The following is a 57,671-nucleotide window of genomic DNA, read 5'->3' on the forward strand; positions in this document are numbered from 1 at the left end:
CCACATCGTTGCTGCGCCTGTAATAACATTTCAGCAGAGATATCTGCCGCCGTTACTTCAAATCCTTGGTGGTGTAACTCATAACTGAAATATCCAGTTCCACACCCAACATCAATCACTGATAGTTTAGCGGGTTGCACCTGCTGCTTTGGCATTAATGCAATTAATTGATGCCCAACTTGGCGTTGAAATGCAGCTGATTTATCGTAATGCGGGGCGGCACGTCCAAAAGCATTCGCTATCGACAACTTCTTTGATTGTTCAATTAAAAATGCAGCATTAGTTTGTTTATCATCCAGCATCGATAACCTCATTCATAGCCAGAGCCAACTGATGAATATCACTTTCATTATGATTGGCTGTCAGTGTTATTCGTAAACGTGCACTGTGTGGTGCAACGGTTGGTGGACGAATAGCCCCCACTTTAATACCCCGCTGTTGTAATTGAGCAGCGATCGCCATTGTTTGGCAACTATCACCAATAATCATTGGTTTAATAGGTGTGATCGTCGGTATAAGACTCCAACTATTATCAAGATAATGATTTAAAGACTCAGACAATGTCTGTAACTTTTCTCGACGCCAAGATTGTGTCTGAATTAAGGTGCAAGCTTGACTTAATGCAGTCGCTTGAGCTGGAGGCATAGCTGTTGAATAGATATAATGACGAGCAAATTGCACTAGATATTCCGCGGTGTCTTGATTACACAATACCGCAGCACCTTGTATACCAAAGGCTTTACCAAAAGTAATAATCAATATATCAGCTTTTATACCTGCTTGATGACAACTCCCTTGTCCTTCATCTCCTAGTACACCACAGCCATGTGCATCATCAACCATCAACCAACTATGGTGTTGAGTTGTTATTTCTCGTAATGATGTTAGCGGCGCACAATCGCCATCCATACTAAAAACACCTTCTGTCACCACCAATGATGCAGTTTCTACTTCCCGTTTTATCGTTGAGAGCTGTTGTTGTAACACTGCCATATCGTTATGAGCAAAACGCTTCATCTTTGCAGGTGATAACATGCCCGCTTCAATTAAAGAAGCGTGATTAAGCTTATCTTGAAACAATTGATCCTGGGATTGTAATAGCGTAAAAAGCACCGCTTGGTTAGCACTAAAACCACTATTAAATAATAACGCGCGTTGATACCCCAACCATTCAGTTAATTGTTGTTCTAAATCCACATGTGGCGGTTGAAAACCAGTCACTAAAGGTGAAGCTGTACTACCCGCACCATATTTCGCCAACCCTTGTTGCCAAGCAGTGATAATTTTAGGCTCTTGTGCTAACCCAAGATAATCATTACTAGCAAAATTTAATATTTTTGAATTAACATCATGGCACTGTAATTGCCGATAAAGCCCTTGTTGCTGACGTGTGATAAGTGCTTGTTTATGGCGTTGATTAAAGAGAGGCATCATAGAATATGTCATCTTTTGTTGGACGTGCCACAACCCGCTCTACGACTTGTTCTAATAATTCTTGAGCTTGAATATCATCAGGTTTTGCTACTTGATGTTGGCTGTTAATCCCCAATTTAGCAAAGAGTTGCATATCTTTATCTTCACCTGGGTTTGGTGTGGTTAACAGCTTACAACCATAGAACACAGAATTTGCACCCGCCATAAAACACAAGGCCTGCATTTGCTCATTCATATCTTCTCGTCCCGCAGAAAGCCTTACCGCTGATTGTGGCATGATGATTCGAGCAACTGCAATAATACGAATAAAATCAAATGGATCGACATTCTCTGCATTTTCCAATGGCGTCCCTTTTACTTTAACCAGCATATTAATAGGCACACTTTCAGGATGAACGGGCAAGTTGGCTAATTCCACTAGCAAACCGACACGATCTCGCGTGCTTTCTCCCATTCCGATTATGCCACCAGAACAAATTTTCATTCCTGCATCACGCACATGTGCCAAGGTATCTAATCGGTCTTGATAAGTCCGTGTGGTAATAATATTGCCATAATACTCAGGAGACGTATCAAGATTATGGTTGTAATAATCCAACCCTGCCGCCGCTAATGTCTGAGCCTGATCGGTCGTGATCATACCCAGTGTCATGCATGTTTCTAGTCCCAGTTTTTTAACGCCTTGCACCATATCAAGCAAATATGGCATATCGCGATCTTTAGGGTTTTTCCATGCAGCTCCCATACAAAAACGTGTTGCTCCTGATTGCTTGGCTTTCAGTGCAGCATCCAACACACGATCAACTTCTAATAAACGCTCTTTTTCTATATCAGTACGATAATGTGCGCTTTGGGGACAATATTTACAGTCTTCAGGGCAAGCACCTGTTTTAATAGAAAGTAATGTACTGACTTGCACTTGATTCGGTTGATGAAATTGACGATGAACCTGTTGTGCTTCGAAAACTAAATCCATAAATGGTTTCTGAAATAAAGCTTGTACTTCCTCAACAGTCCAATTGCTACGAACGTCCACAATACATCCCTCTTTTCTATTTTTATTATTCAAAAACACTCTATTGTTGATAAGTATAAAAACGATGTAGAGCCGCTTTTATACTGACATCACTCGTATAAAATTTAACCAAATAGAGATTTGCTCATCTTTAGTTGTTGGCTAGTCTACTAATAGTACGTAGACTGTCAACCTTGAATAATAATTTAGGTTTACTAGTGTGCATAAAAAACTCGCAATCGATATTGAATTCGATCAACGTCATATTTGGCATCCTTACACATCAACTATCAATCCGCTTCCATGTTACCCTGTAACTAATGCTAATGGGGTATATATTACCCTTGAAGATGGCACTCAATTAATTGATGGTATGGCTTCATGGTGGTCTGCAATTCATGGCTATAGTCACCCACACCTGACTGCAGTGGCTAAAAATCAACTGGATAAAATGTCACATGTTATGTTTGGCGGTATCACTCACCAACCAGCGGTTGATCTCTGTAAAAAATTAGTATCAATGACACCACAAGGCTTAGATACTGTTTTTTTGGCCGATTCTGGTTCGGTTGCCGTAGAAGTTGCACTGAAAATGGCATTGCAATATTGGCATGCTAAAGGCCAATCTCGCGCTAAGTTTTTAACCCTTAGACATGGTTATCATGGCGATACTTTTGCTGCTATGTCAGTAACCGACCCTGATAACTCGATGCACAGTCTTTATAAAGACTTTGTTCCTGAACATATTTTTGCAGATTCTCCCCAATGTGGATTCAGGGATGAATGGAATGAAGATGATATTAATGATTTCTCTGAAAAATTAACTCAACATCACCAACAGATTGCTGCCGTTATTTTAGAGCCAATAGTTCAAGGTGCAGGAGGAATGCGTTTATATCATCCAACCTATTTATGTCGAGTACGTGAATTATGTGATAATTATGGCGTATTATTAATTGCAGATGAAATTGCCGTCGGTTTTGGTCGTACGGGAAAACTGTTTGCCTGTGACCATGCCAATATTAGCCCTGATATTATGTGTGTAGGTAAAGCACTCACTGGCGGATATATGACATTATCAGCAACCATCACTCATAAAAAAATTGCAGATACAATATGCAGTGGTGATGCGGGGTGTTTTATGCATGGTCCAACATTTATGGGCAACCCTCTCGCCTGTGCCGTTGCTAATGCTAGCCTTGAAATACTAGAACAAAACCAATGGCAACAACAAGTTGCATCAATTGAAGAACAACTAGCAGCTGAATTACCCCCAATAGCAGCACTTGATAAAGTAAAACAAGTACGTTGGTTAGGTGCCATTGGTGTGATTGAATTACATCAACCCGTCAATATGGTTGAAATACAACAGGCTTTTGTTAATGCTGGCGTATGGATACGTCCTTTTGGAAAACTTGTCTATATTATGCCGCCTTATATTATTACATCAACACAACTCTCATGTTTAACTCAGGCAATATACAAAGTATTAAATACATAATGCTATGTAGCTAAACAACCTTTTATTTTACCTTAGTATCATAAAGCAGACATTGTTCTATTTTAGTCTGCTTATACTGATTAAAGGTGCCCGACCAACATAATAATAACCATATATCGAGCGACGATTTCCTCATTAATCACTATGTATGTCTTAAGGTTATTATTATGCAACTACCACTTTTCCCCGTTGATATTTACTTACTACCTAACGGTATTTGCAAATTACAGATTTACGAACAACGTTATATTCGCTTAGTAAAACTCGCCACAGCTAACCATCATGGTTTTGGCCTCTGTATGAAAATTGATGATAATCTTTGTCATTTTGGCACTCGAGTTATTATTACTGATTTTGATCCACTACCCAATGGCTTTATGAGTATCACAATTCAAGGTACCGAAATGTTTTTGATTAATAATCATTGGCAAGATAACGATCGTCTTCATATCGGTGATACTTCACCCGTGCCTAACTGGCACAGTAAAAACATCACCTTCATTGATCAAAACATTTCAGATAACTTAAAACAACTGTTCCAGCAGCACCCAGATCATGCCAGTTATTACCCTGATCCAAAATTTGATGATATTACTTGGGTGTGTCAACGATGGCTTGAGATTTTGCCATTAGAAGTTAATCAGAAACAATGGTTCATGAGCCGTAACGATTGTAGTGCTGCATTATCTTTCTTACATACAGTGATTAATACTAATTCAAACTTAGAATAGACCCTATTCTTAATAATCACCCCATAACTACACACTCAGTTATGAGTGAATATTTATTATGTTTAATAGTAAATGTCACAATCAATCAAAATAGTATTAATATATTATTATTTAATTCAATTAATATATTTAAAAATAACCAAATAGTATTTATTATATTTCAATCAAGCACATTAAATGCATTATTAGTCGTAGATATTCAATTATTTATGGTTAAATAATCACTGTACTGATAATCATTATCCTTAATGACAAGGAATAGTTTTATTAATTAAAATAATCACTTAAAACATTAGCTTATGTATGCAAACATATTGTTTCCAATATTGTTCTAATCACACTATCGGCTTATTTATATACTCTCCATAACAGATTGATTTTTTATAAGTATTTTTAATTTTATTGCTAACCGAATTTATATTCACATCACATTTAATTAATAAGTATGATAAATACAGAAAAAAAATAGATAGAAAGTTTCTTTTTCATGCCTACAATAATCTCCCCACTGAGGTAATCAGTACAAAAAATACTATTCACATAGTAATAATAATTAGAAATAAAATTCGTCTATTTGAATACGGAATAAGACGACTCAGCCAGGGAAAAAAACATGCTTAATCTAGCAATATCTGTCATTCCAATTTTATTATTAATTTGGATGATGACAAAAAAAAATGCGCTACCTTCACATGTTGCACTACCTTTAACAGCATTACTTATTGGTATCTTACAATTAATTTATTTTGGCACTAGCGGCCGATTATTAGCCGCAAACATTATTTCAGGCTCTTTATCAGCACTTACACCTATCTCTATTATTGCTGGTGCGATTTTATTAAATCGGACCCTCTCAATTTCAGGCTGTGAAGATGTCATTAAACAATGGTTAGAAGGCATTAGTAAAAACCAAGTCGGTCAGTTAATGATCATTGGTTGGGCATTTGCTTTTATGATTGAAGGTGCTTCAGGATTTGGCACCCCCGCTGCCATTGCGGCTCCAATTCTTGTTGGACTCGGCTTTAACCCTTTACGGGTCGCCATGTTAGCGTTAGTCATGAACTCCGTTCCCGTTTCTTTTGGCGCAGTAGGAACACCAACATGGTTCGGGTTAGGTAACTTAGGGCTGTCTGATGCAGAACTGCTACACGTAGGTAGCTTATCTGCCATTATGCATACAGCTGCGGCGATAGTTATTCCAGTTATTGCCTTAACCTTTATTGTTAGTTGGCAACAAATTCGTCGCAATATTATTTTTATTCAGCTAAGTATTTGGTCATGTACATTGCCGTATGTATGGCTTGCACAATGGAACTATGAGTTTCCAGCACTTATTGGTGGTGCTATTGGCTTAACATTATCAATACTATTTGCACGCTACAACATCGGCTTAGAAAAGAAAGTACCAATAGATACAGAAAAAACAACGGTTACTTTGCCATTTGGGCGCGTGTTTAAAGCCATGGCTCCTACCCTGTTACTGATCGTTATTTTAATTGTAACCCGCATTAAACAATTAGGATTAAAAGGCATGCTGAATGACGCAACCCCAATGTGGAATTTCCACTTAGGTTTTGCCGACTTACACATAAGCCAAGCGTTAATTATTCACATTAGTCAAATTTTAGGTACTGACACCGCATGGGCATACAAAACGCTATATGTGCCAGCGTTAATTCCTTTTTTCTTGGTTGTTTTCGTGTCGATTCCTTTTTTAAAGATGAATAGACACCAAGTAACAACAGTATTTAGCGACACAGCATCACGAATCAAAACACCGTTTATCGCCCTAGTTGGTGCATTGATTATGGTGAAATTCATGATGATTGGCGGTGAGCACTCACCCATTATGACAACAGGTAACGCATTTGCACATTTACTGGGTAAAAATTGGCAATATTGTGCCGCTTATTTAGGGGCATTAGGCGCATTTTTCTCAGGCTCTGCAACGGTTTCCAACCTAACTTTTGGTGCAATTCAACAAAGTATTGCTCACACAGTCGGCCTGCCAGAAACAATAATTCTGGCATTACAATCGGTCGGTGGCGCAATGGGTAATATGGTGTGTATCAATAATATTATTGCAGTGTCAGCCATACTTGGTATTGCAAATAAAGAAGGTTACATCATTAAACGAACTGTTATGCCAATGATCTTATATGGCGTAATTGTTGCGATAGTGAGTACGTTTCTTTAACCACTAAATAAAAAATAGGTTGGCATACTGTGTAAGTAGATGCCAACCGCTAGTTTAACGTCAACATTTCAGGCGCCTTTACGCCATTGGAGCAATAAAATGAAGGTAAACTTTTTTGTCACTTGTCTTGGCGATACTGTAAAAGCAGAAGTTGCTAAAAAGACGGTACAACTGCTTGAGCAGTTAGAGTGTGAAGTGATTTTTCCTGAACGCCAAGGGTGTTGTGGTCAACCCGCATTAAACAGTGGTTATATCGAAAAAAGCAAGCCTGCAATGAAAAGCATGATCGAAGCTTTTGAAATCAATGATTATCCGATTGTGACGCCTGCTGGTTCGTGTGCCGCTTCTGTGAAGAAATACCCACATTATTTAGAAGATGAGCCTGAATGGGCTGCCCGCGCACAAAAAGTGGCTGACCGCTTATTTGAATTAACTCAATTTGTCGTTCGTCAATTAGGTGTAGAAAACGTCGGTGCACGTCTTAAAGGTAAAGGCGTTTACCATCCATCTTGTAGTCTTATTCGTAAATTAGGCGTACGCGAAGAGCCACTTATTTTACTTAATAATGTTGAAGGCCTTGAGCTGTTACCTATCGATAACCAAGAAACTTGTTGTGGTTTCGGTGGTACTTTCTCCGTCAAGATGTCTGAAATTTCAGGTGAAATGGTGACTGAAAAAGTACAGCATATTAGCGCAGTTAAACCTGACTTCTTAATTGGTGCCGATATTAGTTGTTTATTAAATATTGGTGGTCGTATTAGCCGTGAAGGTCAACCTATTAAAGTAATGCACATTGTTGATGTGCTGATGAGTCGTTAAGAGGTCATTATTATGTCAATGAAAACTAGCAACGTTAAATTTAAAGATCGTATTCATCTAAAAATGAAAGACGAATCTATGCGTGCCGCCGTTGCCAACGCACAAGAACGTATGTTTAAAAGCCGTGCAGTTGCTGCTGAAAAACTCGGTAACTGGGAAGAATGGCGTGAAATGGGCATGGATATTCGTAACCATGTACTTGAAAATCTTGATTACTACTTGCAACAGCTGAGTGAAAATGTAGAAAAAAATGGTGGTCATGTTTTCTTTGCTGCAACCGCTGAAGATGCAACTAACTACATCGAAACGATTGTAAAGAAAAAGAACGCCAAAAAAATCGTAAAATCTAAATCAATGGTGACTGAAGAAATCGGCATGAACCAGATGATTCAGCGCAATAATTGCGAAATCATCGAAACCGATTTAGGTGAATATATACTACAAGTCGATGATTGTGATGCTCCATCTCACATTGTTGTACCTGCATTACATAAAAACCGCACCCAAATTCGCGAAGTGTTCAAAGAAAAGCTCGGTTATGACGGCACCTCAGATCCTGAAGCCATGACCCGCTTTGTCCGTGAGCATATTCGTCATGATTTCCTTGAAGCTGAAATCGGTATTACTGGGTGCAACTTTGCGATTGCAGAATCAGGTACCGTTACTTTAGTAACAAACGAAGGTAACGCACGTCTAGCCACCAGCTTGCCAAAAACACATATCGCTGTCATGGGTATGGAGCGTATTGTTCCAACCTTTGAAGAGTTTGATATTGTTGCTAGCCTATTATGTCGCAGTGCAGTTGGTCTACCATTAACAGGTTACGTAACCGCGTTAACGGGTCCACGTGAAGGTGATAACTGTGATGGTCCAGAAGAATTCCACCTTGTTATTGTCGATAATGGTCGTTCAAAAATTCTAGGCTCAGAATTCCGCCCAATTCTACGCTGTATCCGTTGTGCTGCGTGTGTTAACACTTGCCCTGCTTACCGTCATATTGGTGGTCAATCTTACGGTTCAATCTATTCAGGTCCAATTGGTGCAGTATTATCACCACTACTTGGTGGCTATGAAGATTTTAAAGACCTACCTAATGCCTGTAGTTTATGTCGTGCTTGTCATGATGTGTGTCCAGTAAAAATTCCACTGTCTGATTTGTTACTAAAACACCGCCAGATCATGGGTGAAGAAAAAATCACCGCGTCATCAGAACGTGCAGCAATCACTGGTTTTAACTTTGTTAATTCACACCCTTTCATCTGGGATAAAACAGTTAAAATCGGCGCAATTATGGCTGGAAAACTGATTAAAGATGGCAAGCTTCCCTTTAAAGTGGGTTTGCTTAATGCATGGACACAAACGCGTGATTTACCCGCACCAACAGGTCAATCATTCCGTAGCTGGTTCAAAAACAGAGATGACAAATAAGGGGCTTCCGCATGTCAGAGCAACGTATTTTTAACCGCGATAGTTTCCTTGATAATATCGCAAAACAACTTGGCCGTGAGCGTATTACTGCACCCGTAGCACGCCCAAACCTTAAATATAACTGTCACAAAGATGTATTTGCAGACAAGAGCCCAGATGAATTAAAAGCTATTTTAGTTGATTACACTGAAACAACATTAGCCTCTCAGGCATTGGTTACAACAAAAGATAAGCTAACAGAAACATTACGTAATGTATGTTTTCACTATTGCACTGATGATGGTGAAGGCCTTAATCCTATCGGAGAAACTATCTTTACTGCGGATAATCGTCTGTTAGATATAGTAAATCCGAAAGATTTAGCTGAAAAGCAACATGGTGTCTACATCTGGGATCATAGTGCAGGTTACGATGCAAACATTGCTGTTGCAGAGCGCGCTAAAGTCGGCGTAGTATTCGCAGAACAGGCATTAGCTGAATCAGGCACTATGGTACTTTATAGCCAAGCAGCACAAGGTCGAGCCGTTAGTTTGCTCCCTGAAGCCTCTGTTTTCATTGTACCTAAAAGCAATATCGTTCCTCGTTTAACACAAGCGACAGAACGATTACATCAAAAAGCACAAAATGGTGAACGTATTCCATCATGTGTGAATTTTATTTCAGGTCCTAGTTCGACAGCAGATATCGAACTGATCAAGGTTGTTGGTGTGCATGGGCCCGTCTTTGCCACCTACATCATTATTGATGATATGTAATTTTACCTATCACCAATAGTGATAAACAAACTAGCAGGATGCTAGTGGTTAAGCACTTAAACGGGAATACGAAAAAACGCAGTTATCGGACTGCGTTTTTTTTCGCGTATAATTCAGCTCTAAACAGACTATTGGAATATTGACATGCCTGCTATTGATGATCTCGTTCTTTTTACTCAAGTGATTGAGTATGGTTCATTCAGTAAAGTTGCTGAACTAAATAACATCACCAAATCTGTCGTGAGTAAACGCATCAGTAAGCTTGAAACCAGCTTGGGGCTACAACTTATTTATCGTACAACCCGTAAGCTAACACTGACCGAGCCTGGCGAAGTGCTTTATCATCGCGCCAAGAGCATCAGCAATATTGCACAAACCGCATTTGACTCAGTAACAGGTTATAGTGAAGCGCTATCAGGCAAAATTCGCATGTCAGTCCCCACCATTTCAGGTGAATTAGTACTGGCTAATGCTGTCTCTACCTTTTGTCAAAAACACCCAGGCTTAATGGTTGATATGTCACTTAACAATCATTTTGTTGATCTGGTTGCGGATAATTATGATCTGGTGATCCGTACCGGTTATCTGGAAGATTCAAGTCTTATTGCTCGTCATATTTTTAATTCACGTTGGGTTATCTGTGCTTCACCCGCTTATTTGGAGCAACATGGTATACCTGAAACACCTAAGGCATTAAATAGCCATAATTGTTTAGGTTATAACCCTCAAAGCTCAGGTCCTTTTGACTGGCAATTTATTCGTCAAAATAAAATCTATACCCATAAAGTGAGTGGTAACTTTTCATCAGATAATGCCGCATCATTGAAAAAAGTCGCACTCGCTGGCAACGGAATTGCTTATTTACCTACTTGTTTAGTTTATAACGAATTACAACAAGGCCAATTAGTTGAAGTATTAGCCTCACATGCAGGAAAAGTCGTTGGTATTTATGCCGTCTATCCCTACACACGAAAGCCTGCAAAACGTATTCAGGCACTGATTGAACATATTCGCGAAAGCTATATGGAAATTAAAGAACAATTTTAACCATCAATTAATTTCATCAATAAATGCCCATCATAAAGAGCTTGTTTCACTAATGCCGCACCTGGCATCGTAGCTTGGGTATAGAAACGGCTTTCTTGAAGTTCAAGATCGCGATTATAAATAGGCAGTGTTTGAGAAATAACACACTCCATAATTGCGGGGTATAACACGGCTTTAGCGCGATTTAATTCACCACCAATTAAAATACGCTGAGGATTAAATAAGTTCACCATAATCGCTATTGCTTGGCCGAGGTGATGCCCCAGATCGATAATAATTTGACGAGCAAGAGAATCGCCCGCAACCGCTGCATCACAAAGCGCCTCAATAGTCAGAGTTGATGCCGTTAATACCGATGGATGCCCTTCTTGTAAACGGGTTAAGGTTTGATCTAAAACGGCAGTTAAGCTTGCTACCGTTTCTAAACAACCATGATTACCGCAAAAACAGCGCTTACCATAAGGTTTTACCTGAATATGACCCAACTCACCAATATTACCACTACGGCCTTGCAGCACCGTATCATCTAAAATAATGCCAGCTCCTACACCATTGTGCACAGAGACTAGAATCGAGTTCGAAATACCACGTGAATTACCAAACAACTTTTCAGCTAATGCCCATGAACGAGTATCATTGCCAACAAATACAGGTAATCCTGTTGCCTGATGAATAATATCGCTTAACGGTAGGTCCTTGATGGTGTAATGCGGCATTTGTAAAACAATACCTTCAACCGCATTTACTAGCCCAGGTAGTGAGATTGCAATCGCTGAAATACGGTCAAGGGCACTAACATGATTGGCAAAAAATGTATTAATTTCTGTTAATAATTTAGTGACAACATCATCTTGCTCAACTTGATTAATATTTTGTCGCTCTTCCACTAAAATATCACCACTCAATGAGTGTAAAGCGATCGTTAAATAACCACGTCCTAATCGAATCGACAAAAATTGCCAACCTTCATTAGCAGGAACAAGTCCAATCGCAGGTCGTCCACGACTAGTAGATTCTTGATATTGTGTTTCTTTTATTAAATGTGCCTCAATTAATTCACGCGTGATCTTAGTAATACTAGCTGGCGCTAATTGGCTACGTTTAGATAATTCAATCCGCGAAATAGGTCCATACAGATCAATAAGTTTATATACGCTCCCGGCATTATTTCTTTTTATATGATCAATATGACCTGGCTGAGCGACATACATGTCGATACTCCTTGAGGAAAAACAGCGATAAATATCATTCGATTTTCAATTTTTTTACTTTGCGAAGTAATTGTGAAGTCTCTTGTACTCAGGACGTGACAGCCGTCACGAGGAATCCCTAAAGACTTCCGCTTTCGCTTCTGACATAATGATAAATCGGCATTTCGCCGAGTATAAATTCAATGAGTAAATTTAATCTCCTCCGTGCTTTTGCTAAACGTCATTCACAGGTGGCAGCTAGATTACGATATCCAAAAGTAGCGATAAGAGAAGTATGAGGTTCTGCGTGTACAAAATTAATGAAGTCTTCGAAACGATTCAAGGTGAAGGTGTATTCACTGGTGTTCCTGCTATTTTTGTCCGTTTACAAGTCTGCCCTGTTGGTTGTTCATGGTGTGACACCAAACAGACATGGACAGCTGAAACTGAAGATTTAGTCAGCGTTGAACGTATCATGATTAAAACAGAAGACTCTCCACTTTGGACCCAACTCGATGCGAATGGCATCGTTAATCTATTAGTTGATCAAGGCTATACCGCCAAACATGTGGTGATCACCGGTGGAGAACCATGTATTTATGATCTACGTCCACTAACAACTGCTTTAGAAAAAGCGGGCTTTAACTGTCAAATTGAAACCAGTGGTACTTCAGAGATATTAACCAGTGACCAAACGTGGGTAACTGTATCACCTAAAATCAATATGAAAGCAAAATTGCCTGTATTATCTTCGGCGTTAGCACGTGCAAATGAGATCAAACATCCCGTAGGCACTCATAAAGACATAGAACAATTAGAGACTTTATTGGCGCCAGTCACGCTGCGTACTGATGTCACCATAGCACTCCAACCCATCAGTCAAAAACCACGAGCAACAGAACTATGCATTTCAACATGCATCGCGCGTAATTGGCGTTTATCGATCCAAACCCATAAATATTTAGCAATTGCTTAACCCGCAGCACTTTCATCTCATGCTATAGCATCAAAGAATAACAACGCAATGATAAGACAGTATTTGCTTATCATTGCTAAAATGATCATTTCTTGACCAACCTTCTGTGTAAAATCCCACTTTCCCACATCAATTTATCAATCTAATGAGATCAATGCTTGATGCTTGACGTAAGAAAGGTAATATTACTTATACAACGATATCTTTAAGCACGTAATACTTTAATTCCAAAGTGAAGTGCCTAAACGGAGAATAACTTAAACATGACTTACGCGCCTGTAACAGACGTATTAAGCGGCAAACTAGCTATAGACAGTGAAGTCACTGTTCGCGGTTGGGTTCGCTCACGTCGTGATTCCAAAGCTGGAATTTCTTTCCTTGCCATTTATGACGGCTCTTGTTTCGACCCGATTCAGGCCGTGGTCTCTAATGAGTTAAATAATTACCAGGAAGAAGTTCTTAAATTAACAACTGGTTGCTCTGTTGAAGTCACAGGTACAATTGTTGCCTCTCCTGCTAAAGGTCAAGATTTCGAATTAGCAGCAACAGCAGTTAAAGTTGTTGGCTGGGTAGAAGATGCTGAAACATACCCAATGGCAAAAACACGTCACTCTATTGAGTACTTACGTGAAGTTGCACACCTACGCCCACGCACTAACGTAATTGGTGCTGTTGCTCGTGTTCGTAACTGCCTGTCTCAAGCTATTCACCGTTTCTACCACGAGCAAGGCTTCATTTGGATGTCTGCACCACTTATCACAGCGTCTGACTGTGAAGGTGCTGGTGAAATGTTCCGTGTGTCTACGCTAGATATGGCAAACCTGCCAATGACAGATAAAGGCGAAGTGGATTTTGACAAAGACTTCTTTGGCAAAGAAACATTCCTGACTGTATCTGGTCAATTAAATGCTGAAACTTATGCTTGTGCCCTAAGCAAAGTATACACATTTGGTCCAACTTTCCGTGCTGAAAACTCAAACACTAGTCGTCACCTAGCTGAATTCTGGATGGTTGAGCCTGAAGTAGCTTTTGCTGATCTAAATGATGTAGCAAAACTAGCTGAAGATATGCTGAAATATGTATTTAAATCAGTACTTGAAGAGCGTCGTGACGATCTTGAATTCTTTGCTTCTCGCATTGATAAAGACGTTATCACTCGTCTAGAGCAATTTGTAACGTCTGATTTTGCACAAGTAGACTACACTGATGCAATCAAGATTCTTCAAGATTCTGGTCGTCAGTTTGAGAACGATGTTGAGTGGGGCATTGATATGTCTTCTGAGCACGAGCGTTTCCTTGCTGAGCAACACTTCAAAGCACCAGTAATTGTGAAGAACTATCCAAAAGACATCAAAGCGTTCTACATGCGTATGAACGAAGATGGCAAAACTGTTGCAGCAATGGATGTACTTGCACCTGGTATTGGTGAGATTATCGGTGGTTCACAACGTGAAGAGCGTTTAGAACAACTTGATGCACGTATGATTGAAATGGGTCTAAATCCTGAAAGCATGGGCTGGTACCGTGATTTACGTCGTTATGGTTCAGTACCACACTCAGGTTTTGGTCTAGGCTTTGAACGCCTAGTATCTTACGTAACGGGCATGAGCAATATCCGTGATGTAATTCCATTCCCACGTACACCACGTTCTGCAAACTTCTAAATACCCAGTGTAATTAGTCGTAAAAAAAACCATCTTCGGATGGTTTTTTTTATAACACAATTATCATTACTTATATAAGCTACATTATAACACTATACCTCTTTCGTATTATAAATATTGATTTCATTTTGAAAATGGATTATGTTTAAAAGTATATTCACCAAAAGAATACAAACCTAGCGATAAATAAAAGCACACCCATGAGAATAAATAATACGAACTATAACTTTATAACCCTATTAAAAAGTTTTATTTTACTTTTTTTTCTATTCTCTAGCTTTTATGTTATATACAATATTTATCATATTGAGAAATTCAATCAACGCTATATAACTAAAATACAAACAGTATATTCTTATGTTCGTCGCTTTGGATCTTATTATAACAACGCATCTGAAGAACATAAGCTTAAAGCTGATTATCAAATAGACAATGTTTCAATAATTATTAATACCCCAGGAAAAGTAAAAAAACTATCAAAAGGAATTAGTTTATTACGCTCAGAGTTAGATAAGCTCACTAATAATGTATCTGCAATTTCTGTTTTTGAAAACTCAACGAATAATGCTCATTTTTGTCCCATTAAACCCAAACATTCAAATAAACTTAATAACGATGCTGAAAATAATCCTATGCATCAAATTGTTGTGCGTGAAGGTTTAATTAATACATATCAATCTTTTTATGGTTGTAATTTAAAATTAACTGAAAGTTATACTGATGATTGTTCTGATACTCAGATTAGAACTATATATTATCCTATTTACAATAATAAGCGGCTTGATGCTTTATTAGCCATTGATATAAAAAGTAAAGATTTTACTGACTCACTACAGCAATATAATAAAAAATATTTAACGGTTATTAATATCAATCACAGTAATAATTTTTATACAAAACAAGAATTACTCCCCTGCTCAAAAATTCATCCAATGAACATGGGATTTAATTTATTTTCTATATTTAGAGTTACTTTTCTACCAGCCTTACTATTAAGTATAATATATGGCTATTTTAAAATTCATCTAATTAAAAAAAGACACAATATTCAACGAGATTTGATGACACATTTTTATCGTCGCGATTTTTATGAAAAAAAATGGTTAAAACAACGAAAATTTAATTTATTAATTATTGATATCGACCATTTTAAAAAAATCAATGATAACTATGGACATGAAATTGGTGATGAAGTTATTCGGCATATTGCAAAACGTATTAATAATTATATTGATCCTACAGATACCGCTGTTCGTTGGGGCGGTGAAGAATTCATCATTAACTTCCAGAATATAAGCAATAAACAATTACATATTAAAGCTAAGGATCTTTGCTCTTTGATTGACTCGAAACCTATACTATCGCTTAATGTCACAGTATCTATTGGTGGCATAAGTACAACCAATAGTCATTTTAATGATGCTTATAAATTAGCAGATAAAGCACTCTATCATTCTAAAAATAATGGACGCAACCAATACACTATTGTCTAAAAAGGTGAGAAAGCACAAAGAATATTTATCATCATAAAGCATAACCACAGGTGATTAACTTTCAACTATCAATAGAAACATTTTATTGTTAAGATGTATATCTTTCACTTTAATCTGTAAAAGGAATATATAGAATATGATATCGTGTTCTAATATCTCTGGATAGTAATGAGTATAATTATAAATAGTATTTTAAAAAAAACGTTAATTCACTTAAAGCTTTTTACCTTATTTTTCATGATCTGTTCTAGTGCATATTTTATTTATAATATATGCAATATTGAAAAACTACAAAATATGTATATCACTACATTAAATAATGTTTATTCTGTTGCTCGTCGGTTTGGTTCATTTTATAACAATACAAGTACTGTTGCCTTAAATAAAGGGACATACATTTTTAATGGTGTCTCGGTTATCGTCAACACACCAACCAATGCTAAAATATTATCAACAGGAATAAACCAATTACGTTCAAATATCAACCAACTTACTAATAATAATATATGGACAGTGGCCGTTTTTGAAACCGCATCAGATTATTCACACTTTGATCCTCTTAGACCAGCTTATTTAAAAGGTTATGATAAAATAGCCATTAATACTATCGTTAAAAATGAAGACTTGATGGATACTTATCGTTCATTTTATGGCTGTAATATAAAGTTAACCGATATATATAAAGAACCAGGAACTAATAAAATAATTCGTACTATTTATTATCCAATCTATAATAATAAAAAATTGGATTCTCTTTTGGCAATAGATATTAATAACTCTGCTTTTAAAAACACCTTAGCTAAATTTAATAATAACAAGATAACAATTATTAGCATGGATAATAATAATATTTATCACACAAGTGAGTTATTACCATGTTCAACCGTTGATCCCATTAACTTAGGGATTAATTTTTATACTCTTTTAAAAGCCACCTTTTTACCCTCTCTTTTATTAATGTTTTTATATCATTCATTAACGCAGCTAATTGCTAATAAAAATTTCATTTTACGCTACGATCAAATGACACATTTTTATCGCCGTGACTACTATGAAAGTAAATTAATTAATCAGAAAAATTTTAATTTATTAATTATCGATATTGATCACTTCAAAAATGTAAATGACACCTATGGTCATGAAGTGGGTGATGACGTTATTCGTGCTGTCACTAAGCGTATTAATAATTGTATTCGGAAAAAAGATATCGCCATTCGTTGGGGTGGTGAAGAATTTATATTATCGTTTCCAGATATGAATAAAGAACAACTAACAATAAAAGCCAAAAATATATGTGACTCAATTTCTCGCTGTCCTATATTAGACATTAATATTACAATTTCTATTGGTGGAACCAGTACAACTAACATGCATTTTAATGACGCCTATAAAGTAGCAGATCAAGCACTTTATCACTCTAAAAATAATGGCCGTAATCAAGCTACCATTGTTTAGATAACAATTAAATTGATTCTATACAAAATAGCCCATAGTTGTTGAGCTAAAGATCATAGGCATGCAATAACAAAACATAATTATAAATTCATAAATTTGTTACACCCTCTTGTCAAACTTCTATCACTAAGGGTATAAATAGGAACATAACTCTTTAACTACCCATGGATGATCGATATGTTTGAAAAGATTACAGCAGCACCCGCAGACCCTATTCTCGGTTTAACAGACGAATTTAAAGCTGATCCTAGAACACATAAAATTAACCTCGGCGTGGGTATTTATAAAAATGAAGCAGGTAACACACCTGTTTTAGCTACTGTAAAAAAAGCAGAAGCCATTTTATTAGCACAAGAAACAACAAAATCTTATTTAGGCATTCCAGGAACGCCTGAGTATGGCTTAGCAGTGCAGCAACTACTCTTTGGTACTGATTCTACACTTATTGCAGAAAAACGAGTTCAAACGGCACAAGCCCCTGGCGGTACAGGAGCATTACGCGTTGCTGCTGAATTTATTAAACGCCAGTTAGGGGATGTTACGGTTTGGATCAGTAATCCTACATGGGCAAACCATCATGGTGTTTTTGGTGCCGCCGGCCTAGAGACGAAGACTTACGGTTACTATAACGCCCACACAAAAAATATCGATTTTGATGCGATGGTGGCAGATTTAAATCAAGCAAATGCAGGTGATGTCGTCTTATTCCACGGCTGTTGTCATAACCCAACAGGTATAGATCCAACTAATCAACAATGGCAAACACTGGCTAAGCTCTGCCTAGAAAAACAATTACTGCCAATGTTTGACTTTGCTTACCAAGGCTTTGCTCAAGGTGTTGAAGAAGATGCACAAGGACTGCGTATCTTTGCCGATCAAATGCCGGAACTCCTCGTTGCTAGTTCATTCTCTAAAAACTTTGGCCTTTACAATGAGCGTGTAGGTGCTTTTACTTTAGTTGCCAAGAACGCTGAGCAAGCAGTGACTTCATTCAGCCAAGTGAAATCTATTGCACGTGTTATTTACTCTAACCCACCTGCTCACGGTGCGGCTATTGTGACACAGATTCTAAACGATGCGGTATTACGTGCTGAATGGGAACAAGAAGTTACAGAAATGCGCGATCGTATTCAAGAAATGCGCGTATTATTTGTAGCAACACTAAAACAATGTGGTGTTGATACCGACTTTAGCTTTATTGAGCGTCAAAATGGTATGTTCTCATTTTCAGGCCTTAATAAAGACCAAGTAAAACGTCTCAAAGAAGAATTTGCTATCTATATAGTAGGCTCTGGTCGTATCAGCGTTGCCGGTATGACCAAATCAAATATGTTACCGTTATGCCAAGGTATTGCTGCCGTTTTGTAACGCATAAAAAATAAACTATACCCATAAAAAAAGAGGATAATTATCCTCTTTTTTTTACTATTATATGATAAAAATATTATTAGCCTGATTTATTCAATGGTAATACGTTACAATAAAGATCATGTTCATAATGCTTCTCTAATTGCTTACGCCAAGGCCGTTCTGATATTGGAACAAGATAAAACATTTCTCTTGTGGTATCAGTTACAAACGCCATTCCATGCCGCATCACTTCATAATGTATATCGTGAATATAACCAAGAGAAAAACTTTGTCTCCCTGTTAACATATTAATATCTTCGCGACTGAGGGATACTCCCTGTGTTTCATCTGCAAATCGTTCAAGTAGCCAACCAGAAAATTCCTTTGCACTTATCATCGTCATAAGATCAGTTTCTCCGAATTCTGCGTACTCCTTGAGAATTACTCTCCTTGTTTATAGTTATAGCAGAGTAAAAAAAAAGCGTCGGTTTTATGTCTTAAAGATAATAATAGTATAGACAATAGTTGTGATAAGGGGACAAAAGAGGAGAAAAATCATAATCAAACGAAGAAATCCCCGCTTCTTAAAGAGAAGCGGGATTAGCATATCTTAAAGTGCTTTATATAACACTTTATTCCCTGCCAATTGGATGCGCTCAACTAACCCTTCTTCTGTTAGTTTTTTTAGCGCACCAGTAGCCCAAGAAGCCGCTTTAGCCTCTTCTTGGCCTGCTTGTAAACCAATACCTTTTGGATTTAAACCATCAGTGTGGCTTACAACAATATCTAGTACTTGTTGTTGCTTAGGTGTCAGCGTTGCAATTGGCTTAGAAACAGTCGTTGGCTTAGAAATAATAGGGTCAGTAACCACTGCCGTATCAATAACTAATTCAACTTCTGGCATCTTTTGAACTGCTAAGACTGTATTGCTTAAAAGAGGTTTCTGTTTATGCAGTTTACGTTGAACATTACGTTTGTGAGAAATTCTCATTACTTTTTACTCCGTTACACTACTTTTCAATCTCCACTCTTTTCATCGAGAAAAAGTGAGCGCGTTTTATACCAAGGTTATGTAACAATTACCAGTAAACGGTTATTTATCCGCCGATAAATATGATCACTCACAAACGAACATCAAATAATTGCGAATTTGGACGCATTTTTAGTAAAAGTATGCATCAAATTCATCATTTTCATCGGAATTCTTTTTTAGACAAATACATCTATAATATATATTTGATCGCGATAATAACATCATCATCGTCGTTTGAATGGTTTAGGAGGCTGTGATGGAAACGCTTCATATTCATACGGAAAAACTGACCACAAAACATTTTATCTGGATAGCAATAATATTTACCACTCTCACCTTTGCTTTATTAAGTTATTTTAATACTCAATTACCAACAATAAGCCTCTTGATGATCGCTATATCATTTGGGTGTATTTTGCTATTTACTGCCACCTTCTTCAATCCATCGACCATGAGTTTCACATTGACCTTTATGCATTGCCAATTTCATAGCCACTATGGGGGTTGGTCAACAACATGGCATAATATTCAGCATATAGGGAACGTGACACTGTCATCAGATGGATGGCATCTTCCCTTACCTTGGATTGGCATTCGTTTAAAAAGTTATGATGATTTTATTCGAACTATCTGCCCACGCGTTGCATCTAGACTGTTACTAGAACAACGTATTTTACTGGTCATGGAACTTAAGCACAGCGCTCACCCAACCCATCAACTTGAGGATATATTATTTGATGATGATCCATTTATAACCAGTAGCGGTGAACAATTTCAAGGACTTCAAGCAATGCTTGCCAATCGAATGCGTTATAATCGAGAATTACTAGGGTTTGATTTTTTTATTGCGGATAATGTGCTTGATCGCCCTGTAAACGATTTTATTGGCCTATTACGTCGCTATAAAGCTGCAGCTTAATTTCATGATGAAACAGCAGTAGTAACCTTTTGAGCTTTAAGGAAAGGCAATAACAACAACCCAATTAATGCTGCAGCGACGGAAATAACAACAAAAAAGCCTGTCCAATGATAATGATTCATAATAATAGCCAGTGGATATCCCGCTAATGCAGCCCCCATATAGGCAAATAAGCCAACAAAACCTGTTGCAGCGCCGACTGAATCTTTATGAGAACACTCTGCGGCAGCCATACCAATTAGCATTTGCGGACCAAAAACAAAAAAGCCAATTGCAAAAAAACAACCTGCTTGCAAAATATAATTAGTGACAGGCATTAACCACAACGCAGCAACCGCCAAAAAGATGCCCATAGAAAAAAGCAGGATCATTGGACCACGGTTACCACCAAATAATTTATCTGAGCCCCAGCCTCCCACAAGAGATCCTAAAAAACCACCAATCTCAAAAAGTGATAACGCTCCATTTGCAGACAACAGACTATAATGGTGCTGTTCCGTTAAATAAATATTACCCCAGTCATTAATCGCTGTTCTAACGATATAAACCAGCACATAACTTACCGCGAGTAACCACAAATACTTATTGGTTAAGACATACTTAAATAAAACTTGTCGCTGAGTGAGGCCAATCCCTTCATTTTCTTGGGCAACTTCTAAATAATCATTACGCCATAAACCAACACTAGGTAGCCCCATCGCCGTCGGTTTATTTCGTAAACGCCAACAGAGACCAATACCAATCACAATAGCAATAATACCGGGAATAAAAAAACCGTAGCGCCAGCCATAATGCACGGTTAAAAACCCCACCAGTAATGGAATAAATGCTCCACCAACATTATGAGCAGTATTCCAACATGACCACCATAAGCCACGTTCAGAGCGTGAATACCACGTTGTTAATAACTTAGAACAAGCAGGCCAACCCCACCCTTGAAACCATGCATTGGCTATCCACAATAACGTAAACGCAACGATTGAGCTGGAAAAGCCAAAACAGATATTTATAATGCCTGTCGCAATTAACCCTATTCCCATAAAATAACGAGGGTTAGAGCGATCTGATATCATGCCTGAAATAAATTTTGAACACCCATACGTCAGATAGAATAACGTGCCCATCATACCAATATCGGCTTTATCCCAACCTAAATCAGCAATCATGGTTGGCATTGCATAAGTAAAATTTTTACGGGTTAAATAAAATCCCGCATAACCAATATACATGCTGACCATGATATGCAACCGCCAATATTTATAGCGTTGATCAACGGTTGGATCTGATAATACGGCCATGTGGTACCTGATTATATAAAGGAGTTAAAGATTGTCATTATGTTAAAGGTAAAATAATGGCTAGTGTTGTACCCGTATTTGTAATTTGTTTTTGTGAGGCGTTTTCTTGGAAACTATCACGGTGGTGACTGACTATCGAACACTGTCCTCCTAGAATTTCAACCCGCTCACGAATGCCTCGAAGACCAAAACCTTTAAAAGCATCTTCTGCTTTAAATCCAACCCCATTATCTTCAATTTGTAATCTAATTTGTTGATCAATTTGTAATTCAATAATAACTTCTGTGGCATGTGAATATTTAGCAATATTATTCAATGCTTCTTGGCAAATACGGTATAGCGTTACACTTGTCGTATCACACAATGGTGGCTGATGACGCCCCCATGCCATAGCAACCTCAATCCCTTTATCTTCTAGTTTTAAGTCACACACAACTTGCTCTACAGCTTTAGCTAAACCAAGATCATCTAATGTTTTTGGACGTAACCGTGATAATAAGCCTTTGGTTGTGTCATAAATATTAAGCGATAATTGCTCAATGGTCGACGAGCATTGCTGAGTAACCGGCGTTAACTCCACCCGTTTCAAAATGCTGGCTTGCATTCTGATCGCGGTAATATTTTGGCCTATTTCATCATGTAATTCTCTAGCTACATCTCGTCGAACAGACTCTTCTGTCTTAATTAATTGACGCGATAAAACCTGATTTCGACCTAACTCTGATGATAATTTGGTATTAAGATCTCGTTGCCGTTGAATGCCAAGACCTAACAGAATTCCCGTTAAACTTTGTGCTGAGAGTGATAATAATAAATCCGTAATTTCCATATTACTAACATCACTTCGAGCTGCAATTAACGCAATACTATTAAGCAATGTTCCAAGTAATGCACCTTGCCACCCATGACGAAAGGCAAGCACAATAATAGGTATGGCTAAGCAAAAAGGAGCAAAACGGCTAAGCTCATCAGGCAAATTTACTTGTAATAAGATATTAGCAATAAAAAGTAAGGCATATAAACACAGATCACGGTGACGTAATTCTAATGGCTTAGAAATAAGAGCGACGGTAAGTGGAATCCATGACCGATTAAACAAGAAACTCCATAATAAATAACACGTAGGCACTAGCATTAATCCACCAGTGACGCTGATTAGAAAGATCATACCCATTGGTGATAGCGGTAGTTGAACGATAGATCGAAATCCCATCACCATAACAACATTAATCACCGCAGTGGAGACAATAACTGCTGCCATAATGAATAACTGCCGCCATTGATCGCCATAATAATAACGGCGAGCAAACCACAATACGGGCCATGATAAAATACTCGCAATTAAAATGGGCCACCACGGAAGATCATTAAGCGCTTTTGCCAATAATAAAATCAGCCCCCATTCAGTGCCATAAATGACAATCCAATAGCGGCTAGCAGTATGCAGTGTTATTCCTAATCTCAATGCAAAAGGGAAAAATAGAATGGCTAATGCAGGGTCAACAAGAAAATAAAAAGCAATAACCCACAAGCAAAACCAACTACAAATAAAAAATAATCCCCCGCCTAATGACGTCAATACATAATGACGCATTACAATATTTCTAGCGGAAAATATTTAACTAACTCAACATTATTACTCACATTAAGTTTGTCCATTGCATTCGCACGATGCACATGAACAGTTTTATGGCTTAACCCTAATTCAACCGCAACCGCTTTAACGTCTAATCCCGCAGCCAACATTTCACTAATTTGGCGCTCACGTTTGGTTAAACATGCAATAGATTGTTGGTAAGGATCTGTGGTTTCTAATTGCATTTCGATATCAGATGCTAAATAAGATTCGCCTTTTGCAACTTTTCGTACGGCTTGAACAAGTTCATCAGGGCTACAGCGCTTACTTAGATACCCTTTTGCGCCCGTTGTTAATGCTTTATTTATCACTGTTGCTGAATCATGCACGCTTAACATAATACAACCCGCACTATTGGCTACATCTTCGAGTAATGTTAAACCACTTTCATTTGGCATTGAAATATCAATAATACAGACATCAACAGCTTGCTTAGCTAAGCCATTACGCGCTTCTTGTGCCGAACTAAATTGGTTAATAACTTTCATATCTGGTTCTAACGATAATAATTGAGCAAAACCAGAACGGACAATGACATGATCATCAACTAAAGCGATTGTAATCATAACGAGACATACCCATAAGCATTAAAAAACAACAAAAGAAGTCTTAATCGACATAAAGTACCGTTTGAAATAAATTCATGCAAGCTCTAGCCCATTAAATGTTTATTTGGTTTTAAAAAACGCAAAAACCACTGCCAATAAAATCACCAGTGGTTATTAACTTAGTTTATCTGTACTGTGCAACTAACGGTCAAGTCACACAGTTAGTTTAATATAGTGGCATTTCGTCGGCTACGAACGGGTTAGTCACTCGCTCATGACCAAAAGTAGATAATGGACCATGCCCGGGAACAAACGTTACGTCATTACCTAAAGGCCACAATTTAGTTTTGATCGAAGTAATCAATGTTGGGTGATTACCTTGAGGGAAATCAGTACGACCGATACCCCCTTTAAATAATACGTCTCCGACAAATGCAACTTTCGCATTCGCACTGTAAAAAATTACATGCCCAGGCGTATGACCTGGAGTATGAAGTACTTGTAACGTTTGATTACCTACAGTTACCATGTCGCCATCATTAAGCCATTGAGTTGGCGAAAATGCTTCTGTCATTGGAAGGCCAAACATTTCGCTTTGACGAGGTAAACCTTGTAGCCAAAATTCATCATCTTGTTGCGGACCAATCACCGGAACCTCAAGGATCTGAGAAAGAGGTTCAGCGCCACCCACATGATCTAAATGCCCATGGGTAAGTAATAATTGAGTAACGTTAACACCCAATGCTGCCACTTCTTTTTGAAGTTGCTCAATATCACCACCGGGATCAATAATCGCAGCTTGATGTGTTTCATCACACCAGATAATAGAACAATTTTGTTGAAACGGTGTTACTGGTACTATTTTATATTGAAGACTCATTCATACTTCCTAAACGGAGACACTATTTAGCGAAGCATGCCACGAATATCCTTAAAAATACAGATGACACAACAATAAACTACCCTCTCCAATTACGGACGGGGCCAGTATCAATATGAACAAATTGACTATTTGGATAATAACCAACGCCACCAATGTTTAAATCTAACGCCGCCTTACGTATTTTAGCTAAAGGCACACCTTCAAGATTAAAATCAATAGCCTGAGCTTTCATATGATAGCTCTTCTTTGCAACACCACCGCGTTTTGCTAGCATCTTATTGGTTTTAGATGAGCGATAACCTGAAAATAATTGCGCATAACCTTCATGACCAAGGTAAGATTGAATTTGTGCAATAGCATCATATAAACGACGATCTATACGAGCAATTTCATTTTGACGGAAATCACGGCAAAGGTGATCTAAGCGTCGAACTTCTTTTCCCACATACGTTTTACCATTAAAGTACTTCGTTTCTAATTCTTCACCTGTATGCAAATTGCGCAATAACATTGTTCGAGGTGTTGTTGCTTGAAAAGAACTTGCTTGAGCAATATTAGGAAGCATGCATGCACCAACAGCGATTCCACTTAATGTTAAAAATTTACGGCGACTAATATCTAAATTTGACATAACTTACACAACCAAAAAAATAATGTTATCTATTGCTAAAGCAATTCATATACCAATGTTGCAAAACATTATCTTCAGTTAATTAAGCAGTCAAATACACAAGTCACATAATATCAAATTGATAAATCTATTTTTAAATATCATTAACTTACACGAAATTATTATTGTAAGAAGAAATTAATAGCACATTATTTGTTGTCATTAGTCATATTCATAAATATCAAAACGGTAATTGACCGCGCCTTCATCATTAACCCATGCCGTTTGATAAATAATTTCAACTGGCACTTTTTTTCCTTTATTAAGACTAATTGTGCGCGTTTTTTTACTTCTAGAAAATGTGTTAAATTGAGATTCATTTTTTCCTGAATATTGTAATAATGCCAAAGCCAATGATTTTGATTCCAGCACACGTACACAACCAGAGCTCAGTGCACGGTCATGCTTATTAAATAATACCGGGTATGATGTATCATGCAGATAAATAGCTTGGTTATTGGGAATATTAAATTTATATAAACCTAACGCATTTTTTTTACCTGGTTTTTGGCGTAAACGGTATGGGAATTTATTTGGCGAAAATAAATCATAAGGAATTGAATTTATATTTATTTTTTCAGTACTACTCCAACTACGAATAACTTCATAATTATGGCGTCTCAAATAACTCCGGCTACGCTTCACCTTCGGTAATATATCTTTCTTCATAATTGAATTGGGTACATTCCAATAGGGATTAAAGACCACAGAATTAACCACAGAGTTAAAAATCGGGGTTTGCCGCGATGGCTTGCCAACAATCACCTTGCTGCTCATAACCCAACGACCATTCAGCCATAACTTCATATAATAGCTTGGAATATTCACAACAATACCCGTATAAAGGCTAGTCGACCACAACCGTAACCGTTGTGCATTTAATGCTAATAGCCGTACACGTTGAGTGGGATTTAATGCTAACCATTGTTGTGTTTGCGAGCCAATAACACCGTCACGTTTTAAGCCATGCCTCGCTTGAAAGCGTTTTATTGCCAACACCAACGTACCAGTATATAGCGATTTATGCTGTTGCTGGTAACGCTTAGCTTCACGAGGTGATATGTCACCTAATCGTTCAAGTATTATAAGTAAACTGGGTATAAAGGTAATATTTTTTCCTGGATCAACTTTGCCATTAAACCTCAATACTGGCCAACGGAATGCATGTTGAGAATCCAATTTATTGATTGATGCGACTAATTGATTATATTCTGAAAGCTGTGGTTTTAAGCGAACAATAAATTGATTAAAACGATGATTCTCATAATTATCAAGCATATTTTCAATCGCTACACGACTAGGTGGTGGTAATGTTGAAGGAGCGGTTTCACCAAACAACCACAATTTACCTTTACCATGTAACTGTTCAATAAAACTGATATAGATTAATAAGGTATCTGTTGCTATAACATCATATTGTTGCCAGTTTCTTTGTTGTTGTAATTGAATCAATAAATGGTACCTAGCGGTTAATTCTTTATTTGTTTCAGATAGACTAAGAATACGAAGTTGATCTATAAAATCATTTATTACTTGTTTGCTCTCCCAAAATTGACGAAATCCGGTTGATAAATATAATTCAACTAATATTGAAGGATATTTAAGACGTGCTTTATTTGCATTAGCATCTGCAACCCATCGTTGGGCACCATTAAGCATATTTGTCGGTTTATTGATAGTCACTAATGAGGACGATGGGTTATTTATATTTAATAAGGTCTGTTCACGATTATCTCCAAGTTGTTGAGAATAGGCATATTGTACTTGTAAGTAAAAGCTGATAAATACTAATATGACAATAAAAAAAGCATTCTTAATAAATGTCATTAAATACCCCTATTCACACGTCAGCATGAAAGTAAAACTATATTTGATGATTAAATATAGAATAAAAACATATTCGCAAATCTTAGAAATACAAATATTATTCAATATTTAGAATAACAATTTCTTTTCATTGAAGATTAATCTTAGAGCCTAAAAGTGCGTGTTATGCACATCAACAGTACAATAACAATATCCAGTCAATTAACCTCACTGCGTTATCTCATATTGTATGTAATGTCCCCCTCGATACAAGGATAAGAATAGCTCTCATTTTCATAAACAGCTTGAATTTACAACCTTGAAACACTTAAATGTAAAATCAATGACACATAATTCCTTTTATCTATAAATAAATTAACTAGATACAGATAAAGACCAATGAAAACATTATAATTCTTGTATACTCTCATCATGAAAGTACCTTCTACATTAGAATGATTTTATAGCGTTATTACATACAGATTTAATTGGAGAGTTAGATGGATAGGCACGAAGAAGTATTGATTGCTCTGCGACAAATTATTCGAGCAATTGACCTACATTCTAGAAAGTTGAATAAGAATGCCGGACTGACTGGTCCACAGTTAGTATTAATGCGTGCAATTCGTGGATCAGGCGAGATTACTATTCGTCAGCTATCTAATAACACCAATATGAGTCAAGCAACAGCAACAACAATTCTTGACCGTTTAGAAAAACGAGGCTTAGTTGTTCGTCAACGGAGTGTACTTGATAAACGCAAAGTCCACGCTCATTTGACAGAGGCTGGCGTAACGTTACTTAATAAAGCACCATTACCATTACAAGACAGCTTTATTTCTCAATATCAAGAGTTAGAAGATTGGGAACAATCACTACTACTTTCTTCCGTACAACGTATTTCAACTATGATGAATGCAGAGCACCTCGATGCCGCACCATTATTAGAAGTTGGTAGTATTACAAAGCAAGAAAAATTGCATGTAGATAGCTCTGACGACGAATAACAGCAATTAAAAACCGACATTGTTGTCGGTTTTATTTTACTGAATAAAAGTTATCCCGCTAATACAGGATCAACCTGATACTTCATCAACGTTGATGGCACTTGTTGTTGAGTTAACTCATACATTGCTAATAATAATGCTTGTTTAATTGCTGTTTCATCATGTACCTCAACCGCTGATAAAGCACAATCCAAAGCCTGTTTTATTGCCTCAACTTTCATACGAATGAGCAGTATTTGTTCCTGTTCTGATAACGCTAATTGAGTAATAACTTGTGCGTTTGAATCAGTGTTCTGAGCATGACTCAAAATACTTAATTGCTGACTTAGCAAATCTAAAGTGCAAATCGAATTAAGTAACGATGGTGGGGATTTTATCATTGTAATATCCTTATTTATCAATGAAAAATAAACATTAATTTATAGTAATACATATTTAATCAGCAAGTTGTTAACGCGATCAAATAATAGATATTACATAGAGTTAGGCAATATTTTACTTATTAATCCCTGTTATTATTACTGATAAACCAAACAGCAATAACATCACCTCTATACACTCAACTTACATCTTTAAAACATTATACGTTCCATAACACACTCTTCTTTTTCTCACCTAGCCTCAGTCGCTATCATCCCGTATTATTGATTCCTCTCTTTCATCAATGGAATCAACCAATGTTACTTGAAGGTATTGAAACGTTATTAGTACTCGCGGAAGAAGGTACTATGAGTCGCACTGGCAGTCGGCTGTATATTAGCCAATCAGCAGTAAGCAAACGGATTGCTAAATTAGAAACAACGTTAGGAACAAAGTTGATTGTTCCAGCAGGAAGGTTAATAAAACTAACCCCCGATGCGTATGCATTAATTAAAAACGTTGGGCCTAGTTTTAATGAAATTCGAGGGCTGATTTTTGAACATCAAAATATAGACGATCAAAGTATTATTACGATTGATTGCTCTGAAACCTTAGTGGCAGGATATTTATCACATGCACTCGGACAGTATTTTCAACATGATAAATACATTGCGATTACAACGCATCATACACCAATCATTGTTGAAAACATTCAATCAGGTAAGGCATCGATTGGCTTTTGTGCGGGGCACTTACCAGCTAACTCGCGCTTTATTGCAGAGCATTTGATGGATGAGCCTTTTAAAGTGGTTTTTAATCAACCACTACTTACACTGCCGACCGCTATTGTTACCAATGATTTAAAAAACCCATCCAATATCTCTCAGGCTGCAATACTGCAAAAGCAAGGGATCATGCCAATAATGGAAATGGACTCTTACACAGCTGCTGCACAATTGGCACTAGCAGGTATGTTACCTGCTCTAGTGCCTAATTCAATAGTCAAAACTTTAAACATTCACGCTAAATTCTGTTTTGAATTTGAAGAATTAGCAGAACTAACTCGGCCAATCCATCTAATCTACCGTCAAAATAGTTATAAATTACCGCGTGTTAAAAAACTAATTGAAACCATTGCGGGTGCTGTTGCCACAACAACTTGATCGCCATTCCCATCGACATAATAACAACCATTGGTCGAATAAAACGCTGACCTTTACTAATAACAACATGTGCGCCTAATCGCGCCCCCATAAAACCACCCACAGCCATTATTAACCCCACCTTCCAAACAGGTAATCCAGCCAAAATAAACAATATTAACGCTGCAATATTAGAGGTGAAATTTAAAACTTTAGTACGAGCGGTCGCTTCTACTAGCCCTAATTGAGCAATAACAACAAAACAAATTGTAAAAAATGAACCTGTGCCTGGGCCAAAAAAACCATCATAAAAACCGATACTTGTGCCTACTGAAAATGCAAAAGCCGCTTCTGATAATCTAGGAGTGCCTCCCCCGGTACCAATATTAGGGGAAAATAAAAAATACAGTGAAATGCAAACTAATAAAATAGGAATAAGGCTTGTCAGTATGCTCGCATCAATATACTGCACTAACACAGCCCCCGCAGCTGAACCTGCAAACGTACAGCCTATAGCCAATCGCATTTGTTTAAGATTAACTAATCCATTACGGACAAAATACCAAGATGCTGAAAAACTACCAAATGAGCTTTGTAATTTATTGGTTGCCAATGCTTGAGCCGGTGGAATCCCAACAGACAAGAGAGCTGGCACTGTGAGCATTCCTCCACCACCAGCGATTGCATCAATAAATCCGGCCGCTAACGCCACACAAAATAAAATAACTAATACATCTATACCTAATTCCATTTACGATCACTTTATTAATCAACATACTAATAGCAGAATAATAACGGTGATTAAGTATATCGAACAGTGAAAGCTAGGATAGCAACCCATTCCGGTTTGGAATGGGTTTATGAAGCCTAATTTTGATTACGGCAGATCTCAGCAGGAAAAGACAATTGCACCATAATAAAACGCTTAAATAACTCATCATACGGTTGGTCATCAACGGCTTTTTGCATACACATAAGCCATGCTTGTTTTTCAGCTAAGCCAATATGGTAGTGGTGATGAGCACTAGCAAGGTTCATGCGTCCATAGCGCTCGATATAATTGTCTTCCCCTCCCATCCAACCAATCAAAAACGTTGTCAGTTTTTGCTGAGCTTCAGTCAGATTATCACTGTGCATAGCACGTATCGTTGCCGCTTCAGGTAAGCTCTCGATATAGTAATAAAAATCAGTAACAAGTTGTTGTACACCGATCTCACCACCCGCCGCCTGTAAAATGCTCTCTCCTTGTTCAAACTTCGGGACATTACGCTTTTTTACACCTGAAAAATCATCACCTTCAGGGAACTCAACTTTATCAACCATTTCATTATCACTTTATTAAAATCCTTTTTTTATAGTATAAGAAATAAATAAAGAGCAGCCATAGCCACTCTTTATTATTTATTGTTGATCACATTTTTAATTAACTCACATACAAAGGCCCACTAAAAGAGGTAACAGGAGGTACTTTGCCCGTGAACTTTTCAAAATTAACCACTACTGTATTAGCACTGGTTGCTTGAGCAAGCTCTGAGGTTGGAATATCAATGGTTAATGTATTAGGATCACCATAAGTATCTATAGCGCCAATATCATTATTGAGTGGCCCAAACCATGCTCCTTCTTCAATACGAATCACCCCTGTTGGATAATGGCTTGAAAGTACAGCGCCGGCTAATAACTGCCCACGATCATTAAACACTCTCACAATATCGCCATCTTTAATGCCTTTTTTCTTCGCATCATCAGGATTGATATAAACGGGTTCATGCCCTTTTACGGCATAGGTATTACGGAAGTCTTCAGAATCACACATCTGTGAATGTAGACGTTTATTGGGATGGCATGATTGTAACCAAAATGGGAATTTATTTGATTTTGGCCCACCGTGTGAACGTTCTTCTTTTTCAAACCACATCGGATGGCCTTGGCAATGTTCATAGTTATAACGCGCAATTTTACGGCTATAAATCTCAATAAAGCCTGAAGGTGTACCTAAACTATTAATCTCAGGATCTTCTCTGAAAGCCGCGTGACTAACGTAGGTTTGATCGGTTGGGAACGCCACTAATCCTTGCTGCCAAAACTGACTAAACTCTGGCATTTCATGTTTATCTTTATTTGCTTTGCGGCAGTCATTATACAGTTGTTCTATCCACTGCATTTCAGTCATACCACGAGTATATTGCTTACTTTTCCCAAAACGCTCTGTTAATTCAGTGAATATCTGAAAGTCGGTTTTTGATTGATATAATGGATCAACCAATTTGTGCATCGCTAGAATACCACTGGTTGAGTAAGTACCATATTGGTCAAGATCACTACGTTCAAATTGTGTACAAGCCGGTAAAACAATATCAGAAAAACGGCACGTTGGTGTCCATGTATAATCAATATTCACCACCGTTTGCAGCTTTCTAAATGCCTCTTTCATACGATTACGTTGTTGATGGTGATTCCATGGATTACAGCCGCTAAACACCATCATTTTAATATCAGGTAATACGACATCACTGCCGTTATATTGAATTTTCTTACCCGGTTCCATAATGGCATCAATCCATCGAGCAACGGGAATAGTTGAGCTATAACCTTTAAAATCAGTATTATTCCAGATAGGCTGCTGACCTTCATCGACATTACGCGGAAAGCCACCCGGCCCGGCCGCGGTACTAAAAGGTAATCCAACCCCACTATAAAAATGCGAGTAAGACACACCACCTCCAGGCAAACCAATTTGACCTAGCATGGAGGCTAACACCGCCCCCATCCAATACGGCTGCTCACCATGCTGTTGACGTTGCACTGCCCAACCAAACATCAACATAGTACGATCTTTCACTAAATTACGCGCAAATTCTCGAATCGCATCAGCTTTAACACCACAAATAGGTTCAGCCCACTCTGGCGTTTTAGCTATTTTGTCTTTACCTGTGCCTAATAAATAAGGTAAGAACTCATTAAACCCCAGTGTATACATTTCTAGAAATTGCTTATCGTACAAATCTTCTTTATACAATGTGTGCGCAATGGCAAGCATGAAAGGCACATCAGTTTGAGGATTAACGTATTGATGTTCACAATTAAAATATTGTTGCGATTTTGATACCACAGGATCGACCGAGATCATGCGGATCTTGCCATCAGCCACTTTCTGTTTTAATTGCTCATAGTAAGCATAAGAACCATGGGTTTCGCATTGCCATCCTACTTGGCTATTTTTAATCGGATCATTTGACCACCATATCAATGTCTTACAATCTTTAAGTATGGTTGACCATGTGGTTGCTTGGGCATAAACCTCTGTTGAGCCTAATACGTAAGGTAAAATGGTTTGGCCTGCACCGGTTGAGTAATCACCGACTTTCTTAATAAAGTTACCATGCATACCCACAGCTCGTTGCATGTGCGACGTACAACTTTGGAACTGTCCTGTTTCTCGCCATCCTGTTTGACCAGCATGTAATGCCCAAGGACCGTAATCTTTCTGTACCCGTTGTAATTCTTGATAAAATAAATCTAATGCTTCATCCCATGTCACCCGTACAAAGCGATTATTACCACGAGTTTCACCGCTATATTTATTTTTCTTGAGCCAATCTAAGCGCACCATCGGATAGCGCACCCGTGAAGGACTATAAATTAAGCCTTTGATCCCGTTTAACATATCGGTAGGATTTTTATCAAATTCTAACGGTTTTATTTCAGCGACTTGGCCATTATATATTCGTGCTCGAAATGCACCCCAATGAGAGCCCGATACTTTCCAAATGCCCGGCGCATCGGCTGTTGGCGTATTAGTATCACTCGCGTGTGCAACTTGTAATAATAACCCTGGGCCAATCACAGAAGCGGCACTGGTTGTCGCTAACCCTTGTAAAAATTTACGCCGACTCAAAGACATAGATCTTTCCTCTTTTTAAACGGGATACGCTATCAATGTTTATCTTTTGCAAAATCTGATGAATGATTTTGTAAATATTTCAAAACAATGGCTTCACTGTCGGTATCAAAATTTACAAAAGCTAACATGCCATTAAACATTCCCGGCCACGTATTGGCATCAAAATGATTTTCGGCAGGTTGAGTATGACAGACACTACAATTAGTTTTATAAGCTGATTGGGCAACTGACCAAATATCATTAACATTACTCACAAACTTCGCTTTTTCTACCCATAGCGTCGCTGTGACTTGTTGCCATTTAAGCCCGGTAACATCATCTTCTTTTTCGGTCGTCCCTTTAACAATATCTTTATTTTGAGCTGCTGTTTTGCTTAATGCTGCGGTAGGAATATTCATCCCAAAATCTTGATTAATAACGCGGCCAAACCCTTTTTCCTTACGCCAACCGCTGATCTCAATTTGTAGCATGTCATCTTTAACAGCGACAACTTTGACACCCGATGCAGGCTCTAATGAACCACCATCTTGGGTTTTTGCCTCATCTTCAAACATAGGAATAAACTGCATGCTGTAATAAGTATTACCGTTCTCATAATCTGTATTTTGTGCTACAGCCGCTAATTCAGAAATCATACCGCCTGATGAATCCATATTTGACGGTAAATGGTGGGCAATCCCTTTATGACAATCAATACAGCTTTGATCTTTTGCAGCCGCTTGCTTCATCTGTACTTGTGCCCGTGGCGACATTTCATCCCATTTCATACTGTCGTAACTGTGGCAGCTTTTACATTCTAAAGATTTATTCGCCGCAAATCGCTTCCACTCATGCTGAGCCAACTCCAACCGCTTCGCTTCAAATTTTTCCGGGGTATCAATAGTGCCGACAATTGCACCAAACACTTCTTTACTGGCCTGCATTTTACGGGCTATTTTATCGGTCCAATTATGGGGAACATGGCAATCAGGACACGTTGCCCTCACTCCTGCATTATTCTCCCAGTGAATGGTGCCTTGTAATTCTGGATAAACGGTATCGCGCATTGAGTGACAACTAATACAAAATTTTTCAGTATTAGTCACTTCTAACGCAGTATTAAACCCACCCCAAAAGATAACACCAGCAACAAACCCACCAAGGGTCAGTACACCAAGACTTATCTTCGCAGCAGGACGCCAAAAGGTTAACCATAATTTTTTTATAAACGTCACCATCGTTCTCCCTCCGTTGTTTATTTCATCGAAACATTACAACCTACCCATGCCCTGGAGGACCAAAAACAAACACTTGTAACGCCCATATCGTAAAACCATAACCACTGACTAATGCTATGGATAACAACGGAAATAACAGAATAATAATGAATAAAAAGGCCCACCATTCATAGCGACCTCGTTCTTGCTCGGTAATCTCAGTACTAGCCATAATCGACCTCTAAATAATCATTACAATAGCGATATACCATTCACGAATAACAATGGGTTGATGAAATTATAGTCAATGATAATTAACCTTCACGATCAAACTACAAATAAGTTCCGCCAATTTGGACTTACTCACTTAAATAACAGCCATAAAAAAAGCCAGCATCACTGCTGGCTTTTTATAACAACTCACTAGATTCTATTGGTATAAGTGTGTTTACACAGGTTCAATATCCAATAATGTTTGTACTGGCATTTCAGCAACCTTGGGTTTATTACCAAAACCACGTAAACCCACCACATGCACATGCTCACGGTCTTTAAATATTTTACGTACCAATTTATAGGTCGTGCCCTTTTCAGGACTGATATTTTCAGGGGCCGCAATCAATAATTGCATATCTAGACGTTCACATAACTCAAATAAGGTCGCAATAGACTTACCATCTAAACGCGCTGCTTCATCGAGGAACAATAAACGGCAAGGAATAATATCTTTACCGCGTAAACGGCGAGATTCTTCTTCCCAGCTTTGTATAACCATCAATAGAATGGCTTGACCTGTACCAATCGCTTCACCCGTCGATAACGCACCTGATTCTGCTTGTAGCCAACCATCAGTACCACGGTTAACTTCAATATTCAGCTCAAGGTAGTTACGGTAATCCAGTAACTCTTCACCTAGAATTTGCGGTGAGCGCTGACCCATATCAATATGTGGATTTAAACGCTGGAATAATTTCGCAATCGCTTCTGAGAACGTTAGACGCTGATTACCAAATAAATCGTTATGTTGGTCTTTTTGATCAAGTAACCCAAGCAGTAACGATTCATGCGTTTCACGTACTTTAACGTTAAGACGTACACCACATACCTGTCCAAAACCAACATGTTGTAGGCCTTGGTTAAGCATACGAATACGATTTTGCTCACGCTGAATTGTTTTGCGAATAATATTTGCTACAGAATCTGAACTGATGGCTAAACGTTGTTCACGAGCGGTCAGTTCTTCTGTTAAACGACCAAGCTCAGCTTCCATTTCTTCGATAGCTTCAACAGGATCATCGGTGCGAATAATATCGTGACGAATACGCTCACGTAGATGCTGATACACGGCGATATAGAACAACACTTTACGCTCAGGACGCGCCACATCTTCTGAGGCACGTAATGCATCACGTAAGTTTTCGTTATCAGCCACCGCCAGACGCAACGCACCTAGCGCTTTATCTGATAATGAACGTAATTCGTCAGCTGACATGTATGCCATTTCACGGCGATGTAAACGACGTTCAACATCACTTTCACGCGCAAGACGTAATACCGCACACCAACCCGCTTTAGCATTCACAACCAACTTACGGAAGTCTTGGTAATCTTTACCCACTTTACGTAAACGCTTCATCAAGCCTTTCATTTCAAGCTCAATTGACGTGGTTGATTTTTCTAATGTACTACGACGATTACGTGAACTGTGCAAACGTTCATTGAGTTCATTTCGACGTACTAATGCACGTTCTTCAGCTTCAACATCTGCACGCACACCTAACTCTTGCAGTTCACGTTCAAACTCAAGCACAGTTTCATTCTTAGCCTGGTGCGAACTTTTCAGTGATGCCAATAACTGATTATATTGGTTGGTTTGCGCACGTGATTGCTTCAAACTTGCACGAGCAGTATTACGTTGCTGCTCTGCTGTCGCTAATTTTAGTTTTAGCTGTTCATTAAGCTCTGAACTCTTATTCAATAACTCAACTGAATCAGCATAACTAAAGTGATGACGACGCTCAGCTAAATCTGCAACCGCAAAGATTAATGTTTTCAATTGTTGCAGTTTTTGATCAGCCGCTTCGTAATTAGCTTGTAATGTATCAAACTGCTCAGGATCGGCATCAAGTGCTGATACTAACCCTTCAAGTTCAATTAATGCTTTACCGTAACGATCCAGATAATTACGTGCTTCATCCATCTGCGAAAGTTGCTGTTCAACTTCAGCAAAACGTTCAGTTAGCGTTTCATCTTCAAGCAATGTCACGATTGGGTTTAATTTACCCAATAAGGTTAAGCCTTCACGTGCTGCGGCCAGTTGACTACGTTGTTGTTGCTCTTGTGCTTGTGACTCTGCTAACTGACGCATGATCTGATTACGCTGATCACGAGCTTGTTTTAGTTCAACCTCAGGATCGGCATTAAATGCAATCGCCATGTGGGTTGCCACAAAACTATTAAAACTTTGGTATAAACGTTGCAGCTTTTGCGAATCAAATGCCGCTTTTGCATGATCTTCTACCACTTGATCACGTTCATCACGTAAAAACTCTAACCGTTGTTCACGTGCAGCTCGACCAAACAGTGGTACTTTAGGAAAGCGCGAGTAACGCAATTGACGATCATTGAGATGTACACATACCGCATTCTCAAGTTCATCAACATCAAAACCACTATCATCAAATGAGTCAGCATCACCTTCAATGATATAAAGGTCATCAGGGCAATCATCTAGAGCAATCAGCTTTTCTTTAATACCGCTTAAATCAGGCACAATAATAGCATGGCGCGATGGACCATACATCGCACTGAAATAAGGCGCATCAGCAAGCGTAATGTCATCATAAATTTCAGATAACATGGTTCCGCCAAGCGTATCAGCTAATGTACGTAAACCTGAATTATCACTACCGCCAGGCTGTGCCAAATGCTCAATATCATGCTCTAAAGTTTGCTTCTGTTGCGCTAATTTATCACGCTGCGCTGATACTTGACGTTCATTATCAAGTGTTGCTTGCATCGCATCCATAACAGCTTGGCTGCTAATTAACTCAACATTGGCTTGATCAGAAAGTGTCTCTAATGCATCTGATGCAGCAATCCACGCAGGAGCTGAAGCTTCAAGTGCAGTAATACGAACAGCTAAGCCTTGCTCGTTATGACGCATGTCATTACGCTGCTCGACTAAGCTTGCTTGATCTTGCTCTAAGCTTTCTAAGGTTGCTTCATGGCGCGCTTGTTCTTCAGCTAATGCCAATTCACCATCAATAGTAATCGCAAACTTTTTCGTATACGCGCCAGCTAACTCAATAGCTTGACGTTGGCTACGAACACTGCGCTCTAAATCACGATATTGCGCTTTAAGTTGATCACCACGTTCAGAAACAGAACGAAGTTGACGTCCATGCTCTATTAGCTCACGCGCTTTATCACTCGCATTAGTACGATCGACAACACCGGCAATTGTCGTCACAATCGCTAAGCCTTTTTCAAACTGCTGCGCGGCAGCTGATGACATATCAAGCTTATGTTTTAATGCCAATAAAGCCGTTGTTTGTTGTTCCTGTTGTTGTTTAAGCTGCGATAAATACGGTGGCGCTTGATCAGCCAGCATTTGAGGATCACCAGATAGCTGGCGCGCCTTTTCTAATGCTTGTAATGCTTGTTGATATTGCAGCGCACGTGTCTGCTGCATATCTAATGCTTGCTGGTAGTCTGCTAACTGGGTTTTTAAACTATCAACTTCTTCTTCTGTTAGCTGTGATTGTTCTTCGGCTATTGCTAATTGCTCTGCCGCTTCTTCAACCACCATCACTTGTTCTTCAAGACGCTCTGTTAGCTCTTCAAGATCTTCTTTGTAACGCTCAATTTTCTCAGCTTGACGAACTGCTGCTTGAACTAACTGTAAATGATCAGACGCTGACTGGTGATCTTGTTCTAATGCACTTTCTTGATCCGTTAGCTCCGCTAACTCAGCATTCATGTTATTTAACGATGACTGCTGATCAATCAGCGTTTGGCGTGAACCCATAAGCTCACCACGTAAACGCAGGGTTTGTTCTAATTTTTGCTGACGCTCATTAGCATGGCGCATATAGTCAGCTGCAACATAATTAGTTGCTTCTGAAATCAAATGCTTAAATAAGTCACGATCACTTTGAGTTAATTTAATCGCTTCTAACGTCATACGGTTTTCACGTAAGGCGGCTTCCATATCTTGGAACGCTTTTTTCACCCCAGAGTTATGCGGTAATAAATAATCACGCAATGAACGGGTGATCGCACTTGAAATACCACCATATAAAGAAGCTTCAATCAGACGATAGAATTTTGAACGATCTTGGCTATTACGTAATTTTTTCGGTAACACGCCCATTTCAAACATTTGTACATGGTAGTCCGTTACCGAGTTAAATGTTTTAAACTGCACCCCTTCGTACTGACTAACAAGATCTTTGACATCGTTAAGCTGACGAACACGGGCTTGATTTTCAGAAATCGTTTCAACTAATATTTCAGCAGGTTTGATATGCGATGGTAAGCCTTGAATCAAAAATGGCTTAATATCTACTTTCTTATCGCGGCCAGCTACTTGCTGTAATTTAACCGCAAAAATAATACGCTGTTGCTTTGAGTTAACCACATCCAGAGCGGCGTAACAGGCACCGGGTTTTAATTTACCGTGAAGGCCTTTGTCACGAGAAGCATTTGAACTTCCCGCTTCAGTGGTATTACGAAAGTGAAGGAGGCTTTGGTCTGGAATCAATGTCGTGATAAACGCTGCCATTGTGGTAGATTTACCTGCACCGTTACCGCCTGAAAGCGTTGTCACCAAATTATCAATATCAAAAGTACGCGCAAAAAAGCCGTTCCAGTTGATCATGGTGAGCGATTGATACTTGCCGCGTTCCATTAAATACTACTCTCCTGTCCCGCTTGCTCTACATCTTGTTGCATTTCAAGCATTTCTTGATTATTAGTGTCAATATCATCAAGCAGACTTGATTGACTTGACGCTTGCTGGTGAACCACGGCTTCACCGTCACGAATCAATCGTAACTGTGCTTCACGAACATCATCACCCGTACGTACATCAGCACCAAAGCGGAAAACAGATTCACTAATACGGAACTTGCCATTTTCACCAATAGGAATAAGCATTCCTAAACGACGTAAACGACGTAACGCTGTTTTTACTTTATCAAACAGCTTTTCACGATCAAGATCTGAACCTGAAGCGCGGTTGGTGACAAGTTTCATTAGCTTTTGTTCATCTGCTAATACCAACAACTCATCAAATAATTCTTGGTTAGTAAAGATACCTTCGTGAGCTAGACGCTCAGGGCTAAGGTAAAGAAAACATAAGACTTTACCAACGAGCATATCAATTTCAGATAATACTGAGCGACCAATCAATGAGGTCGAACGTGGGCGCAAGTATAAAAAACCTTCCGGTGCACGTACAAGTTCTGCATTATAACGACGGTAAAACATCGCTAACTCTTTCTCAAACTCAATTAAATAAGCGTGGCTATCTAAATCTTCACTTGAAACATGGCGACCAGAACGCAAAGCGTTATCTAGCGTCGGGAAAAGTGGGTTAGCAATGGCTTTAGCCAACTTCTCCGGCATAAATTCTTCAATATTTGTCAATGACATGGGCTTGTACCTTGGCTCCGTATTCGTTAATTGCTTTCCAATCAGGCTGAATGGCATTGAAATCAGCTTCGGAATACCCCATCCTCACAGCCTGATCAATCACAATCCGCGCTAAATCAAAATGTTGTGCATACGGATGTTGTGCCAAATAATCTTTAAGTAAAACACTCAAGTTGATTGGTGCACCTGTTGCTTTATGTGCTTTTAACATCAAACCGACTTTCTCAGCCAATTGATCGTTAACCAAATCAAGTTCTTCAAATTCCATTTCACCAGGAACGATACCAGTTACTTCATCATCCCGTAAAATTAAGGTTTCATCACGCATATCAAGTAAGCGTTCAGCATCTGCAAATGTCAGTAGCCATGGTGCATCGAAGTAATCGGTCACCGATTGGCGTAATCGTTGACTAAAGGCACGGTTTTTATCCATATCAATTGCGGTACGAATAAATTTATGTACGTGGCGGTCATAGCCAATCCATAAATCAATTGTTTGTTGTCCCCAACTGATGATGCGATCTAACTTCATTTGCAGGATGTAAATCATACCATCAACAAAATCGAGATCATCACGTCCTTGAATCTCTTCTTGAATCGCAAGTAGCTGACTTTGAAGCTGATCACCTGCGGCTTGCAACGTATCTTGTAATTCACGCAGTGTTGATGATGTTTCATCAAGTAAGACTTCACAACTACTGATGGCGGCTTGCCAATCTTGATTTAATAACTCAGCAATATCGAGCTTAACTTGTTGTTGCTGCTCATCCATTGCGCGTTGGTTTAAATCAATTCGATCAAAGATTTCAGCGACGGAATATTTTAAAACCGCATGCACATTTTGACGCCAATGTTTTTCATTACCGCCTTCTTGTGCTGCAGTCGCCGCTTTATTGATCTCATCGGCTACCATTGCTAACTGAATCGATAATTTTAGCGTTGAGAACTCACGTTGGCGCACGTAATAGTCAGTGATGCCGAGCGCTAACGGACTTAATCGATAAATGCTAGCACCGTCAGTAACCTCACTGGTAAAGCGTGATATTAACCGCTGTCTTACCAATTCATTAATGGCGTTATTGGCGCGAAATGCCAGGGTTTCCTTGGTTTGGCCGAACATATCGCTCACAATACGAAATGCATCGACCAACTCACCTTCCCCTAATTCTTCATCAAAGCGATCACCACTTAACACTGCAATCGCTAACAAGAACGCCAGCCGTTCTGTTGGTAAATTAAGGGCAAATTCATTATTTTTGACCCAATTTACTAACTCAGGAACAGTCTGGGTAACTTCACTCATCCCTTGTCCTTATTGCTATCATTTAAATTTGTCACTACCGTGGGTGTTACTTCTGTAAATGGCTTACGCGCATACACATGGATATAACGACCTAATGACAAAAAAGGTTCCTGACGACAAAGCTTTTGCTCCATATCAAGAACTTGTTCGAAACTGTAATCACCCATTCGATCATGATGCATGTAATCATGGAATGTGCGTACACCGGTTTTACCCATTATGTCAAACCCAGCATCAGTTAAACACTGATATACATCATCAGGCTTTATTCCTTGCTGAGGTTGTAATTTAAATCGTTTACGGTGTGGCATACCTTGTTCTATATGGGTTAAATTACCACAAATCAGATTCTTAAATAACAATCCGTTATAGTTATAAAACATAACCGAGATAACACCGCCGGGTTTTACGTTATCTAATAAACCCATTAATGTTGTAATCGGATCAGCCAACCATTCCATAACCGCATGAAAGAGAATTAAATCAACGGGTGCCTCTATATGCTTACTAATTTCTTGAATTGGTGAATGCACTAACCGATATTGCTCAATTAAGCCATTTTTAGCAATTTCTTGCTCAGCTAGTGTCAACATTTCGCTAGAAAGATCACATAACGTCACTTGATGCCCAAGCGCAGCGATTTTTTGAGATATTTGCCCAATACCGCCACCAGCATCTAATACTTGCAGGGGTGAAGCATCATTCAATTGTTGCAATATATATTCAATATCTTGCCAAACAACAACTTGTCGTATTTGGCCTTTCGCTGTGCCATAAATATTGTCAGCGAACTTTTTCGCCAAATCGTCAAAATTTCGGTCTTTTTTCATGGCTCATTTACGTTATGATAGCGACTCTAGAATATGGCTTATTTTCTCACAAGCAGTAAAGGAATAAAGGCTTGTGATCGATTTTAGAGCTCAACTGCTGAAATTTCGGACGACATATTATGTTTATACTTAAAAAAATCATATCAGCGCTACTGATGCCGCTACCCTTCCTGTTACTAGTGGGCATTATAGGTTTATGCGTGTTGTGGTTTACACGTCGAAAAAAATTAGCCTCTATCTTGATGAGTATCTCTTTAATTGGCATTTTTTTATGTTCATTCCAACCTATCACGACTGCATTGCTACGCCCATTAGAGCAAGAAAACGCCGCCTTTGTGAGTACCACCAAACCAATTAGTTATGTCATGGTCTTAGGCAGCGGCCAAGTTATCGATAAAACGTTTCCTATTACCTCAGAATTATCGCCAACAGCCATTACACGCTTAGTTGAAGGCATTCGTATCTTCCGCATGTACCCTGATGCTAAATTAATTCTCTCTGGCTTTGGGGGCTTAGCTTCTCATGGTATTAGCCACGCACGATTAATGGCACATTTAGCTATCGCATTGGGGGTTAATAAACGGGATATTCTGTTATTTGAATCAACAAAAGATACCAAAGAAGAAGCATTTCAAGCCGCTGATGTCGTTAAAGATAAAAATATGATTTTAGTAACATCAGCCAGCCAAATGTCACGTGCACTTTACTATTTCCATCAAGCGGGATTACACCCTATTCCAGCGCCGACAAACTTTAGAGCCAGTAATCAAATGCGTGATTTTGTTCCTGATTCAAGATTCCTTACTCAAATAGAAATTGTTGAGCATGAGCGTTTAGGGCAATTATGGCAGCGTATTACTAGCGAGCTATTAAACCCGCAAATTGAACATCAACAAGCAGAAAAAGTAAAACCTGAGACATTATAAGATTTCCAATGTCATGTTTTAGTTAATTATTTTAAGGCCAGTTGCGATATGATACGCACTGGCTTTTTTTAAACTTTAACAGCAGTTTGCATAACTATTAAGATCATACAATTTTAAAATTTCTTTTTATCGTATTATTTCACTTTAATCTCAGCATGCTTTACTGTATTTCATGATAAAATAATGGCTTACTACTTAAGAAAGAATTAAATTCATGAAACTTTTAATCCGTAACCTTTCTCGCAGCACAACTGAAGTTCAAATTCACAAAATGTTTGAAGAATTTGGTAAAATTAGTGCTTGTAACCTTGTATTAGACGACAAAACAGGCAAATCAAAAGGATTTGCATTTGTTGAAATGGCTGATGATGAACAAGCAACTCGCGCAATGAAAGCTCTTCATGAAATGATGGTTGATAAAAGCCGTATCCGTGTAAAAATTGCCGAATAATTACAGCAATTAATTTACCCATAAAAAAACCGAGTAAGTAATACTCGGTTTTTTATTATTGAGATAACGGATATCAACTCGCTGTTTTGTTAACTAACTAACTGCCGTACTTTTTCCAAATCATCTAAGGTATCAACCCCTGCTGGTGGCGCATCAATAGCAACATCAACATGAATTTTCTCACCATACCAAAGCACACGAAGTTGCTCTAATGATTCGATTTGCTCCAGCGGACTTGGTTGCCAATTAATATAAGTATTAATAAACCCAGCCCGGTAAGCATAAATCCCAATATGGCGCAGTAAATTATGATGCACAATACGCGGTTGCTGAGCAAAATTATCCCGATCCCAAGGAATGGCGGCACGGCTAAAATACAATGCGTAGCCGTCTTTATCAGTAACCACTTTTACAGCGTTAGGATTAAAAATTTCATCATGATGATCAATCTCTACCGCTAATGTTGCCATCGGTGCATTAAAATGCGCAATATTATCGGCAACTTGACGAATAATTGTATCAGGGATAAGCGGCTCATCACCTTGAACATTCACCACGATATGATCATCAGCAAGTTGATATTTCTCAACCACTTCAGCCAAACGTTCAGTACCTGATTGATGATCAGTGCGAGTTAAACACACCTCACCACCAAAACCTTGTACCACATCGACAATACGCTGATCATCAGTTGCAACAATAACTTGATCTGCACCAGATTTACATGCTTGTTCGTAAACCCATTGCACCATTGGTTTACCTGCAATATCAGCTAACGGTTTACCCGGTAAACGGGTTGATTGATAACGTGCAGGAATAATAACAGTAAAGGCCATTACTTAACCTCGTCAGAACTTAATGTACGCGCTTCTGAATCAAGTAGGACTGGAATACCGTCATCGATAGGATAAGCAAGACGATCAAACTTACACACTAATTCATTCTTTTCTTTATCGAAATTTAATTTGCCTTTACATACAGGGCAAGCAACAATTTCAAGCAGACGGTGATCCATACTTTTCCTTAACCTCTATAATCTGTTTAATGATAGCTGATGCTTGTGGCTCAGAGATAACCGCATCGACAGGCAGATACCACCAATTATCCTCAGCAAATGGGTAACATTTTACCGCATCTTTTTCAGTCATCACTAAATGTTGCCCTTGTTGGGCTAAACTTAATAATGTTTGATGAGTAAAGGGTTGATGATCAGCAAAAGGCTGGCATGCAACAGGCTTTACTCCTAACGCATTCAATGTTGCAAAAAATCGTGGTGGATGACCAATCCCCGCCATTGCAACGACAGATGATAAAGACGAGGCATCACAACGCGCGCCTGTTTTAACGTTAATCAACGCTGACGGAGCTAAGTACATTGTCGCTTCATTGGCATCAGCAACACCACCATTACAAATCAAAAAATCAACTTGATTTAAACGCTGGCACGATTCTCGTAATGGACCTAGTGGCAATAAGTGTTGATTACCAAATCGACGTTGACCATCAATGACAACCAACTCTATATCACGTGCAAGAGCATAATGTTGTAATCCATCATCAGTAATAATGATATCAACATCATGCTCTAATAGTAACTTTACCGCATCACTTCGAACGGGAGCAACCGCAACGGGTACTCCCGTTCGACGACGAATTAAAACCGGCTCATCCCCAGCAATATCCGTGTTAGTATCACTCTCAACAAAATATGGATAATACGGTGCTTTGCCACCATAACCACGTGAAACAACACCTGGTTTTAATCCTTGAGCCAAAAGTTGTTCCACCAACCAGACCACTACCGGTGTTTTGCCATTACCACCAGCGGTGATATTACCAACAATAACCACCGGTACTGGCGCTCGATATGCCATTTTCTTGCCTGTTGTATATTGATTCCGTTTTCGACGGCTTAATACACCAAACAATTGACTGAGTGGCCACAATAATGGCCACAACAGATAATAAGCAATGCGAGTTTTACCTTTTAATGCTGATTGGTACCACATAGCTTCAATGAAAGCAGCCACAATTAATCACCAAATTGAATACGATGAAGTTGCGCGTAAGCACCATTAAGACGAATTAACTCACCATGCGTACCACGTTCAATAATTTCACCATCATCGACAACTAAAATTTGATCAGCATTTTCGATTGTAGATAAACGGTGAGCAATGACTAACACAGTGCGATCTTTTTGTAATTCATCAAGTGCGCGTTGAATCGCACGCTCAGATTCAGTATCTAACGCTGATGTTGCTTCATCGAGCACTAATACTGGCGCATTACGTAATAATGCACGAGCGATAGCCAGACGCTGACGTTGACCACCTGATAAGCTCACACCATTTTCACCAATAACGGTATCTAACCCGTGCTCCATATCTTTAATAAAGTCCATCGCATAAGCAAGCTCTGCTACTCGTTCAATATCAGCACGAGTAAACATATCGCCACTTGCATAAGCGATATTATTGGCAATGGTATCATTAAACAAATGCACATTTTGTGAGACTACAGCAACCTGAGAACGTAGGTTTGATAAGGTATAATCTTGAATTTCAACATTATCTAAACGCAAGTCTCCTGAGTCAATATCATAGAAACGTGTAAGTAAATTGGCAATGGTACTTTTACCTGAACCTGAACGTCCCACAAGCGCTACCGTTTTACCTGCTGGCAGTTCAAAACTGACATTACGCAGCGCTGGCGTGTCTTTAGTTGGGTAAGTAAAGGTCACATCTTTGACTGATACATCACCTCTAACACGCTCAACTTCATGCTTACCATTATCTTTTTCAGTTTCTAAATCCATCAAATCAAACAGTGTATGACATGCTGCCATACCACGTTGGAATTGAGATGTAACACTGGTCAAAGATTTAAGTGGACGCATTAAACCAAACATTGCACCAAATACGACTGCAAATGTACCTGGTGTTAATGAATCACGTAATGATGGCGTATTAGCAAGAATCAACACCACAACCAATGCTGAAGAAGCAATAAGTTGGATAATCGGGTTCGCTATCGCCTGTGCAGAAACCAATTTCATGGTTTGGCGACGCATTAAATTACTTACTTCATCAAAACGTTGCTTCTCAACACCTTGACCACCGTAACTTAATACAACTTTATGGCCTTTTAGCATTTGCTCTGCAGATGAGGTCACTGAACCCATTGCATCTTGCATACTACGTGAGATTTTACGGAATCGTTTTGAAACAACACTAATGCTAATAGCAACAACAGGGGCGATAACAATCAAAATAGCCGATAGCTGCCAACTATTCCAAAACATCAATACCATTAAGCCAATGATCGATGCCCCTTCACGAACAATGCTCACCAAAGCACTACTGGTCGCAGAAGCAACTTGTTCAGAGTCATAAGTAATACGTGACAATAGTGCCCCAGAAGCTTCTTTATCAAAGAATGCAACGGGCATTTTCATAAAATGTTGAAATAACTGCCGACGAAGGTTCATGACGACATTGCCTGATACCCACGATAAACAGTAGGTTGATACAAAGCCGCTCGCACCACGCATGATCATTAAGCCAACAAGATAGATAGGCATCATGGCAAGAAAACCCGAATCCATACTATCAAACCCGCCAAAACTTTTATCAAGTAGCGGTTTAATCATCGACAACATCAAGGTATCACCAGCCGCATTTATGATCAGCGCAATAACCGCGACAATAATGCCCGCTTTATAGATCTTGATATAAGGCCACAGTCTTTTATAAGTATCTTTGGTTGATTTTTCTGTTAATTGCGTCATGAATGCCAATTTTGATAAAATACAATCTCTCTATTCTACCCTTAACATTGCTATCAACCAAATTTGTCCACAATCCTTTTTTCTTAAACCACGTTTTATGCTCATAAAAACAACATCAATAATCATTAATCAGGCGTTTTTTATTTTAAGGCTAGCCACTGCGGTCGATACCAGGCCTGAGAATAATGATAACGTTGTTGTTTTATTTGGTAGTTATTCTGATGAATAGTGATCGTGACTTGACCACTATCTTGGGTACTGATCCAATCAATATTATTGGCTTGGTAGCGCCGCTTAACCGCAGCAGATGGTAAGCCCCATGGATTAAAATATCCAATCGATACTATCGCGACCGAAGGTTGAATATTATCCAGTAATGTTTGTGTTGATGAGGTACTACTACCATGGTGTGGTACGACAATAATATCGGCTTGCTCTGTCTGTGCTTGCGTCAACATCACTAACTCAGATTTGGCATCTATATCCCCAGTTAATAATACGCGCGGCCCCTTCCCGCCTAATGCTTGAACATGAATAACACAAGAATCTGAATTTGTGGCTCGAATCGCGGTTGTTGGTGGCCATTTAACCGTAAACTCAAGCCCCTGCCATTGCCATTTTTGCCCCATAACACAAGTTGAAAAGCCATCTCGTTGATCGCTACTGTATTTTTTCAGAGGTTGATAACGCTGTATAAGATAATCACTGCCGCCAGCATGATCATTATCAGAATGACTTAAAACAAGCCCATCAACAGCTGATATTCCTTTATAGGCTAATATTGGCTCAATGACTGACTGAGCAATACTTTTTTCATCCCAAGCATTACCAGTATCATAAATAAATACTCGCTGTTGTTTCTCTATTAAAATAGCTAATCCGTGCCCAACATCTAATACTGTTATCGTCCACATTGGTGAGCTGTGATTATTATGGTGTTGCTTCCACCACCAACTGAGAACAATAAAAATAATACTCATGTACAACCAGCGGAAATACACTAAAGGTAATAAAGGCCATACAACCGTTATTACCGTAATAATGACCAATAATGGTGTAATTGATGCAGGTAACATCATCCATGCTCCATTACTCCACGCTGCAATATGTAAAACAGGCATTAATGAAACATCAGCCAGTCCCCAAAATAATGCAGACAACCCTGGCCACCATACTGTTATAACGCCAATCAAGACTAACGGCACCGTTATCACACTAAGCCAAGGTACCGCCATTAAATTAGTCAATGGTGCAGCTAGAGAGACGCCACCAAACCACCACCACTGCATGGGTAACATTAATAACAGGAGATACCCTTGTACTTTACACAACTGCTTTAAGTGCTGATACCACCGCTGCTGCCAAGGTAAATCGGCTAATGCTGGTGAATTACCAATAATAACCATCATTAAAAAGATAATAACTGCACCAAACGATAACCAGAAACCTGCGCTGTAACTAACAAAAGGATCCCATAGCAAACACAAACTTAATGTTGCTAATAAAATTTGCCAAGGTCGCCAATTAATTGCAGTAATACGCAGAACACCAACGATTAAACACATTAATAACGCACGAATAGTCGGCAGGCTAAACCCTGCAAGCCATGCATATCCAAAGGCAAATAACAGCCCACAAAGCAAAGGTAGCCATGACCAATAACCCGTTTGTGGTAAGCATAACCGCAATAAGTAACCAAACCACCATCCGATCAGCATCGCCAACCCAATATGTAACCCTGAAATCGCTAATAAATGCGCCAGCCCACTGTCACGTAAATCTATCCAGTCCTGCGCCTCTAACCCCTCCCTTAATCCAAAGGTTAGAGCGGTTAAATAACTTTGATGGCGAGTGTTTTTTAATAATGGAGTAACGCTATCTAACCATTGCTGACGTAAAGATATCGAAGAGGATAATCGTGTCGGTAAAAGCTTCCCCCCAATAACAACAGCACGACCATGAATACTGCGGCTTAATGCATATTGTTCACGATCAAAACCGGCTTGGTTAACACGTCCAACAATACGGCTCAACCTAACAGGTAAACGCCATATTTGTCCTTGCTTTAATCTTGGCGCATCTTTCCAAAACACCATTAACTGTAATGGAGAGACAAAATCAACATTGGCAGAATGTAAATTCAGTACTTTTACCTCAAAATACTCAGAGGGTATATTTTCATTAAAAAGCGTACTAATGCTTACATCTATGGTAACATTAGTACTGTTTATTGGAATGTTATCAATATTGTTAATATATTGATTAGCATCAAAAACAACCCAGAATATAGCAAGTGAAAAGCAAATAAAAATAAGACTTCGATACACAATGAACAATATAGCGCCGATGACTATTATTAATAGTAAAAACCAATACGGTGGTAAGGCGTTAAAAAAATGTAACGATAGATAACCGCTTATGCTTGCTATAAATATTTGAACCATATGGCCTTAGCCAGTCAAAAAAAATTATTATGCCAAGACATTTCATTAAAAAATTTCTGCCTAGCCATGAAGTGATTAAACGCCAAAAAGCGTTAAAGATATTCGGGAATCTACTTTATAACCCAAATCTATGGTGCTTAAACCGTCGTTCAGCATCTGGCGCATTTGCTGTCGGATTATTTATGGCTTTCGTTCCTCTTCCTAGTCAAATGTTAATGGCGGCGGGTCTCGCTATTATGTTTGGTGTTAATTTACCGTTATCCGTTGCACTAGTCTGGGTCAGTAACCCGGTAACAATGCCAGTACTCTTCTATGGCGCTTACAAGCTAGGTGCTTGGGTATTGCATAGCCCTGATGTTGGCTTTCATTTTGAATTAACATGGGATTTCCTATTAAATCAAATGAGTCAAATTGGTCCCCCATTCTTATTGGGATGCTTTATTTGTAGTGTATTAAGTGCATCCATCGGCTATTTCGGTATTCGATGGCTATGGCGCTATTCAGTCGTACGCAGTTGGAATAAACGTAAATTCCGAATTCCTAAAACACGCTAACCATTACTTTGTTATAACAATAAAACTTCATGCTTATGGAGTTTTATTGTTAACTGCCATTTTTTTGAGACTCTCCCTCCATTATTTTCCCTTTTTCATGCGCTTTTTCTTATGATTATTCGATCTAACCCGCATTTATTTTTCCTATAACCGCAGCAAAAACTTATATTGCTAATTAGTTGCATTTAATACCTAGTAATTATTATTGTTCAGACTACTATTTAAAAATAGAATAGAGCCTTAAATAGCAGTAACTTATTGCCAGCTAATAAGCATTAATATTTTGAATAAAGGGAAATGAAATGGAAAATCCAGTAAAGAATTTACTCACAAAAGGTTGGAAGTGGTTTGTTGTCGTTGGTGTTATTGTTGCTTTAGCCGGTATTTTTGCAATTAGCTTACCTGTCGCCGCAGGCATGACAATTACAACTATTATTGGCGTGATCTTCTTAGTCATCGGTTTAGTACAGGTTTATCACACCTTTAGTATTCCACAATGGAAAACTAAAATTTGGTATGTCATCAGTGCTCTCTTTTACCTTCTTGGCGGCTTATTCATTTTAGGGCAACCATTCATTGGCTTAGTTACCATTACCGTGCTTATGATTGCCACTATGGTATTTAATGGTATTACACGAATGATGTTTGGTTTTAGCAGCAGAGAGCACCTTGCTGGCTGGCGTTGGATTGTTTTCAGTGGTTTATTATCAACAATCATTGGTATCTATTTCTTTAATTTAATGCACAATCCTCAATTCTCAATGTCACTATTGGGCATTTTTGTTGGTGTCTCTTTAATATTTGAAGGTATCAGCTTTATTTTCATTGGCTCACAAATGAAAAAAGCCCTAATCAAATAAATACATTGAATAAACAATAACGATTAAAGCTTCAGCTAACCACTGAAGCTTTTTTTATAAAAAGCACTCCACAGAAACATAGCCCACCATTATTTCATAACAATTTCTTATAAAAACATTGCCTTTGGTTATAATTTTGAGTAAAAGTGTGTTTTTGATACTTGAGCGATATTGTTGATGAGTTACTTCACTCTCTTTAGCTTGCTACTAAATACATTGCTAGTAAGCGCAACAAGTTCGGCTGAGCCTATTGCATGGTCTCAATATGCTTTACATCCAGCTTCAGTCTTTAACGCTACCAATCATCAAGAAAACTGGAACGATAATGTCATTATTTTATCGAGCAATAGCCATAAAACACGACAGTTATCAAAAACAGAAAAAAAGAATTTTGTTCCTGCACTGCATTGTGACCACAATGTCATTCGACAACCACATCAAATAACAAGTCATTGTTTTAAGCATCAACGGTATCCACATCTTGTTCTTGCTAACTTTCAATACCGTTTTACTCACAGTCGTAGGCAGTTAATGTTACTCAATGACCACGACATTTACTTTAATTATGACTCTGACTACAAGGACTACATAGATGCTTGATTCATTTGTATCTATTTTTTCAGCGCTATGGCATCAAGATTTTGCAGCATTACAAAACCCTGAAAGTATTGTAATGATCTATTTTTGTGTCACTTTTGTTATTTGGCTGGAAAGTGCATTTTTACCCGCAGCCCCACTCCCTTGCGACAGCATTGTTATTTTAGCTGGCACATTAGGTGCAATGGGGATCATTGATTTTAAATTGATCGTATTTTTGTTAATTATGGCGGCGGCTATTGGTAGTTGGCTCGCTTATTTACAAGGCCGCTGGCTTGATCATTTACCAAAAGTAAAACGATGGGTAGATATGGTACCGCCTCATCGAATGGACACTGTTGATAAATTACTTATTCGACATGGGATTGTGGCTTTATTTACAGCGCGCTTTATTCCTGTCGTACGTCCACTATTACCATTGGTGATGGGATTTAGAATTAAGAATCAAGCCCACTTCTTCCGCTTTGCCTGGTTAAGTGCTACAGCTTGGATACTCTTACTCACAGGCTTAGGGTATTTATTGACGTTATTACCAGAGAATATTGCTCGAGTAACAACCATGATATTAATGGTGGCACCGTTTGTTACCTTAGGTATTGCCATCATTAGTTTATTGAGTAGTTGGCTAATTAAGCGTATTAAAAACAATAATATCGCTTAACCTCTGTTTTCAACATTACGTTACAGAATCGATTTACAAATCAATAACTATAAAAAAACCCGCTTAATCAGCGGGTTTTTTATTATCTGTATACGGGCTTAAACTTAGAAGTAGAAGCGAGTACCGAATACGATGTTAGTTAGGCTATCTTTCGCTTTACCACTTGAGAACTCAATATCGTCAGTTGCGATGTTGTAGTTAGCTTCTGCTGTTAGAGCAACATTAGGGTTGATGAAGTATTTAACACCAGCCGCTAATTTAAGGTTTAGTGCCCAAGAGTCACCATCTTTACCAACATTAGTATCAGTACCAGTCTTGTCATTGTAGTTTAGACCAGCAAGTTCAGTAGCAGCACCAACGTAAGGAACCCAGTTAGTAGAGTTAACAAAGTTGTATTCTGTAAATACACCAATCTTACCACTGAATGCATCGTTCTCATCTTTAGCAGCGATAGTTGCAGTACCACCAACTTCCCAGTTATCTTTTACGAATGTACCGTAAGAACCGTTTAGGTTTAGATCCCAACCGCTACCTAGTTTAGCATTACCTTGAATACCAAGCTCTTGTGTACCAGCTGGAAGTTGAACCGCTGCTTGTGCAGCAACAGGTGCCATTACAGCAAAAGCTACTAATAAACCTAGTGCATTCTTTTTCATTGTATATTCCTAATTGTTTTATTTATTAACAAATCGCTGTCTATTTATAGAATGACAGTCATATCGATTATAGAATAACAGTCATATCGATGCAGAATAAATCCTGTCTAATAACGACTACAGCACATTTGCTTTTTTAAAGTGACATCAAATTATCATGTAAAAATGGCCGTGTTAAATTAAACAATATAAATTCACAAAAAAAAGAACAGTGTTCGTTATTTATCTGCTAGATAAACTAATCTCAGAAAACTCAGGCAAACCTCAAGCGGCATCAGCACTGACGTGTGTTGTTTTTTTTATGAACCATCATTAGCAAATGATAAAATAAAAAAATAGAAAATAAAAAAAAACGAACACATCGTTATAATCATATTCACATTTACGGCCAAAAATTAACCTACCCGCATTATTTTAAGTCAACTTAAGCACTTTTTTAACTTACTTTTATATTTATTTATCAATGCCAATTGAACTTATTACGAATTAACCATCAAAAAACACATAATTACAGAAATGAGTATCTGTAAGCTCACCATAAAAGAACAAAGACAAAAAAGCGGAACCATAGGCTCCGCTTTTCAGTTTACATTAAACAGAACACATTCGATTCATTACTACTTAGCGCTTAATACTCGTGCTGGCTGTAATCGACTTGCTCGTGTCGCTGGATACCATGTAGCAATCAAACTCAAGACAATTGCGGTAGCCATAACAATTGCTACATCCTGCCAAGCTAATTGTGTCGGTAAAAAATCCACAAAATAGATATCACCAGACAAGAACCGATGACCAATAATTTTCTCTATGACACGGACAATATGTGTTAGGTTGATTGCAATTAATGAACCAAACAATGAACCAATAATACTGCCTAATACACCTGATAATACCCCATGCCAGACAAAGATAGATTTAATCAATCTATCACTTGCCCCCATGGTACGTAATATTGCTATATCCGCCGCACGATCTTTCACTGCCATCATCAATGTTGAAACAATATTAAAACAAGCAACACCGATAACAAGTACCATAACCAAATACATAATGGTACGAACCATCTGAATATCTCTATACAAATAACCGTATTTTTGGGTCCAGCTTTTCAGATAAACATAAACAGGTAATGTATCACCCACTTCTTTGACAATTTGCTGGGCATTAAGCACATTATCAACATTCATTTCGATGCCCGAAACACCCTGCCCCATATCTAAATATTGTTGAGCATCTTGTAATGGAACAATGGCAAGGCTGTGATCAATTTGTCCACCTAAAGCAAGCAAACCCACAACTTGTAATCGAATGCGTTTAGGCGCACGGAGCTTCATTTGCGGGTCAGTATTTGGAATCATTGCCGTGATCCAATCACCAACCTTTAATTGAAGTTTAGTCGCAACCCCTTGACCTAAAATGACTTCACGCTTACCCGCTGAAAATCGTGACCATGCATTATCTTTAACATAACGCGGTAACTCACTGACTTTAAGTTGTTCTTTCGGATCTATACCACGAACAGCAACCGCTTTAAGTTTAGTACCTCTTTCAAGCAAGGCTGTAAATTCGACATAAGGCGCGGCAGCAGTTATATGAGGATGCCGTTCTACTTGCTTTAATAACGGTTTCCAATTATTCAATGGTGGTTGTACCGCTTGTAATTCACCTTGAGGAATAACGGAAAGTACTCGAGTTTGTAACTCACGTTCAAAACCATTCATGGCAGATAAGCCAATAATGATCACCGCAACGCCTACAGCAATACCGAGCATTGAAGACAAAGAAATAAATGACACCATACGATTTCGTTTTTTAGAACGATTAAAACGGCTGCCAATGTAGAGAGATAACGGACGAAACATTACTTCTCCTTAACCTCAGCTAAAATACCATCTTGCATATGCATGCAGCGATCAAGTTTTGATGCCAATTTAGTATCGTGAGTCACCACTAAAAATGCGGTACCCGATTCTGCATTGAGCTTACGCATCAGATCATAAATATCTAAAGCGGTTTGATGATCTAAGTTACCTGTTGGCTCATCGGCTAATACAATCGCAGGGTTATTGACCAACGCGCGTGCAATAGCAACCCGTTGACGTTCGCCGCCACTCAATTCTGATGGCCGATGTTCAAAGCGGTGATCCAATCCAACCATTGTTAACATATCTTGTGCGCGAGTACGGGCTTCATTGATTGCTACCCCACCAATTAATAGTGGCATGGCAACATTTTCAGTGGCTGTAAAATCAGCTAACAAATGGTGAAATTGATACACAAAACCAATATCTTGATTGCGAATTTTCGCCTGTTTATTTGAACTTAAGGTATCTAAACGTTGCCCCTTAAAAAACACCTCACCATCGGTCGGTTCATCCAGCGCGCCAAGAATATGTAATAAAGTACTTTTACCTGATCCTGAAGAACCAACAATAGCCACCAATTCATGATCAGCAATATCAATATTTACTTGTTTTAAAACTTCGGTTTGTAACTCGCCTTCTTGATATGTTTTACATAATTGATGACAAGATAATAATGCATTATTCATAACGAAGAGCCTCAGCAGGACGGACAGCTGCCGCACGATAAGATGGGAAAATAGTCGCTAATAAGCTCAAAAGAATAGCGCCAACGATAACAGTCAATATTTGCATTGGTTCAAAGTCCACAGGAAGAGAACCCCCAATAACAGCAAGATTTACCCCAAAGAATGCCATAATTGGATTTAAGTAATGCGACACGATGACTCCAAATACGCCACCCAATAGAGCACCAATAACACCACTACTTGAGCCTTGCACCATAAATAATGTCAAGACTTGTCGATGGGTCATCCCTTGAGTTTTTAGAATCGCAACTTCAGCTTGTTTTTCCATTACCACCATAATCAGTGCCGAAATAATATTGAATGCAGCAACACCGATAATCAATCCAAGCATCAGTCCCATCATGTTTTTTTCCATTTTAACCGCTTGAAATAACTCACCACGCTGTTCACGCCAATCTGACCACTTCCAATCATTTGGTAATGGTGTTTTAGCTAACTCTGTTACCGCAAACGGATCATTTAGATATAAACGCCACCCCGACATTTGATCCAATTTGTAATGCAATAACCGTCCAGCATCAGAAATATTAGTGAATACTAGCTGTTTATCAACGTCAGAACCTGTATCGTAAATACCAGACACAGTGAAATTACGCTGACTTGGTAAGCGTCCTAATGGTGTAAATTGACTGGCACTGGTTACCATTAATCGAATCTTGTCCCCTGGCTGAACATCTAATTCAACGGCAAGTGATTGACCAATAATGACATTAAAGCTACCTGGTTGTAGATCTTTCAGTGATCCAACCATCAAATGATCAGCAATAGGATCATATTGATTAGGTTCAATACCAATCATCATGCCAGCTGCTAATGAATTCGCACTCTGAATAATCGTTTCACCACGCGTTATGGCTGTCACTTTAGTCACAT

General features: G+C 38.5%; 52 protein-coding genes (2 of these 52 cut by a window edge). 21 read left to right on the forward strand and 31 right to left on the reverse strand.

Annotated elements, in window-relative coordinates:
- The 3 genes in view from bioC to bioB are tightly spaced (each overlapping or abutting the next) and all read right to left on the reverse strand, a layout consistent with a single transcriptional unit that may run on beyond the window.
- Positions 1–302, reverse strand: the 5' end (the start) of a protein-coding gene (bioC, locus tag CZ809_RS06535) for a malonyl-ACP O-methyltransferase BioC (protein ID WP_144396170.1). It extends 523 nt beyond the left edge of the window; only the first 302 of its 825 coding nucleotides appear in the window; its start codon is at positions 300–302; its stop codon lies off the left edge, out of view.
- Entirely contained in the window at positions 292–1,431 is a 1,140-nt protein-coding gene (bioF, locus tag CZ809_RS06540; RefSeq protein ID WP_080157171.1) for an 8-amino-7-oxononanoate synthase, read from the reverse strand. The genes bioC and bioF overlap by 11 nt, the downstream gene beginning before the upstream one ends.
- Entirely contained in the window at positions 1,418–2,470 is a 1,053-nt protein-coding gene (gene bioB / locus CZ809_RS06545) for a biotin synthase BioB (RefSeq protein WP_080156630.1), read from the reverse strand. Before bioB ends, bioF begins: the two co-directional genes overlap by 14 nt.
- A gap of 199 nt (positions 2,471–2,669) precedes the next feature.
- On the opposite strand from bioB, the gene bioA reads away from it, so the two are divergent.
- The 7 genes from bioA (at position 2,670) to CZ809_RS06580 (ending at position 10,927) form a co-directional block, all read left to right on the forward strand.
- The gene (bioA, locus tag CZ809_RS06550; RefSeq protein ID WP_235865851.1) at positions 2,670–3,950 is read left to right on the forward strand and encodes an adenosylmethionine--8-amino-7-oxononanoate transaminase; all 1,281 of its coding nucleotides are present in this window, start codon (positions 2,670–2,672) and stop codon (positions 3,948–3,950) included.
- A 167-nt stretch (positions 3,951–4,117) separates the two neighbouring features.
- The gene (locus CZ809_RS06555) at positions 4,118–4,681 is read left to right on the forward strand and encodes an LON peptidase substrate-binding domain-containing protein (RefSeq protein WP_080156631.1); all 564 of its coding nucleotides are present in this window, start codon (positions 4,118–4,120) and stop codon (positions 4,679–4,681) included.
- A 613-nt stretch (positions 4,682–5,294) separates the two neighbouring features.
- Positions 5,295–6,878, forward strand: a complete 1,584-nt coding sequence (locus CZ809_RS06560; protein WP_080156632.1) for an L-lactate permease — start codon at positions 5,295–5,297, stop codon at positions 6,876–6,878.
- 99 nt (positions 6,879–6,977) lie between these two features.
- Positions 6,978–7,697, forward strand: coding sequence for a (Fe-S)-binding protein (locus CZ809_RS06565; RefSeq protein WP_080156633.1), 720 nt, complete (start codon positions 6,978–6,980; stop codon positions 7,695–7,697).
- A gap of 12 nt (positions 7,698–7,709) precedes the next feature.
- Entirely contained in the window at positions 7,710–9,125 is a 1,416-nt protein-coding gene (locus CZ809_RS06570; RefSeq protein WP_080156634.1) for a LutB/LldF family L-lactate oxidation iron-sulfur protein, read from the forward strand.
- A gap of 11 nt (positions 9,126–9,136) precedes the next feature.
- Positions 9,137–9,880: a LutC/YkgG family protein gene (locus CZ809_RS06575; RefSeq protein WP_080156635.1), complete on the forward strand. Its 744-nt coding sequence runs from the start codon at positions 9,137–9,139 to the stop codon at positions 9,878–9,880.
- Between the two features lie 144 nt (positions 9,881–10,024).
- Positions 10,025–10,927 carry a LysR family transcriptional regulator gene (locus CZ809_RS06580; RefSeq protein WP_080156636.1) on the forward strand — a complete coding sequence of 301 codons (903 nt, stop codon included), beginning with the start codon at positions 10,025–10,027 and terminating at the stop codon, positions 10,925–10,927.
- On the opposite strand, the gene mlc is transcribed toward CZ809_RS06580, so the two are convergent.
- The gene (mlc, locus tag CZ809_RS06585; protein ID WP_080156637.1) at positions 10,924–12,138 is read right to left on the reverse strand and encodes a sugar metabolism global transcriptional regulator Mlc; all 1,215 of its coding nucleotides are present in this window, start codon (positions 12,136–12,138) and stop codon (positions 10,924–10,926) included. The two genes, CZ809_RS06580 and mlc, sit on opposite strands and share 4 nt — an antisense overlap.
- A 274-nt stretch (positions 12,139–12,412) precedes the next feature.
- On the opposite strand from mlc, the gene queE reads away from it, so the two are divergent.
- The 5 genes from queE (at position 12,413) to CZ809_RS06610 (ending at position 19,073) form a co-directional block, all read left to right on the forward strand.
- On the forward strand, positions 12,413–13,093 hold the full coding sequence (gene queE, locus CZ809_RS06590) for a 7-carboxy-7-deazaguanine synthase QueE (RefSeq protein ID WP_162841595.1): 681 nt from the start codon (positions 12,413–12,415) through the stop codon (positions 13,091–13,093).
- Positions 13,094–13,356: 263 nt separating this feature from the next.
- Entirely contained in the window at positions 13,357–14,757 is a 1,401-nt protein-coding gene (gene asnS, locus CZ809_RS06595) for an asparagine--tRNA ligase (RefSeq protein ID WP_080156639.1), read from the forward strand.
- 200 nt (positions 14,758–14,957) lie between these two features.
- Positions 14,958–16,250, forward strand: a complete 1,293-nt coding sequence (locus tag CZ809_RS06600; protein WP_080156640.1) for a GGDEF domain-containing protein — start codon at positions 14,958–14,960, stop codon at positions 16,248–16,250.
- A gap of 168 nt (positions 16,251–16,418) precedes the next feature.
- Complete coding sequence (locus CZ809_RS06605) at positions 16,419–17,705, forward strand: GGDEF domain-containing protein (RefSeq protein WP_080156641.1); 1,287 nt, start codon at positions 16,419–16,421, stop codon at positions 17,703–17,705.
- Positions 17,706–17,882: 177 nt separating this feature from the next.
- Positions 17,883–19,073, forward strand: coding sequence for an amino acid aminotransferase (locus CZ809_RS06610; protein ID WP_080156642.1), 1,191 nt, complete (start codon positions 17,883–17,885; stop codon positions 19,071–19,073).
- 79 nt (positions 19,074–19,152) lie between these two features.
- Here CZ809_RS06610 and CZ809_RS06615 read toward each other — a convergent pair whose 3' ends face one another.
- Together CZ809_RS06615 and CZ809_RS06620 are read right to left on the reverse strand one after the other, a co-directional pair.
- Positions 19,153–19,458, reverse strand: coding sequence for a hypothetical protein (locus tag CZ809_RS06615; RefSeq protein ID WP_080156643.1), 306 nt, complete (start codon positions 19,456–19,458; stop codon positions 19,153–19,155).
- Between the two features lie 207 nt (positions 19,459–19,665).
- The gene (locus CZ809_RS06620; RefSeq protein WP_080156644.1) at positions 19,666–20,046 is read right to left on the reverse strand and encodes a MarR family transcriptional regulator; all 381 of its coding nucleotides are present in this window, start codon (positions 20,044–20,046) and stop codon (positions 19,666–19,668) included.
- A gap of 298 nt (positions 20,047–20,344) precedes the next feature.
- Between CZ809_RS06620 and CZ809_RS06625 the strand changes: the two genes are divergently transcribed.
- Positions 20,345–21,007: a DUF2982 domain-containing protein gene (locus tag CZ809_RS06625; protein ID WP_080156645.1), complete on the forward strand. Its 663-nt coding sequence runs from the start codon at positions 20,345–20,347 to the stop codon at positions 21,005–21,007.
- Positions 21,008–21,009: 2 nt separating this feature from the next.
- Here the strand turns inward: CZ809_RS06625 and uhpC are convergent, their stop codons facing one another.
- The 6 genes from uhpC to CZ809_RS06655 all read right to left on the reverse strand — a co-directional run bounded on the left by uhpC (position 21,010) and on the right by CZ809_RS06655 (position 27,869).
- A complete protein-coding gene (uhpC, locus tag CZ809_RS06630) occupies positions 21,010–22,305 on the reverse strand; it encodes an MFS transporter family glucose-6-phosphate receptor UhpC (RefSeq protein ID WP_080156646.1) in 1,296 nt (431 codons plus the stop codon).
- A gap of 37 nt (positions 22,306–22,342) precedes the next feature.
- Positions 22,343–23,899, reverse strand: a complete 1,557-nt coding sequence (gene uhpB, locus CZ809_RS06635; RefSeq protein ID WP_080156647.1) for a signal transduction histidine-protein kinase/phosphatase UhpB — start codon at positions 23,897–23,899, stop codon at positions 22,343–22,345.
- Positions 23,899–24,507 (reverse strand): response regulator transcription factor UhpA, encoded by a 609-nt coding sequence (gene uhpA / locus CZ809_RS06640; RefSeq protein ID WP_080156648.1) that lies wholly within the window; start codon positions 24,505–24,507, stop codon positions 23,899–23,901. Before uhpA ends, uhpB begins: the two co-directional genes overlap by 1 nt.
- A gap of 208 nt (positions 24,508–24,715) precedes the next feature.
- A complete protein-coding gene (locus CZ809_RS06645) occupies positions 24,716–25,369 on the reverse strand; it encodes an MBL fold metallo-hydrolase (RefSeq protein ID WP_080156649.1) in 654 nt (217 codons plus the stop codon).
- A 79-nt stretch (positions 25,370–25,448) separates the two neighbouring features.
- Positions 25,449–26,003: a peptidoglycan L,D-endopeptidase MepK gene (mepK, locus tag CZ809_RS06650; RefSeq protein ID WP_080156650.1), complete on the reverse strand. Its 555-nt coding sequence runs from the start codon at positions 26,001–26,003 to the stop codon at positions 25,449–25,451.
- A 201-nt stretch (positions 26,004–26,204) separates the two neighbouring features.
- Positions 26,205–27,869, reverse strand: coding sequence for a L,D-transpeptidase family protein (locus tag CZ809_RS06655; protein ID WP_080156651.1), 1,665 nt, complete (start codon positions 27,867–27,869; stop codon positions 26,205–26,207).
- Positions 27,870–28,348: 479 nt separating this feature from the next.
- Here CZ809_RS06655 and CZ809_RS06660 point away from each other — a divergent pair, with 479 nt between their 5' ends.
- Positions 28,349–28,855: a MarR family winged helix-turn-helix transcriptional regulator gene (locus CZ809_RS06660; RefSeq protein ID WP_080156652.1), complete on the forward strand. Its 507-nt coding sequence runs from the start codon at positions 28,349–28,351 to the stop codon at positions 28,853–28,855.
- 50 nt (positions 28,856–28,905) lie between these two features.
- Here CZ809_RS06660 and CZ809_RS06665 read toward each other — a convergent pair whose 3' ends face one another.
- Positions 28,906–29,235, reverse strand: coding sequence for a hypothetical protein (locus CZ809_RS06665; RefSeq protein WP_080156653.1), 330 nt, complete (start codon positions 29,233–29,235; stop codon positions 28,906–28,908).
- Positions 29,236–29,532: 297 nt separating this feature from the next.
- On the opposite strand from CZ809_RS06665, the gene CZ809_RS06670 reads away from it, so the two are divergent.
- Entirely contained in the window at positions 29,533–30,378 is an 846-nt protein-coding gene (locus CZ809_RS06670; protein ID WP_080156654.1) for a LysR family transcriptional regulator, read from the forward strand.
- Here the strand turns inward: CZ809_RS06670 and CZ809_RS06675 are convergent.
- From CZ809_RS06675 to cmoM, 9 genes are all read right to left on the reverse strand, one after another.
- Positions 30,329–31,108, reverse strand: a complete 780-nt coding sequence (locus tag CZ809_RS06675) for a TSUP family transporter (protein ID WP_080156655.1) — start codon at positions 31,106–31,108, stop codon at positions 30,329–30,331. The two genes, CZ809_RS06670 and CZ809_RS06675, sit on opposite strands and share 50 nt — an antisense overlap.
- 116 nt (positions 31,109–31,224) lie before the next feature.
- Positions 31,225–31,680, reverse strand: coding sequence for a group II truncated hemoglobin (locus CZ809_RS06680; protein WP_080156656.1), 456 nt, complete (start codon positions 31,678–31,680; stop codon positions 31,225–31,227).
- A 100-nt stretch (positions 31,681–31,780) separates the two neighbouring features.
- The gene (gene torA, locus CZ809_RS06685; protein ID WP_080156657.1) at positions 31,781–34,261 is read right to left on the reverse strand and encodes a trimethylamine-N-oxide reductase TorA; all 2,481 of its coding nucleotides are present in this window, start codon (positions 34,259–34,261) and stop codon (positions 31,781–31,783) included.
- Positions 34,262–34,293: 32 nt separating this feature from the next.
- On the reverse strand, positions 34,294–35,478 hold the full coding sequence (torC, locus tag CZ809_RS06690; RefSeq protein ID WP_080156658.1) for a pentaheme c-type cytochrome TorC: 1,185 nt from the start codon (positions 35,476–35,478) through the stop codon (positions 34,294–34,296).
- 40 nt (positions 35,479–35,518) lie between these two features.
- Positions 35,519–35,689 carry a periplasmic nitrate reductase, NapE protein gene (locus CZ809_RS06695; RefSeq protein WP_080156659.1) on the reverse strand — a complete coding sequence of 57 codons (171 nt, stop codon included), beginning with the start codon at positions 35,687–35,689 and terminating at the stop codon, positions 35,519–35,521.
- A 216-nt stretch (positions 35,690–35,905) separates the two neighbouring features.
- Positions 35,906–40,369, reverse strand: coding sequence for a chromosome partition protein MukB (gene mukB / locus CZ809_RS06700; protein WP_080156660.1), 4,464 nt, complete (start codon positions 40,367–40,369; stop codon positions 35,906–35,908).
- Positions 40,369–41,115 (reverse strand): chromosome partition protein MukE, encoded by a 747-nt coding sequence (gene mukE, locus CZ809_RS06705; RefSeq protein ID WP_080156661.1) that lies wholly within the window; start codon positions 41,113–41,115, stop codon positions 40,369–40,371. Before mukE ends, mukB begins: the two co-directional genes overlap by 1 nt.
- Complete coding sequence (gene mukF, locus CZ809_RS06710) at positions 41,096–42,418, reverse strand: chromosome partition protein MukF (protein ID WP_080156662.1); 1,323 nt, start codon at positions 42,416–42,418, stop codon at positions 41,096–41,098. The genes mukE and mukF overlap by 20 nt, the downstream gene beginning before the upstream one ends.
- Entirely contained in the window at positions 42,415–43,248 is an 834-nt protein-coding gene (gene cmoM, locus CZ809_RS06715) for a tRNA uridine 5-oxyacetic acid(34) methyltransferase CmoM (protein WP_080156663.1), read from the reverse strand. Before cmoM ends, mukF begins: the two co-directional genes overlap by 4 nt.
- A 119-nt stretch (positions 43,249–43,367) precedes the next feature.
- Between cmoM and elyC the strand changes: the two genes are divergently transcribed.
- Together elyC and CZ809_RS06725 are read left to right on the forward strand one after the other, a co-directional pair.
- Entirely contained in the window at positions 43,368–44,174 is an 807-nt protein-coding gene (gene elyC / locus CZ809_RS06720) for an envelope biogenesis factor ElyC (RefSeq protein WP_080156664.1), read from the forward strand.
- 214 nt (positions 44,175–44,388) lie between these two features.
- Positions 44,389–44,625 carry an RNA recognition motif domain-containing protein gene (locus CZ809_RS06725; RefSeq protein WP_080156665.1) on the forward strand — a complete coding sequence of 79 codons (237 nt, stop codon included), beginning with the start codon at positions 44,389–44,391 and terminating at the stop codon, positions 44,623–44,625.
- Between the two features lie 89 nt (positions 44,626–44,714).
- Here the strand turns inward: CZ809_RS06725 and kdsB are convergent, their stop codons facing one another.
- The 5 genes from kdsB to CZ809_RS06750 form a co-directional block, all read right to left on the reverse strand.
- Positions 44,715–45,461 (reverse strand): 3-deoxy-manno-octulosonate cytidylyltransferase, encoded by a 747-nt coding sequence (kdsB, locus tag CZ809_RS06730; protein WP_080156666.1) that lies wholly within the window; start codon positions 45,459–45,461, stop codon positions 44,715–44,717.
- Complete coding sequence (locus tag CZ809_RS06735) at positions 45,461–45,640, reverse strand: Trm112 family protein (protein WP_045035565.1); 180 nt, start codon at positions 45,638–45,640, stop codon at positions 45,461–45,463. Before CZ809_RS06735 ends, kdsB begins: the two co-directional genes overlap by 1 nt.
- Positions 45,621–46,655, reverse strand: a complete 1,035-nt coding sequence (gene lpxK / locus CZ809_RS06740) for a tetraacyldisaccharide 4'-kinase (protein ID WP_080156667.1) — start codon at positions 46,653–46,655, stop codon at positions 45,621–45,623. The genes CZ809_RS06735 and lpxK overlap by 20 nt, the downstream gene beginning before the upstream one ends.
- 2 nt (positions 46,656–46,657) lie before the next feature.
- Positions 46,658–48,415 (reverse strand): lipid A ABC transporter ATP-binding protein/permease MsbA, encoded by a 1,758-nt coding sequence (gene msbA, locus CZ809_RS06745; protein WP_080156668.1) that lies wholly within the window; start codon positions 48,413–48,415, stop codon positions 46,658–46,660.
- A gap of 140 nt (positions 48,416–48,555) precedes the next feature.
- Entirely contained in the window at positions 48,556–50,859 is a 2,304-nt protein-coding gene (locus tag CZ809_RS06750) for a DNA internalization-related competence protein ComEC/Rec2 (RefSeq protein ID WP_080156669.1), read from the reverse strand.
- 29 nt (positions 50,860–50,888) lie between these two features.
- Here CZ809_RS06750 and CZ809_RS06755 point away from each other — a divergent pair, with 29 nt between their 5' ends.
- The 4 genes from CZ809_RS06755 (at position 50,889) to CZ809_RS06770 (ending at position 53,531) form a co-directional block, all read left to right on the forward strand.
- A complete protein-coding gene (locus CZ809_RS06755; RefSeq protein ID WP_080156670.1) occupies positions 50,889–51,413 on the forward strand; it encodes a DUF2062 domain-containing protein in 525 nt (174 codons plus the stop codon).
- 302 nt (positions 51,414–51,715) lie between these two features.
- Entirely contained in the window at positions 51,716–52,273 is a 558-nt protein-coding gene (locus CZ809_RS06760; RefSeq protein WP_080156671.1) for an HdeD family acid-resistance protein, read from the forward strand.
- 177 nt (positions 52,274–52,450) lie between these two features.
- A complete protein-coding gene (locus CZ809_RS06765; protein ID WP_080156672.1) occupies positions 52,451–52,873 on the forward strand; it encodes a hypothetical protein in 423 nt (140 codons plus the stop codon).
- Complete coding sequence (locus CZ809_RS06770) at positions 52,866–53,531, forward strand: DedA family protein (protein WP_080156673.1); 666 nt, start codon at positions 52,866–52,868, stop codon at positions 53,529–53,531. Before CZ809_RS06765 ends, CZ809_RS06770 begins: the two co-directional genes overlap by 8 nt.
- 104 nt (positions 53,532–53,635) lie before the next feature.
- Here CZ809_RS06770 and CZ809_RS06775 read toward each other — a convergent pair whose 3' ends face one another.
- The 4 genes from CZ809_RS06775 to lolC all read right to left on the reverse strand — a co-directional run.
- Entirely contained in the window at positions 53,636–54,187 is a 552-nt protein-coding gene (locus CZ809_RS06775; RefSeq protein ID WP_080156674.1) for an outer membrane beta-barrel protein, read from the reverse strand.
- Positions 54,188–54,804: 617 nt separating this feature from the next.
- A complete protein-coding gene (lolE, locus tag CZ809_RS06780; RefSeq protein ID WP_080156675.1) occupies positions 54,805–56,049 on the reverse strand; it encodes a lipoprotein-releasing ABC transporter permease subunit LolE in 1,245 nt (414 codons plus the stop codon).
- Entirely contained in the window at positions 56,049–56,738 is a 690-nt protein-coding gene (lolD, locus tag CZ809_RS06785) for a lipoprotein-releasing ABC transporter ATP-binding protein LolD (RefSeq protein ID WP_080156676.1), read from the reverse strand. The genes lolE and lolD overlap by 1 nt, the downstream gene beginning before the upstream one ends.
- Positions 56,731–57,671: the 3' portion of a lipoprotein-releasing ABC transporter permease subunit LolC gene (gene lolC, locus CZ809_RS06790; RefSeq protein ID WP_080156677.1), read on the reverse strand. The gene runs 268 nt beyond the window's last position; 941 of the gene's 1,209 nt are visible here — the last part of the coding sequence; the start codon falls outside the window, past its right edge; its stop codon occupies positions 56,731–56,733. Before lolC ends, lolD begins: the two co-directional genes overlap by 8 nt.

The organism is Photobacterium piscicola (assembly GCF_900166965.1).
Taxonomy (GTDB): Bacteria; Pseudomonadota; Gammaproteobacteria; order Enterobacterales; family Vibrionaceae; genus Photobacterium; species Photobacterium piscicola.

Bases quoted from the DNA above. Each gene is read 5' to 3' on its own strand.
- bioF (WP_080157171.1), bottom strand. From the start codon at position 1,431: ATGCCTCTCTTTAATCAACGCCATAAACAAGCACTTATCACACGTCAG.
- CZ809_RS06555 (WP_080156631.1), top strand. From the start codon at position 4,118: ATGCAACTACCACTTTTCCCCGTTGATATTTACTTACTACCTAACGGT.
- CZ809_RS06560 (WP_080156632.1), top strand. From the start codon at position 5,295: ATGCTTAATCTAGCAATATCTGTCATTCCAATTTTATTATTAATTTGG.
- CZ809_RS06565 (WP_080156633.1), top strand. From the start codon at position 6,978: ATGAAGGTAAACTTTTTTGTCACTTGTCTTGGCGATACTGTAAAAGCA.
- CZ809_RS06570 (WP_080156634.1), top strand. From the start codon at position 7,710: ATGTCAATGAAAACTAGCAACGTTAAATTTAAAGATCGTATTCATCTA.
- CZ809_RS06575 (WP_080156635.1), top strand. From the start codon at position 9,137: ATGTCAGAGCAACGTATTTTTAACCGCGATAGTTTCCTTGATAATATC.
- CZ809_RS06580 (WP_080156636.1), top strand. From the start codon at position 10,025: ATGCCTGCTATTGATGATCTCGTTCTTTTTACTCAAGTGATTGAGTAT.
- mlc (WP_080156637.1), bottom strand. From the start codon at position 12,138: ATGTATGTCGCTCAGCCAGGTCATATTGATCATATAAAAAGAAATAAT.
- queE (WP_162841595.1), top strand. From the start codon at position 12,413: ATGAGGTTCTGCGTGTACAAAATTAATGAAGTCTTCGAAACGATTCAA.
- asnS (WP_080156639.1), top strand. From the start codon at position 13,357: ATGACTTACGCGCCTGTAACAGACGTATTAAGCGGCAAACTAGCTATA.
- CZ809_RS06600 (WP_080156640.1), top strand. From the start codon at position 14,958: ATGAGAATAAATAATACGAACTATAACTTTATAACCCTATTAAAAAGT.
- CZ809_RS06605 (WP_080156641.1), top strand. From the start codon at position 16,419: ATGAGTATAATTATAAATAGTATTTTAAAAAAAACGTTAATTCACTTA.
- CZ809_RS06610 (WP_080156642.1), top strand. From the start codon at position 17,883: ATGTTTGAAAAGATTACAGCAGCACCCGCAGACCCTATTCTCGGTTTA.
- CZ809_RS06615 (WP_080156643.1), bottom strand. From the start codon at position 19,458: ATGACGATGATAAGTGCAAAGGAATTTTCTGGTTGGCTACTTGAACGA.
- CZ809_RS06620 (WP_080156644.1), bottom strand. From the start codon at position 20,046: ATGAGAATTTCTCACAAACGTAATGTTCAACGTAAACTGCATAAACAG.
- CZ809_RS06625 (WP_080156645.1), top strand. From the start codon at position 20,345: ATGGAAACGCTTCATATTCATACGGAAAAACTGACCACAAAACATTTT.
- uhpC (WP_080156646.1), bottom strand. From the start codon at position 22,305: ATGGCCGTATTATCAGATCCAACCGTTGATCAACGCTATAAATATTGG.
- uhpB (WP_080156647.1), bottom strand. From the start codon at position 23,899: ATGCGTCATTATGTATTGACGTCATTAGGCGGGGGATTATTTTTTATT.
- uhpA (WP_080156648.1), bottom strand. From the start codon at position 24,507: ATGATTACAATCGCTTTAGTTGATGATCATGTCATTGTCCGTTCTGGT.
- CZ809_RS06645 (WP_080156649.1), bottom strand. From the start codon at position 25,369: ATGAGTCTTCAATATAAAATAGTACCAGTAACACCGTTTCAACAAAAT.
- mepK (WP_080156650.1), bottom strand. From the start codon at position 26,003: ATGTCAAATTTAGATATTAGTCGCCGTAAATTTTTAACATTAAGTGGA.
- CZ809_RS06655 (WP_080156651.1), bottom strand. From the start codon at position 27,869: ATGACATTTATTAAGAATGCTTTTTTTATTGTCATATTAGTATTTATC.
- CZ809_RS06660 (WP_080156652.1), top strand. From the start codon at position 28,349: ATGGATAGGCACGAAGAAGTATTGATTGCTCTGCGACAAATTATTCGA.
- CZ809_RS06665 (WP_080156653.1), bottom strand. From the start codon at position 29,235: ATGATAAAATCCCCACCATCGTTACTTAATTCGATTTGCACTTTAGAT.
- CZ809_RS06670 (WP_080156654.1), top strand. From the start codon at position 29,533: ATGTTACTTGAAGGTATTGAAACGTTATTAGTACTCGCGGAAGAAGGT.
- CZ809_RS06675 (WP_080156655.1), bottom strand. From the start codon at position 31,108: ATGGAATTAGGTATAGATGTATTAGTTATTTTATTTTGTGTGGCGTTA.
- CZ809_RS06680 (WP_080156656.1), bottom strand. From the start codon at position 31,680: ATGGTTGATAAAGTTGAGTTCCCTGAAGGTGATGATTTTTCAGGTGTA.
- torA (WP_080156657.1), bottom strand. From the start codon at position 34,261: ATGTCTTTGAGTCGGCGTAAATTTTTACAAGGGTTAGCGACAACCAGT.
- torC (WP_080156658.1), bottom strand. From the start codon at position 35,478: ATGGTGACGTTTATAAAAAAATTATGGTTAACCTTTTGGCGTCCTGCT.
- CZ809_RS06695 (WP_080156659.1), bottom strand. From the start codon at position 35,689: ATGGCTAGTACTGAGATTACCGAGCAAGAACGAGGTCGCTATGAATGG.
- mukB (WP_080156660.1), bottom strand. From the start codon at position 40,369: ATGGAACGCGGCAAGTATCAATCGCTCACCATGATCAACTGGAACGGC.
- mukE (WP_080156661.1), bottom strand. From the start codon at position 41,115: ATGTCATTGACAAATATTGAAGAATTTATGCCGGAGAAGTTGGCTAAA.
- mukF (WP_080156662.1), bottom strand. From the start codon at position 42,418: ATGAGTGAAGTTACCCAGACTGTTCCTGAGTTAGTAAATTGGGTCAAA.
- cmoM (WP_080156663.1), bottom strand. From the start codon at position 43,248: ATGAAAAAAGACCGAAATTTTGACGATTTGGCGAAAAAGTTCGCTGAC.
- elyC (WP_080156664.1), top strand. From the start codon at position 43,368: ATGTTTATACTTAAAAAAATCATATCAGCGCTACTGATGCCGCTACCC.
- CZ809_RS06725 (WP_080156665.1), top strand. From the start codon at position 44,389: ATGAAACTTTTAATCCGTAACCTTTCTCGCAGCACAACTGAAGTTCAA.
- kdsB (WP_080156666.1), bottom strand. From the start codon at position 45,461: ATGGCCTTTACTGTTATTATTCCTGCACGTTATCAATCAACCCGTTTA.
- CZ809_RS06735 (WP_045035565.1), bottom strand. From the start codon at position 45,640: ATGGATCACCGTCTGCTTGAAATTGTTGCTTGCCCTGTATGTAAAGGC.
- msbA (WP_080156668.1), bottom strand. From the start codon at position 48,415: ATGACGCAATTAACAGAAAAATCAACCAAAGATACTTATAAAAGACTG.
- CZ809_RS06750 (WP_080156669.1), bottom strand. From the start codon at position 50,859: ATGGTTCAAATATTTATAGCAAGCATAAGCGGTTATCTATCGTTACAT.
- CZ809_RS06755 (WP_080156670.1), top strand. From the start codon at position 50,889: ATGCCAAGACATTTCATTAAAAAATTTCTGCCTAGCCATGAAGTGATT.
- CZ809_RS06760 (WP_080156671.1), top strand. From the start codon at position 51,716: ATGGAAAATCCAGTAAAGAATTTACTCACAAAAGGTTGGAAGTGGTTT.
- CZ809_RS06765 (WP_080156672.1), top strand. From the start codon at position 52,451: ATGAGTTACTTCACTCTCTTTAGCTTGCTACTAAATACATTGCTAGTA.
- CZ809_RS06770 (WP_080156673.1), top strand. From the start codon at position 52,866: ATGCTTGATTCATTTGTATCTATTTTTTCAGCGCTATGGCATCAAGAT.
- CZ809_RS06775 (WP_080156674.1), bottom strand. From the start codon at position 54,187: ATGAAAAAGAATGCACTAGGTTTATTAGTAGCTTTTGCTGTAATGGCA.
- lolE (WP_080156675.1), bottom strand. From the start codon at position 56,049: ATGTTTCGTCCGTTATCTCTCTACATTGGCAGCCGTTTTAATCGTTCT.
- lolD (WP_080156676.1), bottom strand. From the start codon at position 56,738: ATGAATAATGCATTATTATCTTGTCATCAATTATGTAAAACATATCAA.